The sequence below is a fragment of the Staphylococcus sp. MZ3 genome, from assembly GCF_018622755.1.
Classification (GTDB): domain Bacteria; phylum Bacillota; class Bacilli; order Staphylococcales; family Staphylococcaceae; genus Staphylococcus; species Staphylococcus aureus.
This window is the reverse complement of the sequence record NZ_CP076026.1, coordinates 1153430-1211100: the sequence shown is the minus strand read 5'-3', so window position 1 is coordinate 1211100 and position 57671 is coordinate 1153430. Positions and strand designations below refer to the sequence as shown.

Here is a 57671-nt window from a genome sequence, read left to right as displayed (position 1 = left end):
ACCGTTCTACTAGAACGTGGGTTTACTTCTAAAACATATACACCATCGTGAGCTATAACGAATTGAATGTTGATTAAGCCAATGATGTTTAAACCTTTAGCTAATTTTATAGTATAGTCCTCAAGTGTTGCTAACTCGTCTTCTGTCAAAGTTTGTGGCGGATATACAGCGATTGAGTCACCACTATGTACACCAGCACGTTCAATATGTTCCATGATTCCTGGAATAATGACCGTTTCTCCATCACAAATCGCATCAACTTCAATTTCTTTACCAGTTAAATATCTATCGACTAGTACCGGATGTTCCGGACTCGCTTTTACAGCCTGGGTCATATAGTTTTCTAACTCTTTGTCATTGTCTACAATTTCCATTGCGCGACCACCTAATACATAAGAAGGTCTTACTACAACCGGATATCCGATTTCTGCAGCATTCGCTAATGCTTCCTCAGGTGATGTAGCTGTTTTCCCTTGTGGCTGTGGCACGTTAATTTTTCTTAATAGTGCTTCAAATTCTTTTCTATCTTCAGCACGATTTAGATTTTCTAGTGAAGTACCAAGTATTTTAACACCATGTTTAGCCAATTTGTCTGCTAAATTAATCGCTGTTTGTCCTCCAAATTGTACAACGACACCTTTAGGTTTTTCTAAATTAATGATATTCATCACATCTTCTTCAGTTAAAGGTTCAAAGTATAATTTGTCAGAAATTGAGAAGTCTGTTGAAACTGTTTCTGGATTGTTATTCACAATTATCGCTTCGTACCCTGCTTTTTGAATTGCCCAAACGGCGTGAACTGTCGCATAGTCAAATTCTACACCTTGGCCGATTCGAATTGGTCCAGAGCCTAATACTAAGATTTTTTCTTTGTCAGTAACTATGGATTCATTTTCAGTTTCGTATGTACCATAATAATATGGTGTTGAAGATTCAAATTCAGCTGCGCAAGTATCAACCATCTTGTAAACAGGTTTAATATCATTTTCCATACGCAATTGATATACTTCTTCTTCCGTCATATTAAAGCGATGCGCTATTGTTTTATCACTAAATCCATAATCTTTTGCATATTTAAGATATTCTAAATCACCTTGATGCTCTTTTAATTGATGCTCAATATCAATAATGTTTTGGAACTTGTGTAAGAAGAAGTAATCAATCTGAGTCATATTATGAATTTCTTCTAATGTTGTGCCTCTTCTAATTGCTTCGCCGATGAAAAATAATCGTTCATCATCTTGGTGTGAAATACGTTCTTTAATATAATCAAGATCGAAGCTTTCACCATTTGGTAATCCTAAGTGATGCACACCATACTCAAGTGATCGAATTGCTTTTAACAATGATTCTTCGTAAGTTCGACCAATGGCCATAACTTCACCTGTTGCTTTCATTTGTGTGCCAAGCTCTCGTTCTCCTTTTTCAAATTTATCAAAAGGAAATCTTGGTATTTTTGAAATCACATAGTCTAAAGTTGGTTCAAACGCTGCATAAGATGTTCCTGTAATTGGATTTAACATTTCATCTAATGTTAGACCAACCGCGATTTTAGCAGCTAATTTTGCAATAGGATATCCTGTTGCTTTTGAAGCTAACGCTGATGAACGTGATACACGCGGATTTACTTCTATAATATAATAATCGAATGAATGGGGATCTAATGCTAATTGAACATTACAACCACCTTCGATACCTAAAGCTCGAATAACTTTTAATGAAACATCACGTAACATTTGATACTCAACATCTGATAATGTTTGACTAGGAGCCACAACAATTGAATCGCCAGTATGAATACCAACTGGATCAATATTTTCCATGTTACATACAACGATGGCATTATCGTTTTTATCACGCATTACTTCGTATTCGATTTCTTTAAAACCTGCGATAGATTTTTCTAATAAACATTGCGTTGCTGGACTATAATGAAGACCATTTGAGACGATTTCATGTAATTCTTCATCATTATGACAAATACCGCCTCCGGTACCACCCATCGTAAATGCCGGTCTAACAATTAGCGGGTATCCCACTTGCTCTTTGAATTTAAAGGCTTGCTCTACTGTATTTACAATGTCACTCTCTGGTACAGGAACGTTTAAATCATTCATTAATGTTCTAAACATTTCACGGTCTTCTGCTTGTTGAATTGATGTTAGCTCAGTTCCTAATAATTGGACGTTATTATCTTGAAGCACACCACTTTCGTGTAGTTGAATCGCCATGTTTAAACCTGTTTGACCACCTAAAGTTGGAAGTAAAGCGTCAGGTTGCTCTTTACGTATAATTCGCGCTATAAAATCATGAGTTAACGGTTCGATATATACTTTATCCGCAATTTCCTTATCAGTCATGATTGTCGCTGGATTTGAATTTACAAGAATAACTCGATATCCCTCTTCTTTTAAAGCTAGACATGCTTGTGTTCCAGCATAATCAAATTCAGCTGCTTGACCTATGATAATTGGCCCAGACCCTATTACTAAAATTGTTTTGATATCATTACGTTTAGGCATTGATATGACGCTCCTTTTCCTTAAAATTAGTCATCATTGCTACAAAATCATCAAATAGATAGTTTGAATCTGACGGTCCTGGATTTGCTTCAGGATGGTATTGAACAGAAAATGCTGGTAATGTTTTATGTTTTAAACCTTCTACAGTACCATCATTTAATGCAAGATGAGTAACTTCTAAATCAGTACTTTTTAACGAATCTATATCTATTGCATATCCATGGTTTTGACTCGTAATATCAACTTTTCCAGTCTCTAAATTTTTAACTGGATGGTTCGCACCACGATGACCAAACTTCATTTTAAATGAGCTTGCTCCTTGAGATAATGCAAAAAGTTGATGTCCTAGACAGATACCAAAGAACGGAATTTTCCCTAAAATTCCTTGAATCATTGGAATCGCACATTCTACAACTTCAGGATTACCTGGTCCGTTTGATAGCATAACGCCATCTGGAGCCATTGCTAAAATTTCTTCGGCAGTAGTTGTATATGGTACAACTGTGACGTTACAACCTCTGACGTTTAATTCTCGAACAATATTTTGCTTCTTACCAAAGTCTACAAGTACAACACTTAGATCCTTACCTGTCGAAACATACGGTGTTTTTGTCGAAACGATTTCTACTTCGTTTTTAGGTAATTCTACTTGTTGTAAATGTTTGACAAGTTGATCAATATCTTCTTTTCGATCAGTAAAACCAGCTTTTAACACACCGTGTTGTCGAATTTTACGCGTAATACTTCTTGTATCAACACCTGCAATCCCTGGAATTTGATGCAATTCTAAAACGTCATGAAGTGTCTTTTGCTGTCTAAAATTACTTGGATGCGCACTCGCTTCTTTCACAACAATACCGTTTAATGTAGGTACTAATGATTCAAAATCGTCTCTATTGATACCATAATTACCGATTAATGGATACGTAAAAGTAATGATCTGACCTGTATATGATGGATCTGAAATAGTTTCTTGATAACCTGTCATAGCTGTATTAAATACAATTTCTCCTACAGTTAAGTTATCAGATCCTAAACGGTAGCCTTCGTAAAAAGAACCGTCTTCTAACACTAGATAACGTTTGCTTTGCATATTATTTATCCCCCTCAAATTTAACTTCGCCTTCAACCATTGTTAAGATCGGATTTCCATAAACTTTATAGCCGATAAATGGTGTATTATCTGCTTTTGATAAGAAATCTTCTCCTTTAATTTCTTGTTCACTATCTAAATCAATGATTGTTAAATCTGCATAACCATTTTCTTTTAATGTGCCGTATTCTAAATTAAATGTCTCACATGGTTTAATTGTTAAGTAATCTACTAATTGTTGTAATGTCCAATCACCATTTTTTACAAAATGCGTATATAATAATGGGAATGCTGTTTCACTACCAACAATTCCGAATGGTGCTTTTTCCATTGGTTGTGCTTTTTCATCACGTGCATGTGGTGCATGGTCTGTTGCGATACAGTCAATTGTACCGTCTAGTAACCCTTCTAACAAAGCCACTCTATCTTCAGTACTTCTCAATGGTGGATTCATTTTATAAATGGCATTATTACCAGGAATATCATCTTCTGTTAACAATAAATGGTGTGGTGTAACTTCAGCTGTAACATGAATGCCTGCGCGTTTAGCGTCACGAATGACTCTAACACTTTCTTTAGTAGAAACATGACATACATGATAATGACAACCTGCTGCTTCAGCTAATAGTACATCTCTTGCGATTTGAACAGATTCACAAATGTTTGGAATACCTGGTATACCTAACTCTTTACTGCGTTTCCCTTCATGCATTGCACCACCATAGATTAATGAATTATCTTCACAGTGTGCTACGATGGCTTTGTTTACTTTTGCAGCTTCAATCATGCCTTCATACATCATGCTTGCAGTTTGTACTCCTACACCGTCATCTGTAAACGCAAAGGCACCTTCTTTTACTAGTGCTGGGAAATCAACCAATTCTTTACCTAATTGACGTGTTGTAATTGAAGCATAAGGTAATACACGTACTTGAGCATTGTCATCGATTAATTTTTGTAAAGCTTCAAAATGTTCTACAGAATCTGGTACCGGTCTTGTGTTAGGCATTGGACATACAGTTGTAAATCCGCCTCTAGCAGCAGCTTTAGTACCAGTTTCAATTGTCTCTTTATATTCACCACCAGGTTCACGTAAATGAACATGAACATCGACAAATCCAGGTGACACAAAGTGACCTTTCGCATCTATGATGTCAACACCATTGCTTGGTTCAATTGCAGGTGCAATTTGTTTAATTACCTTACCATCAATTAAAATATCTGCTTGTTGTAATTCTCCATTTTGTAATACTTTACCGTTTTTAATTAATTTCATCATTTTCGTCCCCTTACCTATTTTAATAATTCATCAATGACTGCCATTCTTAAGTAAACGCCATTTTCCATTTGCTTAAAAATTCTTGATTTTGAAGCTTCTACTAAATCGCTTTGTATTTCTACTCCTCTATTCACAGGTGCCGGATGCATAACAATAGCATGTTCTTGTAATTTGTTATAGCGCACTTCATTTAAGCCATGCTTTTGATGATAATCATCTGCTGCAAATCTAGTTTCTTCTGCAAGCCCATGTCTTTCATGTTGAATTCTTAATAACATAACTATATCTACTGTTTCTATAACATCATCTATATTTACATAAGGTGCTTCTAAAGAATCATCAATCCAAGCATTTGGGCTATTAAACATTACGTTTGCACCTAATGCTTTTAAACTATGGTAATTACTACGTGCGACACGTGAATTTTTAATGTCTCCACAAATCAATACATTCAAGCCTTCAAAATATCCATATTCTTCATATATCGTCATTAAATCAAGTAAACTTTGTGTTGGATGTTGTCCACTACCATCACCAGCATTCGCAATTGGGATGTTAATATTCGCTAATTTTTCATAGTAGTTATTAAACGGATGTCTAATGACTAATAAATCACAGCCAATACTTTCTAAAGTTTTACATGTGTCATATAAAGATTCACCTTTTGAAACAGATGATGTTGATGTTTCAAAGCTAATCGTTTTTAACCCTAGCTTAAGTTCTGCCATTTCAAAACTACATTTTGTTCGAGTAGAATTTTCAAAGAATAAATTTGCGACATATTTCCCTTCAAAGTTTGGTAGTTGACGTTCACCAGATTTAAATTGACTTGCCTTTTGGATAAGTTTGTATATTTGATCTGTAGATAAATGTTCCATTGATAATAAATGATTCATAAAAGCGCCCTCCTTAATTTGTAAATCTTAATTGTTTTGTTTTTTCTCTTTAGGTAAGATTAAGTTCAAAATAATTCCTGAAAGTGCAGCTAATGCCATCCCCTCAATTTGAAGGTTGATACCAATTTCTTTTAAGTTAAATACTAAATTACCGATACCTACAACTAAAATTACAGAAGCTATAACTAAATTTCGATTGTTCGCAAAATCTACTTTGCTTTCAACTAACATTCTTAAGCCACTTGCTGCAATAATACCGAAAAGTAATATAGATACTCCTCCCATAACTGGTGTAGGTATAGAAGAAATTAATGCAGTGAACTTACCAATGAATGCTAAAACAATTGCTATAACTGCTGCACCACCAATGACGTAAATACTGTATATTCTGGTAATCGCTAATACACCGATATTTTCACCGTATGTTGTACTTGGTGGTCCACCAATAATACTGGCAAACATTGTAGAAACACCATCACCAATGATTGATTTATCAAGTCCTGGCTTTTCAAAGAAGTTTCTACCTACGATTTTATTCAATACCATTTGGTGCCCAATATGTTCACTTACTGTTACGAACACAATCGGAATCATTACAAGTACAAGTCCTAAGTGAAATGAAGGTACATAATCTTTAAATGGCAGATAAATATGAGGGAAATCTATCCATTTTGCTGACATAATTGCATCAAATTTCACAATCCCCATAAAAATCGCTACCACATAACCTACGATAATACCTACAAGAACTGGAATTAAAGATAGGAATCCTTTAAAAAATCCTTGAACGACTATTGTTACAAGCAAGGTTATCATTGCAACAATTAAGAAACTGATATTGTAACCTTTCATATCTCCAGGATTTTCATACATTGCCATATTGACTGCAGTAGGCGCTAAGCTTAAACCAATTACCATGATGACTGGTCCTACAACAACTGGTGGTAATAATTTCATTAACCATGCTGTCCCACTTAATTTGATTAAAATCCCAATGATGACGTACATAACACCACTCATGAATAATGCTACAAGCATGTCTCCTAAGCTATGCGTACTTAATCCCGTGATAATTGGTGTGATAAATGCAAAGCTAGATCCCAAGTATGCTGGTATTTGGGCCTTCGTTATTAAGATATAAAGTAATGTACCGATTCCCGAAGCTAGTAACGCTGCGGATATTGGTAATCCTGTTAAGAATGGTACTAGTACTGTTGCGCCAAACATCGCAAATAAATGTTGTAAGCTTAAAAATGCCCATTGCGCTGGTTGTGGTTTTTCATTTACATCTAGTACAGGTTTTACTGTTCGTTCAAACATTTCATCATTTTGCATAATATTCATTTCCTCCGATAATAAAAAAATCTCTTTACATCAGTATATGTAAAGAGACAAAAAGTGTGACAAGTTGCTACAAGTCATTTTCGTCCATAGAAATTGACTTATAGTTGTCGAACATGAGGGTATTATTAGATAAACAAGCATATGAAAACTTATTTATCATTCAACTCCCCCACCTTTTTCAGTCTCTCGTACTGAATTAAAAGGGGTATTATTTAATTATAACTGCATTTCTTTGATCCATTTCTTCTAAATAGACACTTACCGTTTCCTCTTTAGAAGTAGGTATATTTTTACCAACAAAATCTGCTCGAATTGGTAACTCACGATGTCCTCGATCAACCAAAGCAGCTAAACCAATTTTAATAGGTCTAGCATTTAGCAAAATAGCATCAAGTGAAGCACGAACCGTTCGACCAGTATACAGCACATCATCAATAATGATGACTACTTTATCTGTAATATCTGTGTCGATGTCTATTGCGTCTTTTGTCGAAAGTGATGACATGTGCTCTATATCATCTCTAAAGTATGTAATATCAATTGTTCCAGTAGGTATACGTTGTTGCTCAATTTGATGAATTTTATCTTGTATACGATTCGCTAAATATTCACCTCTTGTTTTGATACCTAAAAGAATTAAATTATCAGTACCTTTGTTATACTCCAAAATTTCGTGAGCGATTCTCGTCACTGTACGTTGTATTGCGGCATCATCCATTATGATACGTTCAGACATATTCTCACCCTTTCAAAATTTAGAAACAAAAAACCTCATGTCTTTAATATCGACATGAGGTTTAGTATATACAATCAGCCTATTTACATAGAAGAATCGTAGTATTACTACTTATTCTTGCATATGTGAAAGTGTTATGATCATTTTAGTATATATCTATATTTTCATGTCTTTGACGTCTCTCTGGACGCTCAATTAAAGACTCTTTATGTTGTACTTAAACTGTTATAAGGATAATACTAATCAGGCGCTTTGTCAATCTATATTGAAAAATTAACCGATCTCAGTAAAAATGTTAACCTTAATCTATTTTATAATGTGTTTTCATTTTAAAAAAACGAAAACGATAAATACTTATAGTTTACATAATAATGTTATCGTAATTATAGCACAACACAATTATGCATCTCTTTTTCGAATTGTATCTAATAAATCTTCAAAGTCTTGTGGTAATTCAGCATGTCTTTCAATATATTCACCTGTTACTGGATGTTCGAATCCAATAAGTCCAGCATGTAGAGCTTGACCACCAATATCCAATGTCTTTTTCGGTCCATACTTTGGATCACCAACTAATGGGAAGCCAATATATTTCATGTGCACACGGATTTGATGCGTACGTCCTGTTTCAAGTTGACATTCAACAAGCGTATAATCTTTAAAATGTTCTAGTACGTTAAAATGTGTCACTGCTTCCTTACCATCATCAACAACAGCCATAGATTGACGATCATTTTTGTTTCTACCAATTGGCGCATCGATTGTACCGTAATCATGAGGAATATTCCCGTGAACTAAAGCGATATATTTTCTTTTAACAGATTTATCCATTAATTGTTCTACAAGCCCACGATGAGCAATATCATTTTTAGCAACCATTAATAAACCAGAAGTATCCATATCTATACGGTGAACAATACCTGGACGAATTTCTCCATTAATACCTGACAAATTTTTAATTTGATACATTAAACCATTAACTAATGTATTGGTATAATGCCCTGGTGATGGATGAACTACCATGCCTTTCGGTTTATATACAACTGCAACATCGTCATCTTCATAATAAATATCTAAATTTAAATTTTCAGGTAGAATATCAGCTTCAACCACTTCTTTTTCAGTGACAACTATATGATCATTAAGTTTCACTTTATAATTAGATTTAACAACTTTATCGTTTGCAACGACTAAACCTGCTTTAATCCAATCTTGTATCTGGTTACGAGACCAATCATTATTTAATTCAGGCAGCAACTTATCTACACGCATACCTGTTTGTTCTTTATCTGTAATGTTAAATTCATAAGTCTCCATTACTTAACCTCCTTCTCCTTTTTATTGGAAGTATCCTTTAATAAGGCAATAATAATTAATATTACACCAATTGTTAAACTTGAATCTGCTATATTAAATATTGGAAAATCATAACCAAAAATATTTGTATCAATAAAGTCAACAACTTCTCCTGTTAAAATTCTATCAATAAAGTTTCCAAGTGCACCTGCAAAAAGTAAACTAATAGCAACTTGCATAAACAAATTATATTGAGCATCTTTAATAAAGAAATATACTAAGGCTATTAATATAATAATGGTAATAATAAAGAAAAATGTCATTTTTCCACTCAATATTCCCCATGCAGCACCATTATTTCGATGTGATGTTATGTTTAAAAAGTGCGGTATCACTTCAAATGAATCTCCAATTTTCATTGTAGTAGCTATAATATATTTAGTAACTTGGTCAAATATAACGACAAATACTGCTATTAAAATGGAAGTGCCAATAAAATATTTTTTGTGCATTTTCGTTCCTCCAATCAATCGTCCATAAGACAACTCTTTATATTATAGCTTACACCTGCTAATAAAAAAAGTAAGCATATTACATTAAATCTAATGTTACTCACTCAATACTTGATAAACTACTATGTTTTGACATTAAATATGAACTTAATTATTCATTTATCATATTTAAGATGACATTAAAAATTAGGAAAGCAGGCTGGAACATAAATCCCTAAAAAGACAGTAGTAAGATATTTTCTAATTAAAAATTATCTTACTGCTGTTCTCTATTTATACAATACTTCGTATTGAATGGCTTCGCTATGCCCATCTGGCACATTACTGTAAAATTCTATAAATAGAATTTTTGATGATGGGTCCCTTCCTAGGGTGCCGTCTCAGCCTCGGTCTTCGACTGGCACTGCTCCCTCAGGAGTCTCGCCATTAATACTACGTATTAACATGTAATTTTACTTTTAAATACTTTAAAAAAATAAGACATGAATCGTCTACACTTAATTGGACAAATTCTATGAGAATAGATATTGTTAATTTAAGAAAGTAGGCTATTTTGAGTTTCACTCGAATGTCAGTTCGAGGAATAAATAAAGTTAAACGAGAGCTAGGTTTTGTATTAATGGCACTTAATATAAGGAAAATAGCAGCTCAACGAGCTGTACATTATAAAATACATATCAAAAAAGCTGATTTCTATCAAATAATTAATAGAAATCAGCTTTTTACATTGCCTAAGAACTTAATGTCCCAGCCTCCTTCATAACTTGTATAAAAAGATCATTAAAAACGATTCATTATATGGTTCGTCCATTCAAAGTATATACTAATCTTCAACTTCGATATGATTAAAGCGATAATAGATACCATCCGGACCTTGTAAATTTAAATGTGTTGTTTCAGGATAATGAAAGTCAACAATTGCTAATCCATACGTATCAAAATTTTCTACACGTTTCGTTGCTGATACCCAATCATTCATGGCCAAATGTTGATAATAGCCATTCGATGCTAAAAATATTGAATAATCATCCATATATGCCGATTGCTCTAATCCAAAATAATCGAGGTAGTACTCTTTTACCTCTGATAAATGAATTGTCTTAATATGCAATGCACCTATAATAGCGTCATCTGGAATACCTAACCATAACAATTTTGTTGCATGACTCACTAATCTCGGTACATTTAATGGTCTAATATCAATTTTTACTAAATCATTTTGCCTCGTCCATTGCGCTTCGTCTTTATCAACATAAAATTTAAAACCGTTTCCTTCTGGGTCTTCAAAAAATAATGATAACGAAGCAGGCTGTATACCTCCGTTAACTGGAATATCATATTCGCTTAAATGAATTAGTAAATTAGCTAAATCACTAATTTGAGGTAGTTTAATTGCGATATGAAACAGTCCCGCTTCGGACATTAAAGGTTCACGTCCATTTTGTAATTCAACAAGTGTAATGACATGATTATTTTGACCTACTTCATATTGTATCGATGTTAATGTCTCATTTATAATATTTAATCCTAATACGTCCTCATAAAATGGCTTTAATTCATTCTTATCTCTCACATTTAAAGTGATACCATTTACAAAGTTTGCGTTACTGTTATGATACATTCAATTAACTCCTATCAAATTCAATATCTGTGCTTACTTTTACTTAAAATTATCGCGAACATAATTGAGAATAGCAACTATAACGCATTTATAAGCTTCAGAGAATTTGTACCATTCCTGAATAATTTTTATTTTAGTAAATTACACATTTTTTAACACATATAACCAGTAACTTGGTCATTTTTTTATTCACAAAAAAACTCTCTTCATCATGTCAACAAAAACTACAACATGATTATGAAGAGAGCTTTAATTTATATCATCTGTATAAGTACTTTATACAATTTCAATTATACCAGTGATTTTACAACTTGTTGGCATCGTGGACATAGATGCGTCAATTCATCAACAGCACCAAGATCCTCTGAATAGTTCCAACATCTTTCACATTTTTCACCATCTGCATGTTCGATGACAATATCACCATGTTCATAAGCTGTTGCCTGATCATCTAACTTATCTACAACTTTAACTTGTGACACGATAAATAATTGATGTAATGCATCAAATGAAGTTAAGAATTCAGATGCATTAAATTTATCGTTACTAGCAATCGTAACTTTAGCTTCTAATGATTTACCAATAACTTTTTCATTACGAGCAGTTTCTAATGCACGGTTCACATCATCACGTAAATTCATAAATGTACGCCATTTATCCAATAAAGCTTGATCTACTTCTACAACTTTAGGCATGTCTGCTAAGTGAACACTTTCTTCTTTAACATGTGGTGTATGAGACCAAACTTCTTCAGCTGTATGCACTAAGATTGGTGCTAACAACTTCGTCATATCAACTAAAATTTGATATAACACTGTTTGCATACTACGACGGATATGAGAATCACGTTGTTCAATATATAAAATATCTTTACCGTAATCCAAATAGAAATTACTTAACTCAACATTGATAAAGTTTTGAACTTCTTGATAAATATTTAAGTAGTCAAAGTTTTCATAGTTGTTAATCGTACTTGCAGTAAATTCACGTAAACGATTTAGCAAGTAACGATCCACTTCTAATAACTCTGATTCAGGAATGCTATCTGTGTCAGGATTGAAATCGTTAATGTTACCTAACATAAATCTTAATGTATTTCTGATTTTACGATAAACATCAGATGTTTGTTTTAAAATTTCATCAGAAATTCTAACATCAGCTAAATAGTCCGTACTACTTACCCAAAGTCTCGCAATATCAGCACCTTTTTGTTTAACCACTTGGTCAGGTACAATCACATTACCTAAAGATTTACTCATTTTCTTACCTTCACCGTCCATAACAAAACCATGAGAAAGTAAGAATTTATAAGGTGATACTCCTCTTGTAGCAACTGAAGTTGTGATAGAAGAGTTGAACCAACCACGATATTGGTCACTACCTTCTAAATACATATCCGCTGGGAAACTTAATTCCGGTCTTGTTTCCAACACGCCACGGTGTGATGAACCAGAATCAAACCAAACGTCCATAATGTCTGTTTCTTTAGTAAATGTACCGTTAGGGCTGCCTGGATGTGTAAATCCTTCTGGTAGTAAGTCTTTCGCTTCTCTTTCAAACCAAATATTTGAACCGTGTTCTGCAAATAAATCAGCAACATGATTCACTGTTTCTTTCGTCATGATAATTTCGCCATTTTCAGCATAAAATACTGGTAACGGTACACCCCACACACGTTGACGAGAAATAACCCATTCGCCACGGTCACGAACCATATTGTAAATACGTGTTTTACCCCAATTTACTTTGAAGTTTGTATTTTCGATTGCATCTAAAATATCTTGTCTTACTTTACTGATTGAGGCAAACCATTGTGGTGTAGCACGGAAGATTACAGGTTTTTTTGTTCTCCAGTCGTGTGGATAGCTATGTGTAATAAAGTCTAATTTTAATAGTGCACCTTTTTCTGTTAATAAATCAGTAACGGCTTTATTAGCTTTATCATAGAACATCCCTTCAAATTGGCCGCCTTCTTCAGTAAATACACCTTTATCATCGATTGGACTAATTACTGGCAATTCATATTTTTGACCAACAATATAGTCATCTTCCCCGTGACCTGGTGCTGTATGTACACAACCTGTACCAGCATCTGTAGTAACATGATCACCATTAATCACTAACGATTCTCTGTCTAAGAATGGATGTTGTGCTACAACATACTCTAATTCTTTACCTGTGTATTCTTTTTCTAATTTGATTGATTCTTTATCCCAATCCAGTGCTTCTGCTACAGCGTCAGACAAGGCTTCTGCAATAATATATTTTTCGCCATTTACATTGTATTGACCATATTTTAATTCAGGATGAACGGTAATCGCAACATTTGATGGAATTGTCCATGGCGTTGTTGTCCAGATAATAAATTTAGCATCTGCATCAACGACACCTTTGTCATCTTTAACGTCAAATGCAACGTAAATTGATGCTGAACGTTTATCGTGATATTCAATTTCTGCTTCTGCTAATGAAGACTCACTTGAAGGAGACCAATAAACTGGCTTTTTACCTTTATAAATTAAACCTTTATCTGCCATTTCTCCAAAAATACGAATTTGTGCAGCTTCGTATTCAGGTTTTAATGTAATATATGGATCATTAAAGTCACCACGAACACCTAAACGTCTAAAATCTTTTTTCTGTAATTCAATTTGTTCTAAAGCAAATTCTTTACATTTCTCACGGAATTCAGCTGTTGACATTTTCTTTCGGTCAACACCTTTTTTCGTTAATGCTTGTTCAATTGGTAAACCATGTGTATCCCAACCTGGTACGTATGGTGCATAGAACCCTTGCATAGTTTTATAACGTACAATAAAGTCTTTTAAAATTTTGTTCAAGGCATGTCCCATATGTAAGTTACCATTCGCGTATGGTGGGCCATCATGTAAAATGAATGTTTCGTTACCTTTATTTTTTTCTAACGCTTTATGGTATTGATCTTCTGCATCCCATTTTTCTTGAATTTGCGGTTCCTTGTTTGGTAAACCACCTCGCATTGGGAAATCTGTTTTAGGCATTAATAACGTTTCTTTGTAATCCATTTTTTTCACTCCTTAAAAATTTAAAAAACTCTAAGTTAAATTAAAAGGGACGATTGCTCGCGGTACCACCCTTATTAACTCAACTTAGAGTTCTCTCATTACATTATTTAAATATTAAAAAGCCAGTGATATAACATACATGCTTTTACTAGGCTCTCACCATTACCTAATTCGCTGTGAAAAGTTAAATGTATATTACGCGTCTGTCTTTATTTAATTCTTACTTCTTAGTTGTTTCTGAATCATTGGATTGTTGATTATTGTCTGGTGTATTTGATGCATTATTTTGTGCATTTGCTGCAACTTCATCTGGCTTTAAATCATTTTCATGCAAATGATGAATATTTTCAAGCGTCACTTGTTCAGCGTCTAAATCATAATTCAACAAGTAATCCCAATCTTCGTTTTTTAATAAGTCTAATTGCGCTTCAACTAACATACGGAAACGCGATCTAAATACTTTTGATTGACGTTTCATATCTTCAGTCTGGAATGCTAAACGGCGTGCTTTTTCTACCGCGTCACCAACCATTTGATTAGCTTGCGCTTCTGCCTTAGCTATAATCGCTTCAGCTTGTTTCTCTGCAGCTTGCTTAGTTTCTTCACCAGCTTTTTGAGCTTGTATCAAAGCATCACTTACAGATTGATGCACGTCTTGATAAGACTTAATATTAGTATCTCTCTCTTCGATTACTTTTTCAAGTTGTTTTTTATCTTCTTTAAGACGTTCAATTTCAGTGCTTAGTTGCTCCAAAAAATTAGCAACTTCAGTAGGTTCTAAACCATTCTTTACACGTGAAAACTCTTTATTCTTAATTTCATTTGGTGTAAAAGGCATTTGTTATCCTCCTTAAATCATTACTATTTGAATAATGTTCTATAGGTAATGTGCGTTTTATCTTTTTTAGTTTTACCACCTAAGTCAGTAATGTGTGTTCTACCAAAACCTTGGATGGATATTAAATCATTTGCTTGTAATTGAAAATCTGCTGAATCAACAATAGTGTGATTCACTTTAACACGTTTTTTTTCAATTAGTTGTTTCGCAATCGTACGTGATTTACGTATCATTTCTTTAATAACAACATCTAACCTTAAAGAACTAACTGTTGCACTTTCATTTTTCCAATTCTCATTAGATTGTATCATATCTGTTACTGGAATAGTATAAAGTTTAACTGATGCGCCTTTAATACGTTGTAATTCTAACATAATAAATGATTCCAATCTACTTGTCAAAACAAATTGAATTCGTTCATTCACAATTATATCTCCAACTTGTTCGCGTTCGATACCTAAAGACATTAATGTCCCTAAAATATGTTGATGTTTTAAAGTGACGAATTTTTCAGGATACTCTATTTCCATTAAAGTTAATTCAAAGTCACTTTCTTTAGGTTCATAATAGTTCGGCGAAATGATTGCTCTTTTTCTTTCAGCATTAGGCCCGCCATAAAAAGAGACGTTTAAATCTTCATAACTGCCACAAATCACTTCCAATATATATTGCCCTCTTGGATCTAAAAAATGCGTTAATACTGGTGCATAATGTTGTTCCGCTTGATCACATTTATCCGTTAGCTGATCAATTAATTCGTATTCTTCCTGTCTAAAGTGTTGATAAATATCTATGTTAATCACTACCTTAAAAAAATTATAAAATACCATCTATTGCCCTTATATTCAGAAAAATACATATCAAAAACGAGGCTAAAGTATCATGTACCCTTGCCTCGTTATGTCACTTAATTTATTGTAATTGAATTAAAATCCAATTAAAGATTTGGAGTAACCCTTTTTGGAATAATACTAAAACGAAAATTGCAGCGATTGATGATATGTCGATAATTCCAATAGGTGGAATTACTTTTCTAAATGGTTGTAAGAAAGGTTCATATATTTTCGCTAAAAAATAACCTACCTTAGTTTCTCTAATACTTGGTACCCAAGATGTAAAGAAATATATAATCATGCCGAAATAATAAATTTCAACAACAAAAAGGATAAATTTAAATATTGTAGCTAGTACATTTATATCCATATGTTAACTCCTTAGTCGAATGAATGTTCCATATTTTCAATATGGTCTGTAATGCTTCCAGCTACTTCCACATTATCAGGCGTACATAAGAAAATATCAGTACCTACACGTTGGATATCTCCACCGATTGCATAAACAGTACCGCTTAAAAAATCAATAATTCTTTTCGCTGATACTTTATCAATACGTTGTAAATTGACAAGTGTCGCACGGCGGTTTTTAAGCTCATCAGCAATATCTTGTGTATCTGAAAAAACACGTGGTTCGAATAAACACATTTTTGAACTTTCTTGTGATGCATTGTTTGGTGTAGCATTGTTCATAGTTACAACATTACGTGAATTATTTTTTGAATAATTAGACATACGGTTATTCCTTTCTTCTGACGTTGTTGTATATCTTGATGCAGATTTTTGAGGGTCTGATTTGATTGCGTTTTGTTTTGTTGTTTGTTGTGACTGCTCTTTTGCTGGCGCTTCATTGACCTGTTGTTGTTTGTCAGGTACTTCTACTTCCTCTTCATCATCTATTACAAAAAATCCACTAAATAAATCTTTTAAAGCCAAGTGGCTCACTCCTCTTCTCCTACAAGTTTAGTCCCAATTCTAACAAACGTCGCACCTTCTTCAACTGCAATAAGATAGTCATTACTCATTCCCATTGATAATTCATCACAAGGCGCATATTCTAAATTGAGTCGTTGTATTTCTTCTTTTTTCAAACGTAACTGTTTAAATAACGATCTAATATATGCTTCATCATCTGTCAATGGTGCCATCGTCATTAAACCTACAATTTCGATTTTGTCATATTTTTTAAGATCATCTATAAACTGATCAACATCTTCTAAAGCAATACCATGTTTAGAAGCTTCTCCCGAAACATTCACTTGCAAGAAACATTTAATTTTATGTTCTGCACGTTTGTTAATTTCTTTGGCTAAGCTCAATCGATCTAAAGCATGGAAATAATCTACGTCGTTTATAACGTCCTTAACTTTTCGAGATTGTAATGATCCTATAAAATGAATCACCGCATCTGATGGTAATGCTTCTTTCTTTTGAAAAAAGCCTTCCAATCTATTCTCACCAAAATGTCTTATTCCAGCCTCATACGCTTCTTTAGCTCGCTCTATTGTAACATATTTTGTAACTGCAATCACGTTTGGTTTTGTTGAAAAATTATTTTTTTCACTTTTGTCATTAATTTGTGTTGAGATTTGTTGTAAATTATCTTTCACACGCAAACATATCTCCTCCTTGTTTACTGTTGACCAATGAATGCTAACATGCGTCCTGTTTGACCTTTTTCTAATCGATAAGAGAAAAATAATTCTAAATGTTCAGATGTAGCATACGCTGTCGTATAAATATTTTCTTTAGGAACACCATAATAATTTAATAATGCAGCATTGGCTTTTTTCAAATCAATACCATGACGATCTCGTCCTCTAGTTTCAATATAGTTGGCACTATCAATTGGCAATGTTTCAAATTTATTTTTAATATCATCATTAATTTCATAACTTGATGATGTAGATGGTCCAATAACGACATGTAAGTCTTTCAAATCAAAGTTCACATGTTTTAGCACTTCTTTTACAATTTCAGTATAGGTACCACGCCACCCTGCATGCGCCAATGCAATAAAATGATGTTTTGTACTATAAAAATATACTGGTACACAGTCTGCATAACACATCGTTAATAAGACATTACTATCATATGTGTACATCGCATCAATACCATGAAGCGCATCAGTTAAAGTGTCTATATTTGTGCCTATATCATCCTTTGTAATACAAGCGACTTTATTTTCATGTGTTTGGATGGGAAACACCCAATTTTTTCTATCAAACGCAATTTCTTCAGCTAATTGCAATTGATGTTGAGTAATATTATATGGGCGATCATCAATATATCTCGCCATATTAAAAGCATTTTTAGGATAGTCGCTTAAACCATCTCCTCTAGTTGTAATACCTAGAGTAATACCTTGTTGTAATAATTCTTCATATATTAAATGATGCGGTTGCTTTTTAAAATTATCATTCACTCGATCGTCACCATCATTTCATTTAAATTATCTTCGTCTAACTGTACAAAGTTAATAATTATATAATATAACATTTATGTTTAAAGTTAAAATGTTGCGCAAATAATTTTTGACTTAATTTTGACACGATACTTAAACACTTTTAATGACTTCGAAAAACTTAAATGTCCTTCTACATGTTCTAAAAATTAGTAAAAAAATCATCAGATATGTTATCTGATGATTTGTGTTGAATTATTTGTGTATATATTAACCGATTAACGTCTTGTTCTTCTTGAACGTCTTTCTTCTCTATTTCTAATGAAGCTTGGAATATCATCTTCTTTAGTTGTATGCGTTCTTTCACTTACACTATCAGTTGCTTGTGCATTTGATGAATTTGAAGTGAATGATTCATCTTTAGAAGTTGCATTGCTAGAAGTATTTACGCTTGTTCCGAATCCAGTGCTACCAGATTTACGACCATGTGATGTTGGTTTGTCATCAAAACCAGTTGCAATAACTGTTACAACAATCTCATCTTGTAATTCAGGATTAATAACTGTACCGAAAATCATATTAACGTCTTCATCTGCAGCATCTTGGACAATATCAGCAGCCTCTTGTGCTTCAAATAATGACAATGACTCGCCACCAGTAATATTCATAAGCACACCTTGTGCACCAACGATAGATGTTTCAAGTAATGGAGAAGAGATTGCTTTTTTAGCAGCTTCTACCGCTCTATTTTCACCAGAAGAAACACCAATACCCATTAATGCAGAACCTTGGTTAGACATAATTGTCTTAACGTCTGCAAAGTCTAAGTTTACTTCACCAGAAACAGCGATTAAGTCTGAGATACCTTGTACACCTTGGCGTAACACGTTGTCAGCTTCTTTAAATGCTTCCATCATTGGCGTAGATTTGTCAACGATATCTAATAAACGGTCATTTGGTATAACGATTAATGTATCTACTGCAGCTTTCATAGCTTCTACTCCAGCAGCAGCTTGAGTTTGACGTTTACGTCCTTCAAAACTAAATGGACGAGTTACAACACCAACAGTTAATGCGCCCATTTCTTTTGCAATTTTAGCAACGACTGGTGCTGCACCAGTACCAGTTCCGCCACCCATACCAGAAGTAACAAATACCATGTCTGCACCTTGGATTGCATCTTCAATTTGTTCACGAGATTCCTCTGCAGCTTTTTTACCGATTTCAGGGTTAGCTCCTGCTCCTAAACCACGTGTTAATTTTTCACCGATTTGGATTTTAGATTCAGCTTTAGATAAGTTTAAAGCTTGACCGTCTGTGTTGATAGCGATAAATTCAACATTATTCATTCCGTGGTCAATCATTCGGTTTACGGCGTTGTTACCGCCACCACCTACACCAATGACCTTTAAAGTCGCTAAATGATTAAATCCTTGTTCAAATTCTAACATTTAAATTTCCTCCTAGTTTTATTGGCCAATAATCATTCAAATAGAGATTTCATTAGTTTTTTGAATTTACTTTCTTCTTTATCTTTGTCTTGAACATGTTCATGATTCTGTTTATGTTCCTGATGATTATCTTCTGATTGATAAATTTCTTCATCTGTTGACTCTACTTCATTTTCATGAGTATCTTTTTTGTTTGTTTTACGTTTAAACCAATCAAATCCGCCTAATTTAGATTCGTTATCTTTGTCTTTCACATCAATAACATCTTCTTCAGTTTCTTCATTATCATGATAATTAATTGTAACATAATCTAATAACTCATCAAAAGCGATACTACTAGAAATTGTAGAAATTGCTGAAGAAAATTCAGGTTTTCTAATTCCCATTTGTGATGGCGTGTGAATTCTAACTTTTTCACTTACCATATCTGATAATAATTCTTTTACGCCAAGTAAGTTTGCAGATCCACCAGTTACAATAAACCCACCATTTACTTTTGTTAATCCTAAATCTTGTAAAACATCAAATACTTCGAAGAATATTTCTTCTACACGCGCTTCAATAAAGTCACTCAAATCTTTTTGAGTATACTGTACTGTTTCATCACTATCAACCTGTTCAACAGTGAAGATATCTTGATCTGAAGCAGAATCATAGAATGCATGACCATATTGGTGTTTAACTTTTTCAGCAGTTTCATAAGAAGTGTTTAATCCTTGTGCAATATCGTCTGTAATATCACGCCCTGCCATTTCGATAGAATCAGCATCTACTAATTCACCGCGTTCATAAAAAGCAACTTGCGTAACGTCTTCACCAATATCAATGACACATGCACCTAACTCTTTTTCAGTAGCTGTTAGGATTGAACCATAGTTATATGCATCAGAGTAAACATCTAATACATCAACACCACATGCTTCTACGCATTTAATCATATTAATTAAAATCGATTTTTGAATAGCAATTACGCCTGCTTCAACCTTTAATGAATGTCTGGCAATTAATTCTTTAGGGTCTGAAACCTCATTTTCTTTATCGACTATAAAACGAATCGGGAACACATTAATTACTTCTGTTTCTTGCACATCATTTTTTTCTCTAATACCTTCTAATACTTTTTCGATATGTGAACCGTTGATTTCTGTATCCTCATAAAAGTCGATTTCATTTGATTCATCATAAACTTCCGTTCCAATGATAGGTAATTTCAGGAAAACTTCTTTAATATCAACACCCGAAGCGATTGATGCCTTTTTAATTGTGTCTTTGATTGCTTGTCGCGCAATATCAAAATCATCAATTAAACCATTTTTTATACCGCTCGTGTAGGTTTGTCCTGTACCTATCACATTTATACCATTGTGAAATTTCTCGCCTACTATTGTTTTTACGCTTGATGATCCAATATCAATACTTACGTAGTAATGTTCTTCCATAGATAGGCACCTCCTGACAAATTACTATTAAAAAAATACACTATCCTTAGTTTACAATACGTTGAATGGCTTGTGAACTATAAACATAGACAATATCAAAATTTTTTAATTATTCTTACTTGATTGTTTGTTAATTTTGTTTAAAACGCTTTGTAATTCTTCTTTTGCTTGATTTTCCTCTTGAGATGATTTAGTCACATTTTTATCGCTTTCTGATTGACTAGACGTGTTTCCACGGTATGGGATAAATGAAGCACCGACTGATAAATCAATATAGCCTCGTGTTTTTAGTTTACCCGAACTATCCCTTGATAATGATTGTGACATCTGCGGATAATATTTCATTTTCTTAGATATCGTCGAAATATCACCGATTACTTGAAGTCCATCTGTCGTAAACAATTCAATTCTGCTTTGTTTGTTTTTACTTGGGGCGTATGTCACTTCGGCAATATATCGTCTAACTTCAGGTGTCATTTCAGATAACGCCTTAATCATATCATCTTCTTTTGTACCTTTGAAACCATCCATGACAGGTGCATCATTAATTTTGACATCATTTGAACCTTTAAGCAATTTACCATTTTCTAATAAAGGTAAATATTTACCTTTATATTTCACTAAAGCAATAATTTCATTTTCTGTGATATCTACGTTTAATGTGTTTGGTAATTGCTTGTGTATCTCAACACTTTTGATTAATGGATCCTCTTCGAGATCATTAATAGCATTTTTTTTACTAAACGTATACATCCTTGAATCATTTTTAACACCTAAAACTTTGTTTATCTTTGAAGTACTAACGTGATTATTTCCATTTATATTTACATGCGCAATTTTACTAAGTGGTGAAAACATGTAAATTAATATAACAGCAATCAACAATACCAATATTGTAATAACACTGTATTGGATTCGCTTTTGTCGCTTACGTCTTAACTTCCGCTTTTCTTCAAGTGTTAATGGCTTTAATTGTGTTACTTTACTTTTTCGTTCTTTTTTCGTTACTGTTTCCTCATCAATCGAGTCGCTATTTTGTTCTTTAGGAGCTGATTGAGGTTGTTCGTTGTCGACTGAAATTACATTCGATTCATTTTGGTCGTCAATTTCTTGATTATATCTATAATCCTCATTTTCAATATTAGAGTCTGTAGAATCATCGATATTATTATCATTCGCATGACTAGAAGCAGAATCATTATTTTTATCATTGCTTTCTTCTTTTTTGAAGTCTTTATTTATCAAGTAAATTTCTTCATCAAAATCAGCTTGTTGAGATGTATCATCTTTATTTTGATTAGAAAAATGTGTAGCCTTTGATCTTTTTCTTTGCCGTCTTTTCTTAGATGTATTCCTCGTAAATAATTCTAATTCATCTTTATCTTCATTTGATTCTTGTTGATCGTTCTTCGTTTTATCATCCATCAATACTCACACCCTTTAATAAGATGGTAAATGGGCACGGAATCTTTCAATAAATTTCTCTCCACGCTCTTCAAAAGTACTATATTGATCCCAACTCGCACAAGCAGGTGACAATAATACAACATCATTTGGTTCTATAATATCTTGTACTTTATCAACAGCGTCTTCGACATTGTTCGCTTCAATGACCGATTTCCCTTGACTATTACCTAGTTTAGCAAACTTAGCTTTCGTTTGTCCGAATACAACCATCGCGCGAACATTTTCCATATAAGGAATGAGTTCGTCAAATTCATTCCCTCGATCCAAACCACCACATAACCAAATGATTGGTTGATTAAATGAATTTAAGGCAAACTGTGTTGCTAGCGTGTTTGTTGCTTTGGAATCATTATAATATTTATTAGTTCTATTAGTACCAACATATTGCAATCTATGCTCTATTCCTGAAAATGTAGTTAAACTATCAATAATTGCTTTAATAGGTACACCAGCTAAAATACAAGCAAGCACAGCTGCTAATATATTTTCTAAATTATGTTCACCAGGCAATACTAGATCTTCAGTGTTAATAATACGAACACCTTTATAAATGATAAAACCATCTTTAATATAAATACCATCAACTTCTTGTTGAGTTGAGAAATACAATGTCTTAGCTTTTAATTCTTCCGACTCTATCACTTGTCTTTGATGATAATTACAAATCAAATAATCTTCTTCCGTTTGATTTTTATATATTTGCTTTTTAGCATTTTGATAGTTTTCTAAATTTTCATGGTAATCTAGATGCGCCGAATAAATGTTAGTAATTATAGCAATGTGTGGTTTATACTTTTCGATTCCAAGTAACTGGAATGACGACAACTCTGTAACTAAATAATCTGTAGGCTTTACTTCTTGTGCTACTTTAGATGCAACATAACCAATATTGCCGGATAATCTTCCAGTTAAGCGACTTTTTTTAAACATATCTCCAATTAGAGAAGTAACTGTCGTTTTACCATTTGTACCCGTTACAGCTATGATTGGTGCTTCAGAGATTAGATAACTTAACTCAACTTCTGTTAAAATTTTCAAATCTCGTTTCACTGCTTCATCAATAATAGATACTGTATAAGGTATTCCAGGATTTTTAACAATTATTGGATTATTATCAAGCAACGTTAATGGATGACTTCCACTTACAACAGAAATACCCATAGATTCTAAATCTTTTGCATGAGCATCTTGCGATAAGTCTTTCCCATCATTGACAGTCACATTCGCACCTAATTTACTTAATAATTTAGCTGCTTCATAACCACTTTTTGCCAAACCGACGACTAATACATTTTTATTTTCTAACCCTGTATAATTAAGCATCTTAATGCACTCCAATCCATAAACCGATTAAACCTGAAATCAGACCAACAGCCCAAAATACTGTAACTACTTTCCATTCGCTCCATCCTATCAATTCAAAATGATGATGAATCGGACTCATTTTAAATATACGCTTTCCAGTCAATTTAAAGCTAGCGACTTGTAACATAACAGATAATGTTTCAATTACGAATACTAAACCTATAAAAATTAATGATAATTCCTGATTAAGCATGATTGAAATCGTAGCAAATATACCACCTAAAGCTAAGCTACCTGTATCTCCCATAAACACTTTAGCAGGGTTAATGTTATATGGTAAAAATCCTAAAAGTGCAAACAACATAATGATACAGAAAATACCAATTGCCGTTTCTCCTAACACAAAGCTCATGATGGCATACATTGTAAATCCGATAATTGACAGTCCAGTTGCTAATCCATCTAAACCATCTGTTAAATTTACCGCATTAGAAAAACCTACTTGCCAAAAAACAATGAAAATAACATATGCAAATGATAGTGGGATTGCTACATTCGTAAATGGAATATGTATGCTCGTAGAAAAATTCACCAAATGAAACACATTACTTAAAACAAAGAAAATAATCGCAATACCAATTTGCGCCAAAAACTTCTGTTTACTTGTTAAACCTTGGTTATTCTTTTTAACAACAATAATATAATCATCTATAAAACCAATTAACCCAAAACCAATCGTCACAAATAATAACAGTATGATTGGATTAGCTTGATCTACAAATATAATAGCCACCAAAGACGTTATCACAATACTTAATAGAAATGTTAGTCCACCCATCGTTGGTGTACCAGTCTTCTTCATATGGCTTTGTGGACCTTCTTCTCGAATACTTTGACCAAATTTCATCCTTTTTAATGTAGGTATTAAAACAGGTACCAAAACAAATGTAATCACTAGCGCTAATAACGCATATACAAAAATCATAACTATCTCCTCTTCTTAATCCAGACTTTTTTAACCACTAATATATTATCAATTTTTCAATTAAATAAACAAAGTTGTAATCAAAATTTATAATTTTTCTTTTTTACGGCATAAGAGGCCAGTATAAAAAGTTTGCCTATAACAAACAAGTTAATCTGACCTCGTCTACCTTAAAATTCTCTATCAACACTTATTTATAAAGATTAAATGAAGATGTTTTTTTCTATCACAGCATTACTTTAGTAAAAACAAATAGTGACAATACACCCTTATTTAATGTAGCCATTCTTGTTAGTCCGACTTATCCTTGTCAGTTTTACTGTCAGATTTCTTCTTATCATCTGAATTTGAATCAGAATTATTCGTCGAATTGCTGTCTACATTCTCTGATGAAAATTCTACGTCTATTTTATCTTTTTCAGTAAGTTTTTGTCCCTTACTAATTGATTGGTGGGACACAAAACCGCTACCTTTTAAATTTACTTTAATATTTGTTAGGTTTTCAAAAGCAATGACATCTTCTTTCGTCCATCCTGACATGTCAGGCATAGTTAAGTCTCCGTCTGTTAATAACAGTACTTTACTATGAGGTAAGACTTTATTCCCTGCTTTTATAGATTGTGCTTTTATTTGTGTGCCAGAACCGATAGTAACTGGTTCTAATGATTTTGCACTCACATTATCAATAGCTTTTTGTTTGTCTTGACCTTCAACATCTGGCACTTTACTATACTCTGCATTAGATGTGTCATCTTTTGATTTACCTACATTTAAATATTTCAAAGTATTTTCCATTATTGGTTTAAACGCTTTACTAACACCTAATTCATAAGCTTCTTGGTCATTTTTTTGTGCCAAGCTCATACCAGCGTATACAATAACTTTAGGATTTTTCTTCGGTGCGTCACCCATAAAACTTACAAAATATGGGTTTGGACCTTTAACGTATCCACCACCATTAGGTGCAGCGACTTGTGCTGTACCAGTCTTACCTTCGACCTCATAACCATCAATACGATAGTTTGCAGCGTGACTCTTCTTACTATTCACAACTAAATCCAATTGCTTTTCAACTTTTTCAGCAGTATCTTTTGTTATTGGTTTGCCTGCGATTTGTTTTTGACCTTTATAAAATTGTCTTTTACTAACAGGATTTTCAACGCTATTCACAAACCATGGTTTTAACATATTACCATCATTAAAGAACGCTGATTGCGCCTGTAACATTTGAACAGGTGTTACTGTTGTCGATTGACCAAATGATGACGTTTTTTGTTGCAACTCATTACTCCATCCAATTTGACCAGGTGCTTCTCCATCAAACATACCTTTAGTTGATTTTCCAAATCCAAATCGTTCATACCAAGATTTCATTTTGTCTGCACCAACTAAATCTTGTAAATGCATCATCAATGTATTAGATGAATAAGTAAATCCGAGTGACATTGGGATTTCACCCCAACCGACTCTATTCCAGTCTGAAATACGTGAACCCATAATATCTCTATGTCCAGATTTATATTTCTTATCAGGATCAAAAGCACCTTCTTGAATAGCAGCTGCTAACCCATATGATTTAAATGTTGATCCAGGCTCGTATGTGTTTTGATAAAGGTCATTTGCCCACTTTTTACCAAAGTCTTTACCAGTTTCAGGATTAAATGTTGGTCGCTGACTGTATGCTAAAATTTCTCCAGTTTTGGCATCCATGACAACCGCAAATAAATCTTTCGGCTGGTATCTTTCAACCATGCCATCTAAAGCTTCTTCAACAAATACTTGAATATTTGAATCGATTGTTAAATGGACATCATCACCACGTTTAGGCTGCTTCTCTTTTTTAGTATTTGGTGCGATATATCCCCAAATATCATGAATATATCTCAATGATCCTTTAGATCCACTTAAATAACTATCAAAAATCTTTTCAACTCCAAGTGCACCTTTAAGTTCACCAGTATCCGGATTTTTCTGAGCTCTACCAATTAAGTGTGATGCAAAATTGCCATTTGGATAAAAGCGTTCTGTTTCAGGCAATAAAGAAATACCAGGCAAATTCATTTTCTCTATTTTCAATTTGTCCTGATACGTTAAATTTGTTCCTTTGCGTCCAAATTCAATTTGGAAAGCTTTCTTTTGACTAAGTCTCTTTTCAATTTCCTCTGGCTTCATATCAATGACTGTAGATAATTTCTTTGCAGTCTCTTTTTTATCAACTACATGCCTAGGTTTTTTAGAATTGGCACTCGCCTTTTTATCTATTACTGCAACAAGTTTATATCTTTCTACATCTTCTGCTAGCACTTTACCATTACGATCATATATCTTTCCTCGTTCTGGTTGTTGTGCATTCTTAACTAAATACTTTTCATTTGCCTTCATGACTAAATCTTGACCATTAGAATGTCCAGTAATCATGATATATGAAATTCTTAAAACCAATATAAAAAAGAGCAGTCCGAATAAACCAACAAGTAGGACTGCCCCTATTTTATTTTTTTTAATTTTAATTTTTTGCTTCGCCATTACTACGCACTACCTTTACATTATCGTTCTCAAGGCTCATCCCCTGTTTCTTAGCCTTTTCGTATATGCGTTCATAAGAAGAATTCTTTTTGATTTCAGATTGTAAAGCACTGTTTTCACTTGATTGTTTATCTATTTTATAATCTAAATCTGCAATCTTTCCTCGCGTATCATACGCATCCATTTTTAAAGATAGCATATAAATACTTAACATAGCAATTACAGTAATCAAAGTTATGTATAAAACTTTTTCAAATTTAGTTAATTGTACAACCACTTTTCTCGAAACAGTCTTCTTTTCGGGCTTAGTTTGTGGTTGTTGCTTCGGTATACTATTATAAACTTGTTCGTCATATGGTTGGTACACTTTTTCTACAGCCATTATAAATTGCCCCTTATTTAAGTATTTCAGCTACACGTAATTTCGCGCTTCGTGCTCTGTTATTGTCATCTAAATCTTCTTCTGTAGCGGTAATCGGTTTACGATTAACACGCTTTAACTTAGGTGTATATGCTTCTGGTATAACTGGCAATCCTCTTGGTACCTCTGGACCTTTTTCATATTCTTGGAACACCTGTTTACATAAACGATCTTCTAAAGAATGGAAAGTGATTACCGAAATCCTGCCGTCTACTTTCACTAATTCAATCGCTTGTTCTATTGAATCTTCAAAAGCTGACAATTCATCGTTTACTGCAATTCGTAGTGCTTGAAATACTCGTTTTGCAGGATGTCCGCCTTTTCTTCTTGCTTTTGCAGGAATACCTTCTTTTATAATGTCAACTAATTCTAATGTTGTTGTTATTGGTTGTTGTTCACGATGTGCTTCGATTCTTCGAGCTATCTGTTTTGAAAATTTCTCCTCGCCATAACGATAAAAAATCTTCACTAACGCTTCATATGACCAATTGTTAACAATTTCATATGCTGTTAGTTCTTGTGTTTGGTCCATACGCATGTCTAATGTTGCGTCATGGTGATAACTGAATCCTCGTTCTGGAATGTCGAGTTGTGGGCTTGAAACACCCAAGTCGTAATAAATTCCATCTACTTTTTCAATGTTTAAGTCTTTTAATATTTGAGTTAATTCACGGAAGTTGCTATGAACAAAAGTCACCTTATGCAAATGATCCTTTAATACCTCTTTAGCATTATCAATTGCAGTTTGGTCTTGATCGATTGCTATTAATCTTCCGTCGTCATTTAATTGATTTAGTAAATAAAGGGCATGTCCCGCTCCACCTAGCGTACAGTCAATGTACACACCATTTTCTTTTACATTTAAATAATCAATGGTTTCGTTTAACATAACGCTGATATGATGAAACACTTCAATTCCTCCATTTTAAAAATCAAAATCTATTAAATCTTCAGCAATATCTTCGAAACTTTCTTCAGATTCTTCATAGAAATCATTCCAAGTTTCTCTATCCCAAATCTCAATACGATTTGAAACACCAATTACTGTACATTCTTTAGTTAAATTAGCGTATTTCCTCAAGTTTTGAGGGATGTTAATACGCCCTTGCTTATCAAGTTCTACTTCAACAGCACCAGAGAAGAACATACGCATAAACTTACGTGCGTCTTTTTTTGTCATAGGTAAGGTTTTCATTTTCTCTTCAATCTGTTGCCATTCGTATAGAGTGTAACCGAATAAACATTTATCAAGGCCTCTTGTGATAATAAAACGCTCATTTAAGTCATAACGAAACTTGGACGGTATAATCATACGTCCTTTTGTATCTAATTGATGATCGTATTCTCCCATGAACATTTTTTATCACCTCACCTTATATATAATTTACCACATCTCCCCACTATCCACCACTATTTATACAAAATTTGTGAAATTTATTTTAAAAAACAAAAAAATGCCCGATTTATCATTAAGATAAATCGGGCTAAACCCTTGGTATATTAAGGTTTTATAATAATATGATCAAAAGTGTAAGAAAGTGGTGGATAGGTGGAGGGCTTGAACACATCTGTCCCAAAATCATTCAAAATTTGAAGTGGATTCCATATTCTTTCTTGTAATCCTCCCATTGGATGGAGTGTTTCTTGAATTTCTCTAAATTGCTTCATACTGATGTCGTTTTCTCTTTCAATGTTTAAAAGATAACGTTTTAACAAATAATCATACTGTTGTATATGAATTTCATTATTTTTATTCACAAGGTTAATATTATTTTGATTCCCCGCCACTTCATCTAATAAGTCTTTGTTTAGACGACGCTGTTGTTCAATCATACCTTCTACCTTTTCAATAAATTGATGTGATGCTTGTTCTCTAATAAACTTACTTCTTTCTCCTTCAACACCATCGACTAACACTTTTTCTAATGGAATATTGTATTTCGAAAGTAATTTTTCTATACGGTCATTTAAATAAGTAATTCTAAGCCTTGGCATCACGATAGGCATTTCAACATCAAATAGTTCAAATACATCTTTTAGTTCAGCCCAGTACTTAATTTCACTCGGTCCTCCAACAAATGCCACCGTGTTAAATAACCATTCTTCCATTAATGGTCTTGTCACTACATTATTAGAAAATAATTCAGGTTGATTTTCCGCAATATTTATAATTTCTTCCTTTATATATGTCTTATCTGTTTTATTTAATTTAAAATGTTTACCATCATACGAAACTAATTGACGCATATTTTCATCATGTAAGAATAAATGAACATTTGTATCTGTTTGTATCATCGCATTCAAGCCTTGATTTTGAGTACGTTGTTGTGTTGCTCTAAAAGCATCATCAAGCAACTGATGTTTTTTCAAAATCTTTTTAAACATAGGCGCTTCCATTTTTCTTAACGGCTCAAACTGCGCATCTATAAATAGAACGCCATATGCTTTAAATGTTTCATGCAGTAGTGCTTTAAACATATCAGTCCACGAGTCATATTGGTCAATAATTCTGTCACAAATCTCCAGTAGACCTTGTGTATGAACAGTTTCTTTCATATGAATGAACATCGTTTTTAAAGTTTGTTTCAACTCAGCCTTATCAGGATAATATCTAGAGACAGTCGTCTCTGGCATCTCCATTGTATGATATTTAACCTTATGCAGCGACCCATGATTTTCGTTATAAACAAATGTATGATTCACTTCATCGAAATCATGATCTTCTCCTGCAATCCAAAAAACTGGTACTACTTGTTGCTTATGTGTATCCGTTAATTCCTTAGATAAAGTAATGATTGAAAATATTTTATGGAATGTATACAATGGTCCCCCGAAAAGCCCTGCTTGTTGTCCACCAATCACAACTTTTGAACCATTAGCTAAATGTTGTATGTTTAATTCTTGTTCACTAGAAAGCTTTAAATCACTCATATATTCACGAATAACATTCGCTAATGCCGCTTCTCTTCCATTATTTTCTTTAGACATCCTTTTTTCAAAACTAGTTTGTTGAGCTGCATCATATTGAAATAATCCTGTTATTACAGGGTCACTGCTCTTTATTTTTGGTATAAACTGATCTTTTTCATTTAAACTAACTACTTTACAGTCCATGTTTTTTCTCCTTAAGTACGCGATTACAAACTATAGTATAAAGTCTATACCGGTGATTGACAATTTTACGGCTTGAAAATCAATTTAATCATGGAAAATTTATAATATTCATTGTTTTACATTTTCAAATCAATGAAAAACACAAGTGGTTTAATGTATAATAATAGTAGTAAACAAATAAGGGGTAGATAAATATGAGTGAAATCAAACGTCTTGAAATTAATTACAAAACTGACGAATTATTCGAAAACTTTAGAGCGTTTGGCAACAAAGACTTATACATGGTCAATGAGTTAAACGGTCAAATGATTGATGCAAGTTCAGATTCACCATTTTATGGCATATTTGTCGGAGATCAATTAGGAGCTAGAATGGCATTACTAAAAAAAGGTGATGTCGAAGAAATCTACTTCCCAGATTTTGAAGATTATATATTATTATGGAAGTTAGAAGTATTACCAAAATATCAAAACAGAGGGTACGCTTCAGAATTGATTGATTTTGCAAAGAGTTTCAATATGCCAATTAAAGCCATTGGCAGAAATGATTCTAAGGATTTCTTTTTACATCATGGATTTACAGATGTGGAAGCTAAAAATATAGAGGGACATGATGTCTTATTGTGGAAACCATAAGATAATAATATTCGACACTACGAGCATGAAAATGCATCTTTTCGTAGTGTCTTTTTTACAATTACTTTCTTAAGCTAATATAAGTAAATCATTTTCAAATTATTTGTCTTAACGTACAATATCATTTAGTTGTTTCCATGAATTAATTTCATAATCAGGTATAATTCCTGGATTATGATCAAATCCTCTAAAATTAAACCAGCAAGTAGCTATACCCGCATTGATTCCACCTAGAATGTCAGATGTTAAAGAATCTCCAACTATAATCGAGTGCTGTCTTTCATCCTCACCAATATCATTAAAAACATAATTAAAAAATTCCGGATTAGGTTTTTGATATCCTGTTTCCTCAGATATAAATATCTTTTTAATATATTTATGCAACGGCGTCTGATTTAACCTTCTCTTTTGCGTTTCGGTTACACCATTAGTAACAATATATAAATCATGTCTTTTCGATAATTCGACAATTGTTTCTAATGTTTGATCAAAGTATTTAACTTTAGCTTCTGCTAATCCATTTCTAAATAACACATCTGCACGATGCCCATCAACTTCCATTTGATGATGTTTGAAGTAATTCACAAATCGTTCTGATAATACTTCAGACTTCGTTAATTTATTTTGTTGAAAAGCTTCCCAATGTTGGTGATTGATTTTTTTAAATGTTAAAAAATCATCCTTTGTTGCTTTATGATTAAAAACATTCGCCATATAGTGAAACGCCCATTCTTCTGCATCATAAAAATCAACAATTGTATCATCAAAGTCTATCAAAATATTTTTATATCCCAATTTCCCCATCTCCTATATTGTCTATGTATCTAAATCTTAACAGAGGCTCAAATTTCTGCAAATAAAATAAACTGAGTGCATAACATTAAAGTATGCTCACCCAGTTTATTTTAAAGAATATTAGTTATTATATTAGAATCCAAATAATTTACCTAGTAAACCCACACCGTTAGCAACGATGTCTACGATACTTGTGCCTAATTTCACACTATCATGTTGTTGTGCAGCTTGCACAGTATTTGCGATTGCTTCTGCTAGTCCAGTCATTTAAATCTCTCCCTCACCTTTGAAATAATACTGATTACTTACATAACATATTGAAATTAGAATCCGAATAATTTACCTAATAAACCTACGCCATTTTCAACGATGCTCACAATGCTTGTGCCTAATTTTGCGCCATCATTATTAATTGCTGCAGTTACGGTATCTTTAATTGCGTTAAATAAACCTTCCATTGAAAACACTCCTTAAAATTTAAATTTGAAGATAACAAAAACGTGCGTAGCTTTTAAATCACCGAAATGTTATTCGCTTAACGTTTTGTTGTTGTTATTTTAAAATAAATTTGATGCAATTAGTTTGTTTATCCGCACAACATCTTATAATGTACTTAACTGTATTTTAAAGAGAAAAGAAATACAGTTAGGCATTCAAAACTGTATTTAACACAATTAAGTTGCCTGAATTCGTATTTAAGTCTTATTGAACCTTTTTAGATAAATAGCTCTATAATAGTGAAAAATATAAACATTTTTTATTTACAAGGTATTGCTAATTTTAGTTCATTTAGATATAATAATTCTTGTGTTGTTAAACGTGTCCTGGTAGCTCAGCTGGATAGAGCAATGGCCTTCTAAGCCATCGGTCGGGGGTTCGAATCCCTCCCAGGACGTTTATAGGTATTTTTATACGCATTACCAAACAAAAGAGTTCCGTGATTACGGGGCTCTTTTTGTTTGGTTCTCCACCAAATGTGGTGGGTATATAATTTAAAGAACTATTTTTAAAATACAACTTTTAGAGTTTTTATTATTAGGCGTCCAGTCCATTATTGGGCTTGGTTGTCTTCTTTTTTTCTCCTTTGTACAAGCTGAAAATCATCATTATACGTGCTTTAAAGTTGTTGAAATTTCTGTAACCAAAAGAAATTCGCTTGATTAATTTTATCTTATTATTAATTCCTTCTATAGCACCATTATTAAATGCTGGGTAATAAATTGTATTTCTTAACATCCTTTGATGTTTTCTATAATATTTAACCGCTTTCCATACACCCTTACTCACAGACTTTTTACTAACTGAATTTAAACGATTAATAAATTTAGGCCAATTACATAACCTTAGGTCTTTTCGTAATCCTTGGACAAGTTCGTAGGAGTGTCGTAGTATATCGTCTTTTGAAAGCATGAATTCTACAATGTCAGATGAGCGTTTATAAGCCTTAAAAGATTTATTCCATCTGTATTTACTAAATATGGTTTTACTAGTATCCATCAATAGGACTTTCCAGTTATTCTTAAAAATTGTATAATCAGGTCCTTTTTTATTACGGTATTCATTCATAACTTGTACACGATACTTATTAAGTTCTCTATTTAAATGTTGAACGATATGGAATCTGTCAAAAATAATAGCTGCATTAGGAAATAGGTCGCGAAATAATCGGACATAGGGTTCATACATGTCAATAGTAACCGTCTTAACTTGTTGTCGATTTTTTAAATCGAATCGCTCGAAATAGGCACGCAAGAATCTTGTAGTTCTATTTTCTAAAATATCTATAACATCATGAGTATCATTATCTATAAAAATGAAACTCATTGATCCAGTTACATTTTTAACGCTTTTAAATTCATCCATAGCGATGTGTTCTGGTAAACAATTAAAGGGTTTAATTCGTAATGAATTAGCCGCTTTAGTTCTAATACGACTTACAGTAGATGGAGAGATACAGTTATCTTCTGCAGTATCAATCTCTGTTTTAACTTTAGTAGCTTCTTCTATAACTTTTTGAGTAACACATCTTGAGATAAAACACGACTCATCAACAATTGACGTTTTAGCAGTAAAAGTGCCATTGCATTCTAAGCATTTAAAACGTTGTTTAGCTAAGTTGAGGTATGTGTTATACCCTTGAGTTTTAAGTAAAGTAATACGAGAAACACGCTTACCATGTTTATGAATTTGTCCTTCATTTTTAACTCCACAACAATAACAGGCCGAAGGCTTATACGTTAGTACAGCATTAACCACTGTTGCTTTTTTTCCTTTGATAATGACGTCAATTTCTTGGTTTATATATTTTATATTTTCATCTTTTATTCTTAGTAATTCTAAGGTATCATTACACATAGGCGCACTTGTCTCCTTTAGTTTGGGTTTGGTCACTTTAAATTATAGAGGCAATTGCGCTTTTTGTGTATTAAAAAAAGCAGGAAGTTTTACCTTCCCACCATAAAAGATGAAGAACCTTTTGTTTTGAATTTCAGTAATATAGTATGATGCGTCACCAAAACGTCCCCCGCATAAGCCCCGAAAATACAGTAGTAAAAACAAGTATGCTTATTCGTTATAGATTTTTTTGACACACAATTGACACGCGTCTGACACTTGTTTATACATTTTTAATTAAGTAATTTTGCGCTCAAATTCCATCTATACTGCACCTGAACTACACCAACACTACACCAAGATTTTTAACACTCACCATTTGCATGCGTAGAGATTTTTATTATTATATTATTCCTATAGATTTTGATACTATTCAAAATTTTAGGGACTTTTCAGGGGCCCGAAATCCTATAATTATAATTATATACATCTAAAAAAAATAACCACGTCCATCGAGACGTGGTTTTTTAATTATTTAACTCACTAATTATTCTTCTTAATTTTCATTGCTAAATATACTATTGGCAAATTTATAAAGTAGTTCAGCGTTTTTCAATGACATATTGTCTAATGATCTTTCATTTTTTCTCATTCTGTGTATTGTGCTTTGTGGAACTCCTGTTTGTTTCGATATATGTAAACTGCTCAAATCACTGTCTAATAGTTTTTGAATTTGATTTCTCATTTTGTACACCCCCTTGTAAATCTTCAATCATCATTTAAATTAAATAATTACTTTTCCACATATTCCAATATTTAGGTTGCAAAGCATACCTCAAATATCATTAATTTTGAGATTTAAATGTCAATTATGTGTCTATCAATCCAATATACATACTCTAATAACGTAATAGTACACACTCTTCTTATTAATTGGCTATAGCTATCATGATATAATTAGTGAAGAAAATCACATAAGAAAGGTTGTAAATCATGAGACTTCAAAAAGCACCTCTAGTAACGTCAGGACTAGTCTTAGGATTATTAGGCCTGGGTAATCTATTAAAAGACTTATCTCTTACTTTAAACGCTGTTTGCGGAATCTTTGCTTTCTTGATTTGGATTCACCTTTTATGTACTATGATCAAATATTTTAATAATGTGAAAGAACAATTAAACAGTCCTCTAGTTTCATCAGTGTTCACAACATTTTTCATGTCTGGCTTTTTAGGTACTACTTATTTAAATACATTTTTTAGTAACATAACTTTTATCAATAGCTTAATAACGCCTATTTGGATTTTATGTCTTGTGGGAATTATGACGCATATGATTATTTTTTCAATAAAATATTTAAAAGATTTTTCACTTGAAAATGTTTATCCTTCGTGGACTGTACTTTTTATTGGTATTGCTATCGCAGGATTGACGGCACCCGTTAGCGGATATTTTTTCATAGGTCAATTAACAGTAATATATGGCTTTGTAGCTACTTGTATTGTCTTACCTATAGTTTTCAAGCGATTAAAAGCATTTCCATTGCAGACGTCAATCAAACCGAACACATCGACAATTTGTGCACCATTTTCTTTAGTCGCTGCAGCATATGTTATAGCCTTTCCTAAGGCGAATGCTTTTATCGTAATTATATTTTTAATATTAGCTCAAATATTTTATTTTTATATCATTATACAATTGCCTAAATTACTAAAAGAACCTTTTTCGCCCGTATTTTCAGCTTTCACATTCCCTTTAGTAATCTCAGCAACTGCTTTAAAGAACAGTTTGCCTGTACTTATGTTTCCAGACATTTGGAAAGGTCTTTTGTTTATCGAAGTGTTATTAGCCACTGTAATAGTACTTAGAGTCTTTATAGGATATCTTCACTTCTTTTTAAAAAAGGAAAAACAAGATAAATTTCTTCGTAATGCGTCTCAGTAACACTATTACCAAGAATTAACACGCATATTTAATAACTAAAAAAGAGGCAGGTAATCTTGCCTCTTTTTAGTGTATATCAATGCCTCTTTGATTTAATATGATCTTATCAATGATACCTTCTGACTAAAGCTGTAGTAACTATACTAGAACGTCTAGTTCATAAACACGTTTCACTCTAACCTTTATTTAAATAATATATAAGCAGCAAACGCCAAGGCTAATATACCAATAAAATAATTAATAAAGATTTTTATTTTAGTCTTTATAATAGTTGACAAATTTTATCACCTCTAAATATCGATAAATTAAACGCCGTTATTTTTCCTTTGCCTATCTTTTATCATTTCAGAAGGTACTCCGAAAATAAACATCAGAATAAATAATATAATTGGCAAATGTGGTATGTTTTCTAGCAAATACCATCTTAACTTCCAATCAAACACCATATTTGCATACGCCACAAAATATTTACTAAATAATAATACTACGCATATTCCAGTTAGTGTATCTAAAACCTTTGTCAAATGTGTCATTTATAGCCATCCTTTATATATGCTATTTTCACAACCATATGTGTCATGTGTTACAAAAACTGTTTACAGCAAATACATATTTACCACGATAAATATAATATACCATAGATCTAACATTACATTAAAAACAAATTTTAAAAATATCATTATTAAATAGAGCATTGTATCAATTACTTACTAGTGTTATGATTACCGTCATTATTTTCTTAATCAAAAATAATAATGCACCTCGCTTAGTTTAGTATTTCTACAAACCTACGAGATGCATAAAACCCAATTAGTATTTTTATAATATAGCATTTCAAATTATGAATAAATTAGTACTTGCGTAATTAGTACTCCGCCACCGAAAATCAATACAAAAGCAACTACCGGCCATACAAATCGGAACCAATGTGAATATCGCATGTTTAACATTTGTAGTGTGGCCATAACAAGTCCAGTCGGCGCTAAGAATAACATCGCATATTGACCAAATTGATATGTCGTAACGATGACGAATCTTGGTATACCTACTGTATCAGCTAGTGGTGCAAAGATAGGCATTGATAATACCGCTAATCCAGAAGATGATGGCACGATAAAACCTAAACAGAAGAAAATAAATAGTAATACGATGATAAATAATGGTCCACTCATATGTTGAACTAAAGATGATGAAAAGTGTAAGATTGTATCTGAAATCATACCTTCATTCAACACTAAATTAATACCTCGAGCTAAGCCAATAATTAAAGATACACCTACTAAACTTGATGCGCCATTGACAAATGCATCTACAGTTCCTTTTTCTCCCAATCCAGATTTACCTGTCCCAGCAATAAACATTATTATAATTGTAAATATTAAAAATGCTGAAGCCATAACTGGGAACCACCAACCTTGCGTCATAACTCCCCATACCATAATTGGAAATGGTAGTACAAATAATGTAAGGATTATCTTCTTACGCAAAGTAAAATGAGCACTATCGTCATCTTTTAATACAGACCATTGCTGTTCAAAAGCATCTTTGTCTTCATAAGAATATGACGCTTTAGGATCTTTTTTAATTTTTTTACAGTACCAATATAAATAACTAATAACAAAAATCGCACCGACAATACAAGCGCCTATTCTCCAATACAAGCCATCCGTAAAAGTTGTACCAGCGGCATTAGAGGCAATTACAACCGAGAACGGGTTAATAGTTGAAAATGTACTTCCGACAGAGCTGGCAAGGAATATGGCACCAACTGAAACGATAGAATCGTATCCTAACGCTATAAATATAGGGACTAAAATCGGATAGAATGCTACAGCTTCTTCTTCAATACCACATAATGTCCCGCCGATAATCATTAGTATTGATACAAACACAATTAGCATAAATTCATGCCCTTTTGTTTTCTTCGTTAAAGCTAACAATCCCGATTCAAAAGAACCACTGGCTTGAACTACGCCAATAAGTCCCCCTAGTACAAGAATGAATACCATGATATCGACCGCTTCTATCGTACCTTCAACCATGCTACTTGTTATTTGTTCTGGTCCAGCTGGATGTTGCTTTAATCTTTCATAAGTATTCGGAATTGATACCGGCTTATTAATTGCACCTGATTTAAATTGTTCAATCTTAATTTTAACTCCCATTTTGTCTAGTTCCTGTTGCGTACCCGGAACCTTTTTCACTTGGTTATGAGGGTTAACTATCTTTAGTTCTTGGGATGAAGGTTCGTAAGAAAGTTTAGAATATGCACCAGCAGGAATAACCCATGTTGCTATAACTGCAACAACCGTTAAAATGAATAAAATCATAAATGCACCTGGCATTTTTAATTTAAATCGTTTTTTCTTTTCACTTTCATTAATTGTATTTTCCACGGTTTCATCTCCTTCGACATTTAACCTAGCATTTCTACCTTAAAGATTTTATAAATATAAATTAAGAAAGTGCACCCCGCATCAAAATAGAGGCATTATTTTCAGGGGGTGCACATAAATAATAAAAATCATGCATTTGACATATAGTAATTGAAAAGCGTTTCAATTCAATTACTTTTTAATCACAGTACCTACTTTACCCTCTAAGGCAGCATCTAATTCATTTAATGATGTTATAAGCACACTTCCTTTTGGATTGTTTTCAATAAATGATATGGCTGCTTCAATTTTTGGTAACATACTTCCTTTTGCAAATTGATTTTCGTCTATATATCGTTTTAATTCATCAACATTTGTTGTTTTCAAAGGCTGTTGGTTTTCAGTGTTAAAATTAATATATACATAATCAATTGCTGTTAAAATAATCAATTGATCGCATTGAATATTAGCACCCAACAACGCACTTGTTTTATCTTTGTCTATAACTGCATCAATACCTTTAAAACCATCATGTTGCTCTCTAATTACTGGTATACCTCCACCACCAGCAGCAATAACGAGTGTATCATTTTTAATAAGTGTTTTAATACTCTCTAATTCAATAATAGAGATGGGTTGTGGTGAAGGAACAACACGTCTATACCCTCTTCCAGCATCTTCAACAAATATAAATCCTTTTTCTTTTTGAATTTGTTCAGCTTCTTCTTTGTTGTAAAATAACCCAATTGGTTTTGAAGGATTGTTAAATGCCGGATCATTTTCATCAACTTCAACTTGTGTCACTAGTGTTACCACTTGTTTATCCATTCCAATAGAATGCAATTCATTTTGTAAGCTTTCTTGTAATTGATAGCCGATGTAAGCTTGACTCATTGCGCCACATTCAGCAAATGGAAATGCCGGACCTTGGTTATGTTCTGCAGCATAGTTAAGTCCCAAATTAATGCTTCCAACCTGTGGTCCATTACCATGACTAATAACAATCTCATGTCCTTTTGTTATTAATCCTACTAATGATTTCGCAGTATTTTTAACAAGCTCGAGTTGTTCTTGAGGTGATTTTCCTAAAGCATTACCACCTAATGCTACTACTATTTTCGCCATCATATTCACTTCCTTATATCATTTAAAATTCACCCAATGTAGCAACCATCACTGCTTTGATTGTATGCATTCTGTTCTCAGCTTCTTGGAATACAACTGAAGCTTTACTTTCGAATACTTCATCTGTAACTTCCATTTCTCGAATTCCATATTTTTCAAAAATTTGTTGACCAATTTTCGTATCAGCATTATGGAAAGATGGTAAGCAATGCTCAAAAATAACATTTGGATTACCAGTTTTATCCATCATTTCTTTATTTACTTGATATGGTTTCAATAATTCAAGTCGTTCTTTCCATACTTCATCAGGTTCACCCATTGATACCCAAACATCAGTGTAAATTACATCCGAACCTTTTACACCTTGGTCAATATCATCTGTGATTAATATGTTGCCACCATTTTCAGCGGCAATATTTTTACAGCGATTTAATAATTCATCTGTTGGATTTAATTCTTTTGGACAAACTAAATGGAAGTTCATACCCATAATGGCAGCACCTTGCATTAATGCATTTGCAACGTTATTACGACCATCTCCAACATATGTAAAGTTAATATCTGCATAATCTTTTTTTAAGACTTCTTTTGCTGTTAAGAAATCAGCAAGAACTTGAGTAGGATGATCTTCATCAGTTAAACCATTCCACACCGGTACGCCTGAATATTCAGCTAAAGTTTCTACTGTTCTTTGTGAAAAACCACGGTATTCAATGCCATCATACATTCCACCAAGCACACGTGCAGTATCTTTAGTTGTTTCTTTTTTACCCATTTGTGATCCAGTTGGGCCTAAATAAGTTACATTTGCACCTTGATCATGCGCTGCAACTTCAAATGCACATCGCGTTCTTGTAGAATCTTTTTCAAATAACAGTGCAATATTTTTATTTTTTAACATAGGCTTTTCAGTGCCAATATATTTAGCACGTTTTAAATCCTCGGAGAGTGTTAATAAGAATTCTACCTCTTGTCGTGAAAAGTCTAATAAAGTTAAAAAACTTCTGTTTCGTAAATTTTTCATTAATAACAACTCCTTTTATTTTAGTTACACCTAAATTGTAAGCGCATACAAAATAAACACAACCTACTATTAAAATTTGTAATATTTTATCAATAATCAAATGAACATTTTATTAATATTAAATTTAAGTAGTAGGAAATAATTAAAATAAGTACTACATTTAAAGTATAACTATTTTTCAAGTAGTTAGAAAATTCAATTATCAAACAATTTAATGCAATTGATTAGAGAATAATTCTAACGTGTCGTTTTTAATATATAACTCCCGCCTACTTTATTAAGTACTGTTTCTGTCCAAAACTTAAAAATGATAAGTTTTGCTTAAATAACACTACTAACTGTTTAAGTTTATTTAACATAGTTTTAGCTTTTATTTAATTCCGAATCGGTGTAATAGCTTATATACTTTGGGTAATTCACGCAAAGGAGATTTTCATATGAAAAAGAACATCATGAATAAATTAGTTTTATCAACAGCATTGTTACTTTTAGGAACTACATCAACACAACTTCCTAAAACACCAATCAGTTTTTCATCTGAAGCAAAAGCCTATAATATCAGTGAAAACGAGACTAATATCAATGAACTAATCAAATATTACACTCAGCCGCATTTTTCATTATCTGGAAAATGGTTATGGCAAAAGCCCAATGGTAGCATTCATGCAACATTGCAAACGTGGGTTTGGTATAGTCATATTCAAGTGTTTGGATCCGAGAGTTGGGGAAACATTAATCAGTTAAGAAATAAATACGTTGATATATTTGGAACTAAAGATGAGGACACAGTTGAAGGTTACTGGACTTATGATGAAACATTTACTGGTGGTGTTACGCCAGCAGCTACTTCATCTGATAAACCTTATAGACTATTTTTAAAATATAGTGATAAACAACAAACTATCATCGGTGGACATGAATTTTACAAAGGAAATAAACCAGTATTAACTTTAAAAGAATTAGATTTCCGTATTCGTCAAACATTAATAAAAAATAAAAAGTTATATAACGGAGAATTTAATAAAGGTCAAATTAAGATAACTGCTGATGGAAATAATTACACGATTGATTTAAGTAAAAAGTTAAAATTAACTGACACAAACCGTTATGTTAAAAATCCTAAAAATGCACAAATTGAAGTCATACTCGAAAAATCTAACTAACCTATTACCTTTTGTAAATGCGGATAATTTCAATTATCTAATTAACCCCTTTTTATAATTAAACATTCCAACAATACTCAAAGGAGAAATTCGAATGAACAATAACATCACGAAAAAAATTATTTTATCAACAACATTGTTACTATTAGGTACAGCATTTACACAATTTCCTAATACACCTATCAATTCTTCATCTGAAGCGAAAGCTTATTATATAAATCAAAACGAAACTAACGTTAATGAGTTAACTAAATATTACTCGCAAAAATATTTAACCTTCTCTAACAGTACGTTATGGCAAAAAGATAACGGTACGATTCATGCAACGTTGTTACAGTTTTCTTGGTATAGTCATATTCAAGTTTATGGACCTGAAAGTTGGGGCAATATCAACCAATTAAGAAATAAAAGCGTTGATATTTTTGGCATAAAAGACCAAGAAACCATTGATTCTTTTGCATTATCTCAAGAAACGTTTACTGGTGGTGTTACTCCTGCAGCAACATCTAACGATAAACACTATAAACTGAATGTAACATATAAAGATAAAGCAGAAACGTTTACTGGCGGATTTCCAGTTTATGAAGGCAATAAGCCTGTTTTAACTTTAAAAGAATTAGATTTTCGTATTCGTCAAACATTAATTAAAAGTAAAAAATTATATAATAATTCTTATAATAAAGGACAAATTAAAATAACAGGTGCAGACAATAACTACACAATAGATTTAAGTAAAAGGTTGCCATCAACTGATGCAAATAGATATGTTAAAAAACCTCAAAATGCAAAAATTGAAGTTATCCTCGAAAAATCAAACTAACAATAATAATGGAGTTAATAAAAATAATCGCAAATACTATATTGACTTCGCTCACATTTAAATTTCTTATTCCTCGTATCATGATTCCTCTGAAAGGAGATGTTCTAATGTGTAAGAACATCACGAAAAATATAATTTTAACGACAACATTATTACTATTAGGTACAGTATTACCTCAAAATCAAAAACCAGTATTTAGTTTTTACTCTGAAGCTAAAGCTTATAGTATTGGTCAAGATGAAACTAACATCAATGAATTAATTAAATATTACACACAGCCTCATTTTTCATTTTCAAATAAATGGCTATATCAATATGATAATGGAAACATTTATGTTGAACTTAAGAGATATTCATGGTCAGCACATATATCTTTATGGGGCGCTGAAAGTTGGGGAAATATTAATCAGTTAAAAGATCGTTACGTAGATGTGTTTGGACTAAAAGACAAAGATACTGATCAGTTATGGTGGTCTTATAGAGAGACATTTACAGGTGGCGTTACACCAGCCGCAAAACCTTCTGATAAAACTTATAATCTTTTTGTGCAATACAAAGATAAACTACAAACGATTATTGGTGCGCATAAAATATACCAAGGCAATAAACCAGTATTAACATTGAAAGAAATCGATTTCCGTGCACGAGAAGCGTTAATAAAAAATAAAATATTATATAACGAAAATCGTAATAAAGGTAAGCTTAAGATCACCGGTGGCGGTAATAACTACACTATTGATTTAAGCAAAAGATTACATTCAGATCTAGCAAATGTTTATGTTAAAAATCCTAATAAAATAACTGTTGACGTCCTCTTTGATTAGTATATGAAGGTGACTTATACTTCATGCACTTTAATTCCAAATCAGATTATTTAAATGATAATTTTTAAAGTGTATGATGTATATAATAGGTGAAATTTTCTATATATTTAAATGGAATTGGGAGTAGGAATGTGACAGAAATGGTATTTTATAAAATTTATTTCGTTGTCACTCCCCAACTTGCACATTATTGTAAGCTGACTTTTCGTCAGCTTCTGTGTTGGGGCCCCGCCTATAATTGAAAAATGCTTGTTACATGGGCATTTTCATTCGGTCAACTACTACCAATATAATATTGTAGAGCCTAAGACATTGATTTATTATGTCTTAGGCTCTATTCCTTCATTTAATGATTTAATTATTTTAGCAATACTTTATTGTCCCATGATTAATGTTCTTTTAATGAGACATAGTAACTATAAAGTTTAATAATCGTTCTAAATCTAGCATCTTCTAGTTTGGTTTTCCCATTTCTTAAATCTTGTACTGTTTGATATGGAACTCCTGAATTTTTCGAAATTTTATAGCCTGATTCAGACTCAAACAAAGATTGAAGAGAGTTTATAATATTATTCAACTCTGTCATTTTTAATCCCCTTTCTTGAATTAACAATATACAATGTTGTTATTAAAACAGTCAGTGTATGGATAATTTCATTTCCTAAAAATATATTCAGCCATATAATAATAAGAAATACGATATAAAATAGTTTCATTTTAATCCCCTATCATATATTTATTAATCAAATTTCAATAAGATTCATAATTAAAAGCTAACCTATACTCAAAATTTTCTTATAATGCCTCTAACTAAAAATCTACATTTTATTTTACATATGATATTTTACACTATATTAAAAATACATACGATACTTTTTCATTATCTATTAGATATTTCTATGTAATGGCAAAAATTATTCCCGACGAAATTCCAAACATAATTAATACCCTTTTTCTCTATTTCTATTTATTAATTTACAGTAGTTAATATATAGTTAATTTTTATTTAATAGTTAATTAATTGATTTAATTCTAAGATATTTGTATTTTTATATTGTAATCGATTACATTATTAAATCAAACAAATCATTAGTTTTAAAGAAATTAATCAATAAAATTAGCTATGTCTTTTCCTTATTTCATAAAGAATTTATTCAACTTTGACTAACCCTCGAAATTGAAATGCTTCCTTTCAAATTTTAAATAAAAGTTAAAAACATATTCTTAAAATAATCACTCATCATCACTCAGTAATTTATCAGTTGCTACATTAAATATACTAATATAAACGATTATAAATATTTGATATGTCTCAACTGCAATATTCTAAATTGACATATTGATTATTGTTTCCTCAAATCGTTTAAAAAAATAGAAGGATGATGAAAATGAAAACACGTATAGTCAGCTCAGTAACAACAACACTATTGCTAGGTTCCATATTAATGAATCCTGTCGCTAATGCCGCAGATTCTGATATTAATATTAAAACCGGTACTACAGATATTGGAAGCAATACTACAGTAAAAACAGGTGATTTAGTCACTTATGATAAAGAAAATGGCATGCACAAAAAAGTATTTTATAGTTTTATCGATGATAAAAATCACAATAAAAAACTGCTAGTTATTAGAACGAAAGGTACCATTGCTGGTCAATATAGAGTTTATAGCGAAGAAGGTGCTAACAAAAGTGGTTTAGCCTGGCCTTCAGCCTTTAAGGTACAGTTGCAACTACCTGATAATGAAGTAGCTCAAATATCTGATTACTATCCAAGAAATTCGATTGATACAAAAGAGTATATGAGTACTTTAACTTATGGATTCAACGGTAATGTTACTGGTGATGATACAGGAAAAATTGGCGGCCTTATTGGTGCAAATGTTTCGATTGGTCATACACTGAAATATGTTCAACCTGATTTCAAAACAATTTTAGAGAGCCCAACTGATAAAAAAGTAGGCTGGAAAGTGATATTTAACAATATGGTGAATCAAAATTGGGGACCATATGATAGAGATTCTTGGAACCCGGTATATGGCAATCAACTTTTCATGAAAACTAGAAATGGTTCTATGAAAGCAGCAGAGAACTTCCTTGATCCTAACAAAGCAAGTTCTCTATTATCTTCAGGGTTTTCACCAGACTTCGCTACAGTTATTACTATGGATAGAAAAGCATCCAAACAACAAACAAATATAGATGTAATATACGAACGAGTTCGTGATGACTACCAATTGCATTGGACTTCAACAAATTGGAAAGGTACCAATACTAAAGATAAATGGACAGATCGTTCTTCAGAAAGATATAAAATCGATTGGGAAAATGAAGAAATGACAAATTAATGTAAATTATTTGTTCATGTACAAATAAATATAATTTATAACTTTAGCCGATAACTTCAGAAATGATGTTTTTCGGCTAATTTTTATACTGAATTTAGTTTAATTAACTTATGATATTTTTAATTTAAACTATGTACTTGATTTGCTTTCCTGACTTAAAAATTAGACTAAACATGACACTATATGAGGTAATTTTTAAAATAAGAAATTTGAATTCCATGTTGTCAAACCCTTTATATAAAAGTTTTGAAATTGTTCAAAACTTTTTGAACACATTATGTGTTAATATATTTGCAGAATTATTTTAAAATCGTTTTAAAACTATACTGAAATAAGAAATTTAAAAGTATAATTAGTACATATAATTGAAAAAGATTTCTAGAAATACAATTAATGTTCATCTAGATATTGTACGAAGTTGTATGAATAAGTTAAACTTAAGTTGAATCAATTTAAATGTTCAAGGAGGTTAACAAATGGTTTTTAATGATTGGGAAATTAACGTTGTATACTCAGGAGAGCATGAGGTTGTAGCAAACGAAAAGAGTTTATTTGTCATTGACGAATTTTACGATGTTGCAATCGCAATCTATTATTTAGATGGAAAATTAAAAGTAGCTCATGTCAACTATGGTTCTGATTTTACAATTGACGTAGCTAATAAAGTTTTTGAATTGAATATTCAAAATCCAAATGTTGATGAGCATTAAATATTAAAAAGCATTTAGAATCATAAAGAGCATACTATATATAGCCTTTTACATGTAAAGCAAATGAAAATTAGATAATCTAATTATTTCAACATTAAACAATATATCATTATAAAGAAGTTTTTAAAATAGAAGTATAAGGTGGTGAACAAAAATTAACATTGTGTATAACATTATAGTATATATAGCATGCATGATTAATTTCGGATTAATTATAGTCCCATTATTAACAACAAATGATGCGGATTTTGTATGGACTTCTTCATCATTAATATATATGATTCTTCTTACGTCGATTATCCTAATAGTTTATATTAAAACTAAAGATAGCTTACAGTTAACGATATTTATACTTAATATAGCCTTAATTATTCTATACTGTGCACCATTACTATTCATTTATGTATTCTAGTGCTTCATTAATATTTTAATGCATCAGTTTAAGTAAATTCCATTTGGAAAATAAAAAGCAAATATCATCATCAAATTAACATATTTAACGTTATACTTTCATAAAATTTGAAACAATTGAACATCCTTACTTTAGCTTTATATCTTTATTTCAAGTCATGTTTTCAACTATTTTAATGAATTAAACATATATTATAAGGAGTCAACATCATGAATAAACATATAAATAAAAAAGCCGCAAAACTACTTGAAGATTATAAAAAGGTTCAACAAAGAAAATCGAAAGAAACTGATAGAGGTTGTTTGAAAAGTGTCATCATGCTTATCGTCTTATTTTTCTTAATTATTTTTGGTATTGTGGCATGTTCTACAAACGTAAACTTTTTCTTCCAGTAAAAGAGTGAGATAGAAATGATAAAGAACCACTAATGATTTATTATGTAGTGGTTCTTTATCATTAGCTGTAGCTAATGTGTACTTAAAAAATGAATACATGAGTAAAGCTCATGCATAAGAAATACTAATTGCTAAAGAAAAAGTATTTCTTTATCGATGTCCTACCCCAACTTGCATTGTCTGTAGAAATTGGGGTTCCAATTTCTCTATGTTGGGGCCCCGCCAACTTGCACATTTTTGTATGCTGACTTTTCGCCAGCTTCTATGTTGGGGCCCCCGCCAACTTGCATTGTTTGTTGGAATTGGTGATCCTATTTCTCTCTGTTGTGGCCCCGCCAACTTGCACATTTTTGTATGCTGACTTTTCGCCAGCTTCTGTGTTGGGCCCCACCCCAACTTGCATTGTCTGTTGAAATTGGTGATCCAATTTCTCTATGTTGGGGCCCCGCCAACTTGCATTGTCTGTTGGAATTGGTGATCCTATTTCTCTCTGTTGTGGCCCCACGAGTATTGAAAAAACTTGTTATAAGCTTATTTTCATTTAGTCAACTACTACCAATATAGCACTAGAACTGGAAATGATAATTTAATATTGTACACTTTTGATTGTTTAAACATGTACATATTTTAAAAAATAGGAGAGCAAAGTAAATAATTGATATAGTTATTTTGAGAGTAATCCTAGGAACTATTGTATTTATATTTGTCTCCCCTACTTTTAAATGTCATTCATTATACATAAGCATTTTGATATAGAATTTATCACATATGCAAATTGAAAACAGGTTAAGACCATTTTTTGTCTCAACCTGTTTTATTTATTATCTATTTATAATTTCATCAATTTCTTTGTATATTTTTTCTAATGCAACTTTAGCATCAGCCATTGATACGAAATCATTTTTCTTAAGTGCCGCTTTAGCTCTATATTCATTCATCATAATCGTACGTTTATAATATGGATTTAAGCTTCCTGCAGCTAATGCATATACATTCGATTTGTTAAGTAAAGTTCTTAATTCTTCTGCTATGCGTTTATCATGAAACTGACTTTCAGTTAAATATTTGTCCAGACTACTTGCATCTGCTTTATTCCCTTCTATAGTTGCTATCCCAGTTGATGATAAAAGTAATGCTAATGTTCCTGTTAATATATATTTTTTAAATTTCATTATAAGCTCTCCTTAAAATTGATACTTACTGAGTATATAGTCAATTTCAGGACAATTACATTAACCTGTCATTAAATAGATTACTTTTTTCATTAACAAAAATTAACATAACATTTAATTAATTATTTCCAGATATCAGCAACGATTGAAGTTTTATTTAACTAATCCTTGTTTTAATACATTATCAATTCGCTCTTGTAAGACCATTTTCTTAACTTTGTATTCAAACGAAACTAAGTTGACTGCCTTTTGTGCTTTTCTGTGTGCACTGACAGTATGTGTTTTTTCAAATTCTCTCACAAGATTTTGAGCTTGAATCAATTTTTGTTCTTTTTTAATAGTTGCATCAGTTTTCGCTGCTGGTTTATTAAATTGTGGACGCGCACCATATTCGAATGTACCATCGTTAAATTCTAAAATATTATAGTCATGTTTGAATTTAATATATTTAGGTGTTGAGTTAAATTTTGGTCTAGATTGATATTTAAAAGTACCATCATTGTACTCTACGATATTGTGATTAATACTCACTGGTTTCTTTTCTCTTGGACCGTATCCTTCGCTCGCATCTGCTGTTGACGCAATTGTAGTTGTAGTAATACCTATTGCCGCTATTGTTAATAAAGATTTTGCTATCAATTTATTTTTCATGTTAATTATCCTCCAAATTATTATCTTACATTTATTAAGTTATCCTATTTATACAACTTTTGAAATTAACTAATTATTAATTAACTATAAACACTTTATAATATAGACAAAATATAGTTATCTATCTTGTGACTCATCAGCACTGATACACTAGTCAAAAAATTCACGCCTCTACTTTTTCGAATTTCAAAAATAAAACCACACAACAAAAAAAGACACCATTTGAAAGTTGGTGTCTGATGGTATAATTTCATAGATTTTATTTGTAACTTCTCATTCTATAGTTAAATATTGTGACCCAGCTAATGATTAACGTTGGTAGAATTACTAAATTCAAATTAGACACGTCAAAAAAGACAGATTGGAAATTGTCGATATTAATATCATTAATGTCCATTTTTTCATTTACTGCTTGATAGATCGCAAAGTAAACTAAGAACCATTGAATTAAATGCTCTAAAACGACAACCTCTGTCAAATCGACATTCTTTTTTCTAAAAAGTAATCTAACTATAAATAATTGGAATATACTTGAAATCAAGATCAATATAATACCCATTAAGAAAAAACTACCAAAATCAATTGTGATAAATTGAATAATACCATAAATAATTACGGCAGATATTGCCAGTGAAATATATCCTATAAAGATAAATACCACACCCATAAAGAGTGTCTTTAAGAACAGAAAAGGCTTCTTTCTATGTGTAACCAAATAGCTCAATATACAAAGTAGTAATAGAATTGTTAAAATTTTAATTATCATCGTTTGACCTCAATATATTTATTTATATCTTTATTATTGACCACGAAAAATAACAATCACTTAAGTGATTGCCAATAATACTCAATGCCTACTCTATAGTAATCTTGGCACGTGATTTTACACTATTTTATCTATTTAAAAATGTAAGTGTTGAATTATGCTTACTTCGAAAATGCATAATTCAATTAAATAGTATAATTTTTAACTTATATATTAATCATAACATATCAACCTTAATTAGAATATATCTCTTATTTCTTTATAAGTAAAATTATACATATTAATTACTTCTCTACTATGAATCATTTCTTTGTTTTATAAACATTAATTATCAAAAAAGCTATATGTATAACAATTTGGAGTGTTTGTCTACCCAACATTGCAAACAAAATGCAAAGAAATATATATCGTTTTAACAATAAAAATTATCCAATCATAGTTGAGCGACGTTTACTACTATTATTATACTATCAACAAATTCAATAATACCTCAAATAAAAATAATACCATCAAATTCATCATTATTCTTTTTCGATTGCATTAAACCTTATTAATTTGCACTTAATTTTAATTAATGAAGTGTTAACTGGTAAATGCATGAAACCGTTTGTAAAATAGCAGTGTACTCGCATTAGTAAGTACAAATTTATTTTACAGGGAGAACTTATTATGAAAAAAAATATCACAAAAACTATTATCGCATCTACAGTAATCGCTGCAGGTCTTTCAACTCAAACTAATGATGCTAAAGCTTTCTTTAGTTATGAATGGAAAGGTTTAGAAATCGCAAAAAATTTAGCAGATCAAGCTAAAAAGGACGATGAACGTATTGATAAGTTAATGAAAGAGTCTGATAAAAATCTAACTCCTTACAAAGCTGAAACTGTTAATGATCTGTACCTTATTGTTAAAAAATTAAGCCAAGGTGATGTGAAGAAAGCAGTTGTCAGAATTAAAGATGGTGGTCCTAGAGATTACTATACTTTTGACTTAACTCGTCCTTTAGAAGAGAACAGAAAAAATATTAAAGTTGTTAAAAACGGTGAAATTGACTCGATTTATTGGGATTAATTAACATACTGAATTAAATAGTTGTACGCCAAACGTTAGAAAACAATGCTAACGTTTTGGCGTGCTTTTTTTATTTTAAGTAACTTCTAATTTATTTAGCATCTTTACGACTGTTTAATAAAGCACGTATGATTAACACGGTTGCCACTATATCCGTTACAATTTTTATGATTGTTAATACATTCGATTTCCTTTTCACAATAGCCACCTCGCTTGTTCAAAACATAAACAACTATTGCATTCACTTTTGAGTAATTATTTATATTATTTATTCTAAAAATCTCACCATTCAAATGAACACAATATTATAAACTAATTATACCTTTGAATATAGCAAAAAGCCACACTCTATAGCATGGCTTCTATCAATTATTTTAAAGTATTATATTTTAAAACTAGATCGATTTGTCTTTGTAATTTTTTCTTTTCATAGCTGTGTTGGAAATGAATTAAATTAACAGCTCTTTGTGCTTTACGGTGTGTTGCAACAGTTCTTGTACGTTTGAACAAGTTTACAGCTTTTTGTGCGTCCATAACTTTTTTATTTACTTGTTTTTTAAAGTTTGTTTGATACTCGTTATATTTTTCAACCTTAGTTTGTGCATGAGATTCACCGGCAAACGTTGATACCGTTAAACTAATAGCAGCTATGCTTAAAATTGATTTCCCAATAAAATTCTTTTTCATAATTAATAACACCTATCCTCAAATATTTATTTTGTATATATTTATAATAATAGACAGATACAAAAAACTACATTAACTATTTATTAACTAAACATTAATATTTGTGTCACTACATTTCTGAATTTCAAGAATTTTGCTACTCCATATTTTAACCATCAAATTATTGATATAATTTATGACTTTAGAAATCCTTTTAAATATGTATACGATTCATGATTTTAACTAAAATTTCAAATTTCCTGACTTCTTGAAATCTTAATTTTATACTTTTTAATAATACACTTTTAACCAAATAATCAACATGATTCAACCATATAGGGTCATCAACGATCACATTCTCCAAAATTACAATTCTTTTCATAACATAAATGTGTTATTCATTCCAATTATCTTATAAAATTGTCAGAAATACTTTTAAACAAACATTCATGACACGACCTCCTAGTTAAATCAGTCTATAAACTAAAAAAAGCCATAGCTACTTCTATTTAAAAAGTAGTATGACTGATTGTTTCGTGATGTCGATTTTTGAAATTGATGGTGCCATGTAAAGTTTGATCATCAATAATAACTTCAGCATATGTTTCTTCCATTGAACTTCTAGATTGAGATATACTTCCAGGATTAATAACATGAACACCATTAATATACTCATATTTTGCCACATGTGTATGTCCATAAAATGCAAACAAACAACCTAATTCAAGTCCTTTTTCAGCTAATAAATCTCTTGTTCGATTGACTTGATATAAATGTCCATGAGTATAAAATGCTTTCACGTCATTATATTTTGCGACCGCTTCATTTTCAAATTCTGGGTAAAAATCACAATTGCCTTTTACTCTATTAAATAAGCTAAGTTCCGTATCATCATACGCGAATTCTGAATCTCCTAAATGTAAATATACATCTGCATCTGGGTGCATTTCATAAATTTGATATAAAACGCCTGATTCAGTATGGTTATCACTCACAATAATCCATTTAGACATTTTTATCACCTTCAAGAAAAGCTTGAAGTAAATTAATCGCATTTCGTCTATGACTAATTTGCCCTTTTTGTTCTTTTGAAAGTTGAGCCATGGTTTTATCTAATTTCGGTACATAAAATATCGGATCATATCCGAAACCATTTTCGCCATATTTTCCATCTGCAATTTCACCTGAAACAGTACCTTTAAATACTTTTGTTTCCATATCAGGGCCACTCATACTTATGACACAAACAAATTGCGCACGACGATCAGTTGTATTACCAAGCTTATTTAATAATTTTTCAATATTTGCTTCATCGCTTTTATTTTCACCAGCATAACGTGCAGAGTATATACCTGGCTCACCATTTAATGCAAAAACTTCTAGTCCACTGTCATCAGCTATGACCGTTTTATTCAATGCTTTTGCAGCAGCTTCTGATTTTAATATAGCATTTTCTTCAAATGTTGATCCTGTTTCTTCCACATCAAAATCTGGTATTAGTTCTGAAATACCTATTACGTGGTAATCTGGAAATATTACTTTAAAGTCATTTATTTTCCCTTGATTATTCGATGCAATAACAATCTCTTTCATTAAAAATCCTCCTAGTCATTCACTGATATACGTTCCACATTGACAGATAAATTTAACCACTCTTTGATAATGTTAGTAATGTGAGTAGGATCACCTGTTGCAAAAAATCGATGATCTGGATGTTCAGTATAACTTGCATGTTCATTACTAAATGTTAGCAATGCACTAACTTCACGAGCCGTTTCTAATCCAGACGAAATCACTGTCTTTTTACCACCAAAATAATCATAGATAGGTTTATAGAGCAATGGATAGTGGGTACATCCTAAAATGACAGTATCAGACTCACTATTACGCCAACGTTTCAGTGTTTGATGAATGACAATGCTTGTAATTGTTGGATCACTATATCTCATTTGTTCTACAAGTGGCACAAAACCTGGACAGGCAACGCCATGTACCTCTACATGTGGATTGATACGTTTAATATGCGTACGATATGCTTCAGATTTAATTGTGCCTTCCGTTCCTAGTACTAATACATTTTGATTTCTAGTAGTCATTATTGCTGTTCTAGCACCTGGTTCAATTACGCCAATCACTGGGATTGATAAGGTCTTTTGTAAATATTCTAAAGCTACAGCAGTTGCTGTATTACAAGCAATCACGAGCATTTTTATATCAAATTCCATTAATTTACGAGCGATTTCAACTGTATATTGTTTTACTTGTTCTCCTGGTCTTGGCCCATATGGACATCGTCCAATATCACCTAAGTAATAAATCGTCTCATTTGGCAACTGACGCATAATTTCTTTAGCTACTGTCAAACCTCCGACACCAGAGTCTATTACACCTATTGGTTTATTCATATTCGGTCATCCTTACTTTTAATTTAATTTTTAGTTTATCATAACTAAGCATTGGATTTTAGTATTATGCACTGTGTTTACCATTTTTGTCATTATAATATTTATTTTAAATCAGCCCACTATCATATTGTCATGTAATCTGCTTATTAAAAAAATCCCTTCCAAGTTATTGTGTATCTCCATTCAATTTAATTGGTTCTTCATCTTTTATGGTGGGAAGGTAAAACTTCCTGCTTTTTTTAATACACAAAAAGCGCAATTGCCTCTATAATTTAAAGTGACCAAACCCAAACTAAAGGAGACAAGTGCGCCTATGTGTAATGATACCTTAGAATTACTAAGAATAAAAGATGAAAATATAAAATATATAAACCAAGAAATTGACGTCATTATCAAAGGAAAAAAAGCAACAGTGGTTAATGCTGTACTAACGTATAAGCCTTCGGCCTGTTATTGTTGTGGAGTTAAAAATGAAGGACAAATTCATAAACATGGTAAGCGTGTTTCTCGTATTACTTTACTTAAAACTCAAGGGTATAACACATACCTCAACTTAGCTAAACAACGTTTTAAATGCTTAGAATGCAATGGCACTTTTACTGCTAAAACGTCAATTGTTGATGAGTCGTGTTTTATCTCAAGATGTGTTACTCAAAAAGTTATAGAAGAAGCTACTAAAGTTAAAACAGAGATTGATACTGCAGAAGATAACTGTATCTCTCCATCTACTGTAAGTCGTATTAGAACTAAAGCGGCTAATTCATTACGAATTAAACCCTTTAATTGTTTGCCAGAACACATCGCTATGGATGAATTTAAAAGCGTTAAAAATGTAACTGGATCAATGAGTTTCATTTTTATAGATAATGATACTCATGATGTTATAGATATTTTAGAAAATAGAACTACAAGATTCTTGCGTGCCTATTTCGAGCGATTCGATTTAAAAAATCGACAACAAGTTAAGACGGTTACTATTGACATGTATGAACCCTATGTCCGATTATTTCGCGACCTATTTCCTAATGCAGCTATTATTTTTGACAGATTCCATATCGTTCAACATTTAAATAGAGAACTTAATAAGTATCGTGTACAAGTTATGAATGAATACCGTAATAAAAAAGGACCTGATTATACAATTTTTAAGAATAACTGGAAAGTCCTATTGATGGATACTAGTAAAACCATATTTAGTAAATACAGATGGAATAAATCTTTTAAGGCTTATAAACGCTCATCTGACATTGTAGAATTCATGCTTTCAAAAGACGATATACTACGACACTCCTACGAACTTGTCCAAGGATTACGAAAAGACCTAAGGTTATGTAATTGGCCTAAATTTATTAATCGTTTAAATTCAGTTAGTAAAAAGTCTGTGAGTAAGGGTGTATGGAAAGCGGTTAAATATTATAGAAAACATCAAAGGATGTTAAGAAATACAATTTATTACCCAGCATTTAATAATGGTGCTATAGAAGGAATTAATAATAAGATAAAATTAATCAAGCGAATTTCTTTTGGTTACAGAAATTTCAACAACTTTAAAGCACGTATAATGATGATTTTCAGCTTGTACAAAGGAGAAAAAAAGAAGACAACCAAGCCCAATAATGGACTGGCCGCCTAATAATAAAAACTCTAAAAGTTGTATTTTAAAAATAGTTCTTTAAATTATATACCCACCACATTTGGTGGAGAACCATTTAATTTTGAAAGGAACATAACATTTTAACTCAAAAGGGATTAATTTTTATTCTACTTCATGGTCTGAACCAAAGAATGATTTAAACATGTGGAATGTTGTTTCTCTGTTCATTGCTGCAATGGATGTTGTTAATGGAATACCTTTAGGGCAAGCATTAACACAGTTTTGTGAATTACCACACTGCTGTAAGCCACCAGTACCCATTAATGCATTTAAACGTTCATCTTTAGTCATAGATCCTGTTGGGTGCAAATTAAACAAACGAACTTGCGAGATTGCTTGTGCACCAACGAATTTATTATTTTCAGTAACATTAGGACAAACCTCTAAACATACACCACATGTCATACATTTAGATAATTCATAAGCTGTTTGACGTTTTTTCTCTGGCATACGTGGTCCCGGACCTAAATCATACGTTCCATCAATTGGGATCCATGCTTTCATACGTTTTAAGTTATCGAACATTCTAGAACGATCAACTTGTAAGTCACGGATAACTGGGAAAGTATTCATTGGCTCTAAACGAATAGGTTGTTCTAATTGATCAACAATCGCAGAACAAGATTGTCTTGCACGACCATTGATAACCATAGAACATGCTCCACATACTTCTTCTAAGCAGTTCATATCCCAGACAACAGGTGTTGTTTTTTCACCTTTAATATTAACTGGGTTACGTCTAATTTCCATTAAACAAGCAATGACATTTAAATTTTCACGATATGGAATTTCAAATGTTTCTTCATAAGGCTTAGAATCACTTGTATCTTGTCGTTTAATAATTAATTTTACTGTTTTTTGTTTCGGTTTAGATTGTGTTTCATGTTGTGGAGTGTTTTTCACTGATTGTTCAGTCATTATTTTTTACCCCCTTTAGACTTACTTGTGTAATCACGTTTACGAGGTGGTATTAAACTCACATCGACGTCATCATAAGTAAACTGCGGTTTTTCAAATGCGCCTTGGAATGAGGCCATTGTCGTTTTTAACCACTCTTCATCATTACGCTCTGGGAATTCTGGTTTATAATGGGCACCGCGTGATTCGTTACGGTTATATGCACCAATCGTAATAACACGTGCAAGTACTAACATGTTCCATAGTTGACGGGTAAAGAATACCGCTTGGTTACTCCAAGTTTGAGTATCTTCCATATCAATATCTTCATAACGTTTCATCAATTCAACAATCTTTTTATC

General features: G+C 32.0%; 57 protein-coding genes, 1 tRNA gene and 3 pseudogenes (2 of these 61 running past the window's edge). 13 read left to right on the top strand and 48 right to left on the bottom strand.

Features of this window, described 5'->3' with window-relative positions; all coding sequences use genetic code 11:
* The 8 genes from carB to lspA all read right to left on the bottom strand — a co-directional run.
* Window positions 1-2522, bottom strand: the 5' portion of a protein-coding gene (carB, locus tag KI230_RS05915) for a carbamoyl-phosphate synthase large subunit (RefSeq protein WP_001126264.1). The gene continues 652 nt to the left of window position 1, outside the view; 2522 of the gene's 3174 nt are visible here — the first part of the coding sequence; the start codon lies at window positions 2520-2522; its stop codon lies off the left edge, out of view.
* Window positions 2515-3615, bottom strand: coding sequence for a carbamoyl phosphate synthase small subunit (locus KI230_RS05910; RefSeq protein WP_001190913.1), 1101 nt, complete (start codon window positions 3613-3615; stop codon window positions 2515-2517). The genes carB and KI230_RS05910 overlap by 8 nt, the downstream gene beginning before the upstream one ends.
* Window position 3616: 1 nt before the next feature.
* Complete coding sequence (pyrC, locus tag KI230_RS05905) at window positions 3617-4891, bottom strand: dihydroorotase (protein WP_214958347.1); 1275 nt, start codon at window positions 4889-4891, stop codon at window positions 3617-3619.
* Window positions 4892-4908: 17 nt separating this feature from the next.
* Window positions 4909-5790, bottom strand: coding sequence for an aspartate carbamoyltransferase catalytic subunit (locus KI230_RS05900; protein ID WP_001016166.1), 882 nt, complete (start codon window positions 5788-5790; stop codon window positions 4909-4911).
* A 27-nt stretch (window positions 5791-5817) separates the two neighbouring features.
* Window positions 5818-7125 carry a uracil-xanthine permease family protein gene (locus tag KI230_RS05895; protein ID WP_001178619.1) on the bottom strand — a complete coding sequence of 436 codons (1308 nt, stop codon included), beginning with the start codon at window positions 7123-7125 and terminating at the stop codon, window positions 5818-5820.
* A gap of 217 nt (window positions 7126-7342) precedes the next feature.
* Window positions 7343-7870 carry a bifunctional pyr operon transcriptional regulator/uracil phosphoribosyltransferase PyrR gene (gene pyrR, locus KI230_RS05890; protein ID WP_000003868.1) on the bottom strand — a complete coding sequence of 176 codons (528 nt, stop codon included), beginning with the start codon at window positions 7868-7870 and terminating at the stop codon, window positions 7343-7345.
* A gap of 399 nt (window positions 7871-8269) precedes the next feature.
* A complete protein-coding gene (locus KI230_RS05885; protein ID WP_000451294.1) occupies window positions 8270-9187 on the bottom strand; it encodes an RluA family pseudouridine synthase in 918 nt (305 codons plus the stop codon).
* Entirely contained in the window at window positions 9187-9678 is a 492-nt protein-coding gene (gene lspA / locus KI230_RS05880) for a signal peptidase II (protein WP_000549207.1), read from the bottom strand. Before lspA ends, KI230_RS05885 begins: the two co-directional genes overlap by 1 nt.
* A gap of 547 nt (window positions 9679-10225) precedes the next feature.
* On the opposite strand from lspA, the pseudogene KI230_RS05875 reads away from it, so the two are divergent.
* Window positions 10226-10441, top strand: a pseudogene (locus tag KI230_RS05875) (IS5/IS1182 family transposase); the annotation flags it as partial.
* 60 nt (window positions 10442-10501) lie between these two features.
* On the opposite strand, the gene KI230_RS05870 reads toward KI230_RS05875, so the two are convergent.
* The 18 genes from KI230_RS05870 to bshC all read right to left on the bottom strand — a co-directional run bounded on the left by KI230_RS05870 (window position 10502) and on the right by bshC (window position 31126).
* A complete protein-coding gene (locus KI230_RS05870; protein WP_000274855.1) occupies window positions 10502-11299 on the bottom strand; it encodes a VOC family protein in 798 nt (265 codons plus the stop codon).
* Window positions 11300-11589: 290 nt separating this feature from the next.
* On the bottom strand, window positions 11590-14343 hold the full coding sequence (ileS, locus tag KI230_RS05865; protein ID WP_138277895.1) for an isoleucine--tRNA ligase: 2754 nt from the start codon (window positions 14341-14343) through the stop codon (window positions 11590-11592).
* Window positions 14344-14563: 220 nt separating this feature from the next.
* On the bottom strand, window positions 14564-15181 hold the full coding sequence (locus KI230_RS05860) for a DivIVA domain-containing protein (RefSeq protein WP_001117064.1): 618 nt from the start codon (window positions 15179-15181) through the stop codon (window positions 14564-14566).
* A 23-nt stretch (window positions 15182-15204) separates the two neighbouring features.
* The gene (locus KI230_RS05855; RefSeq protein ID WP_138278863.1) at window positions 15205-15984 is read right to left on the bottom strand and encodes a YlmH family RNA-binding protein; all 780 of its coding nucleotides are present in this window, start codon (window positions 15982-15984) and stop codon (window positions 15205-15207) included.
* Between the two features lie 109 nt (window positions 15985-16093).
* Window positions 16094-16384: a YggT family protein gene (locus tag KI230_RS05850; RefSeq protein ID WP_000354112.1), complete on the bottom strand. Its 291-nt coding sequence runs from the start codon at window positions 16382-16384 to the stop codon at window positions 16094-16096.
* An 11-nt stretch (window positions 16385-16395) separates the two neighbouring features.
* Window positions 16396-16959 (bottom strand): cell division protein SepF, encoded by a 564-nt coding sequence (locus KI230_RS05845; RefSeq protein ID WP_214958346.1) that lies wholly within the window; start codon window positions 16957-16959, stop codon window positions 16396-16398.
* A complete protein-coding gene (locus KI230_RS05840) occupies window positions 16956-17624 on the bottom strand; it encodes a YggS family pyridoxal phosphate-dependent enzyme (protein ID WP_001548498.1) in 669 nt (222 codons plus the stop codon). The genes KI230_RS05845 and KI230_RS05840 overlap by 4 nt, the downstream gene beginning before the upstream one ends.
* A gap of 23 nt (window positions 17625-17647) precedes the next feature.
* The gene (pgeF, locus tag KI230_RS05835) at window positions 17648-18439 is read right to left on the bottom strand and encodes a peptidoglycan editing factor PgeF (RefSeq protein WP_000999341.1); all 792 of its coding nucleotides are present in this window, start codon (window positions 18437-18439) and stop codon (window positions 17648-17650) included.
* Window positions 18440-18696: 257 nt separating this feature from the next.
* Window positions 18697-19869 (bottom strand): cell division protein FtsZ, encoded by a 1173-nt coding sequence (gene ftsZ, locus KI230_RS05830; protein WP_000888997.1) that lies wholly within the window; start codon window positions 19867-19869, stop codon window positions 18697-18699.
* Between the two features lie 32 nt (window positions 19870-19901).
* Window positions 19902-21308 (bottom strand): cell division protein FtsA, encoded by a 1407-nt coding sequence (gene ftsA / locus KI230_RS05825; RefSeq protein WP_000391032.1) that lies wholly within the window; start codon window positions 21306-21308, stop codon window positions 19902-19904.
* Between the two features lie 105 nt (window positions 21309-21413).
* Entirely contained in the window at window positions 21414-22733 is a 1320-nt protein-coding gene (locus KI230_RS05820; RefSeq protein WP_000342184.1) for a cell division protein FtsQ/DivIB, read from the bottom strand.
* Window positions 22734-22748: 15 nt separating this feature from the next.
* Window positions 22749-24098 carry a UDP-N-acetylmuramoyl-L-alanine--D-glutamate ligase gene (gene murD / locus KI230_RS05815; RefSeq protein ID WP_000935987.1) on the bottom strand — a complete coding sequence of 450 codons (1350 nt, stop codon included), beginning with the start codon at window positions 24096-24098 and terminating at the stop codon, window positions 22749-22751.
* Between the two features lies 1 nt (window position 24099).
* Window positions 24100-25065, bottom strand: a complete 966-nt coding sequence (gene mraY, locus KI230_RS05810; protein WP_000578458.1) for a phospho-N-acetylmuramoyl-pentapeptide-transferase — start codon at window positions 25063-25065, stop codon at window positions 24100-24102.
* Between the two features lie 291 nt (window positions 25066-25356).
* Complete coding sequence (locus tag KI230_RS05805) at window positions 25357-27591, bottom strand: penicillin-binding protein (protein ID WP_001118652.1); 2235 nt, start codon at window positions 27589-27591, stop codon at window positions 25357-25359.
* Window positions 27572-27973: a cell division protein FtsL gene (ftsL, locus tag KI230_RS05800; protein ID WP_000257598.1), complete on the bottom strand. Its 402-nt coding sequence runs from the start codon at window positions 27971-27973 to the stop codon at window positions 27572-27574. Before ftsL ends, KI230_RS05805 begins: the two co-directional genes overlap by 20 nt.
* A 13-nt stretch (window positions 27974-27986) precedes the next feature.
* Complete coding sequence (rsmH, locus tag KI230_RS05795; protein WP_000468384.1) at window positions 27987-28922, bottom strand: 16S rRNA (cytosine(1402)-N(4))-methyltransferase RsmH; 936 nt, start codon at window positions 28920-28922, stop codon at window positions 27987-27989.
* A gap of 15 nt (window positions 28923-28937) precedes the next feature.
* Window positions 28938-29369 (bottom strand): division/cell wall cluster transcriptional repressor MraZ, encoded by a 432-nt coding sequence (gene mraZ / locus KI230_RS05790; protein ID WP_214958345.1) that lies wholly within the window; start codon window positions 29367-29369, stop codon window positions 28938-28940.
* A 143-nt stretch (window positions 29370-29512) separates the two neighbouring features.
* Complete coding sequence (gene bshC, locus KI230_RS05785) at window positions 29513-31126, bottom strand: bacillithiol biosynthesis cysteine-adding enzyme BshC (protein WP_000340475.1); 1614 nt, start codon at window positions 31124-31126, stop codon at window positions 29513-29515.
* A 194-nt stretch (window positions 31127-31320) separates the two neighbouring features.
* Between bshC and KI230_RS05780 the strand changes: the two genes are divergently transcribed.
* Window positions 31321-31761 carry an N-acetyltransferase gene (locus KI230_RS05780; protein ID WP_001289711.1) on the top strand — a complete coding sequence of 147 codons (441 nt, stop codon included), beginning with the start codon at window positions 31321-31323 and terminating at the stop codon, window positions 31759-31761.
* Window positions 31762-31869: 108 nt separating this feature from the next.
* On the opposite strand, the gene KI230_RS05775 is transcribed toward KI230_RS05780, so the two are convergent.
* The 3 genes from KI230_RS05775 to KI230_RS05765 all read right to left on the bottom strand — a co-directional run bounded on the left by KI230_RS05775 (window position 31870) and on the right by KI230_RS05765 (window position 33014).
* Window positions 31870-32565, bottom strand: a complete 696-nt coding sequence (locus KI230_RS05775) for a YjjG family noncanonical pyrimidine nucleotidase (protein ID WP_001788648.1) — start codon at window positions 32563-32565, stop codon at window positions 31870-31872.
* Window positions 32566-32688: 123 nt separating this feature from the next.
* The gene (locus tag KI230_RS05770; RefSeq protein WP_000147103.1) at window positions 32689-32823 is read right to left on the bottom strand and encodes a beta-class phenol-soluble modulin; all 135 of its coding nucleotides are present in this window, start codon (window positions 32821-32823) and stop codon (window positions 32689-32691) included.
* Window positions 32824-32879: 56 nt separating this feature from the next.
* On the bottom strand, window positions 32880-33014 hold the full coding sequence (locus KI230_RS05765; RefSeq protein WP_000398672.1) for a beta-class phenol-soluble modulin: 135 nt from the start codon (window positions 33012-33014) through the stop codon (window positions 32880-32882).
* Between the two features lie 363 nt (window positions 33015-33377).
* Here KI230_RS05765 and KI230_RS05760 point away from each other — a divergent pair.
* A tRNA-Arg gene (locus tag KI230_RS05760) sits at window positions 33378-33451 on the top strand.
* A 56-nt stretch (window positions 33452-33507) separates the two neighbouring features.
* Here KI230_RS05760 and KI230_RS13760 read toward each other — a convergent pair.
* The 3 genes and pseudogenes from KI230_RS13760 to KI230_RS05750 all read right to left on the bottom strand — a co-directional run.
* Window positions 33508-33573, bottom strand: a pseudogene (locus KI230_RS13760) (hypothetical protein); the annotation flags it as partial.
* An 18-nt stretch (window positions 33574-33591) separates the two neighbouring features.
* Window positions 33592-34911, bottom strand: a complete 1320-nt coding sequence (locus tag KI230_RS05755; RefSeq protein WP_214958344.1) for an ISL3-like element IS1181 family transposase — start codon at window positions 34909-34911, stop codon at window positions 33592-33594.
* 535 nt (window positions 34912-35446) lie between these two features.
* Window positions 35447-35635, bottom strand: a complete 189-nt coding sequence (locus KI230_RS05750; RefSeq protein ID WP_001245802.1) for a hypothetical protein — start codon at window positions 35633-35635, stop codon at window positions 35447-35449.
* A gap of 248 nt (window positions 35636-35883) precedes the next feature.
* Between KI230_RS05750 and KI230_RS05745 the strand changes: the two genes are divergently transcribed.
* Entirely contained in the window at window positions 35884-36831 is a 948-nt protein-coding gene (locus tag KI230_RS05745; protein WP_001239283.1) for a TDT family transporter, read from the top strand.
* Between the two features lie 305 nt (window positions 36832-37136).
* On the opposite strand, the gene elxI1 is transcribed toward KI230_RS05745, so the two are convergent.
* The 4 genes from elxI1 to argF form a co-directional block, all read right to left on the bottom strand.
* On the bottom strand, window positions 37137-37364 hold the full coding sequence (gene elxI1 / locus KI230_RS05740) for an epilancin biosynthesis-related protein ElxI1 (protein ID WP_000149420.1): 228 nt from the start codon (window positions 37362-37364) through the stop codon (window positions 37137-37139).
* Between the two features lie 306 nt (window positions 37365-37670).
* On the bottom strand, window positions 37671-39227 hold the full coding sequence (locus KI230_RS05735) for a YfcC family protein (RefSeq protein WP_000432070.1): 1557 nt from the start codon (window positions 39225-39227) through the stop codon (window positions 37671-37673).
* Between the two features lie 171 nt (window positions 39228-39398).
* Complete coding sequence (arcC, locus tag KI230_RS05730) at window positions 39399-40331, bottom strand: carbamate kinase (protein WP_001074342.1); 933 nt, start codon at window positions 40329-40331, stop codon at window positions 39399-39401.
* Between the two features lie 22 nt (window positions 40332-40353).
* Entirely contained in the window at window positions 40354-41355 is a 1002-nt protein-coding gene (argF, locus tag KI230_RS05725) for an ornithine carbamoyltransferase (RefSeq protein WP_000793607.1), read from the bottom strand.
* Window positions 41356-41792: 437 nt separating this feature from the next.
* Here argF and KI230_RS05720 point away from each other — a divergent pair, with 437 nt between their 5' ends.
* From KI230_RS05720 to KI230_RS05710, 3 genes are all read left to right on the top strand, one after another.
* Complete coding sequence (locus tag KI230_RS05720) at window positions 41793-42518, top strand: superantigen-like protein SSL14 (protein WP_000739531.1); 726 nt, start codon at window positions 41793-41795, stop codon at window positions 42516-42518.
* Between the two features lie 94 nt (window positions 42519-42612).
* Complete coding sequence (locus tag KI230_RS05715) at window positions 42613-43338, top strand: superantigen-like protein SSL13 (protein ID WP_001063552.1); 726 nt, start codon at window positions 42613-42615, stop codon at window positions 43336-43338.
* A 107-nt stretch (window positions 43339-43445) separates the two neighbouring features.
* Window positions 43446-44162 carry a superantigen-like protein SSL12 gene (locus KI230_RS05710; RefSeq protein WP_000335234.1) on the top strand — a complete coding sequence of 239 codons (717 nt, stop codon included), beginning with the start codon at window positions 43446-43448 and terminating at the stop codon, window positions 44160-44162.
* A gap of 388 nt (window positions 44163-44550) precedes the next feature.
* Here the strand turns inward: KI230_RS05710 and KI230_RS05705 are convergent, their stop codons facing one another.
* Both KI230_RS05705 and KI230_RS05700 read right to left on the bottom strand, forming a co-directional pair.
* On the bottom strand, window positions 44551-44775 hold the full coding sequence (locus KI230_RS05705; protein WP_001802045.1) for a hypothetical protein: 225 nt from the start codon (window positions 44773-44775) through the stop codon (window positions 44551-44553).
* Entirely contained in the window at window positions 44732-44878 is a 147-nt protein-coding gene (locus KI230_RS05700) for a hypothetical protein (RefSeq protein WP_000765708.1), read from the bottom strand. Before KI230_RS05700 ends, KI230_RS05705 begins: the two co-directional genes overlap by 44 nt.
* Window positions 44879-45550: 672 nt before the next feature.
* Between KI230_RS05700 and hyl the strand changes: the two genes are divergently transcribed.
* The 3 genes from hyl (at window position 45551) to KI230_RS05685 (ending at window position 48027) form a co-directional block, all read left to right on the top strand.
* Window positions 45551-46510: an alpha-hemolysin gene (hyl, locus tag KI230_RS05695; RefSeq protein WP_000857489.1), complete on the top strand. Its 960-nt coding sequence runs from the start codon at window positions 45551-45553 to the stop codon at window positions 46508-46510.
* Window positions 46511-46986: 476 nt separating this feature from the next.
* Window positions 46987-47220, top strand: a complete 234-nt coding sequence (locus tag KI230_RS05690) for a hypothetical protein (RefSeq protein ID WP_000231631.1) — start codon at window positions 46987-46989, stop codon at window positions 47218-47220.
* A 621-nt stretch (window positions 47221-47841) separates the two neighbouring features.
* A complete protein-coding gene (locus KI230_RS05685) occupies window positions 47842-48027 on the top strand; it encodes a hypothetical protein (protein WP_001032814.1) in 186 nt (61 codons plus the stop codon).
* 821 nt (window positions 48028-48848) lie between these two features.
* Here KI230_RS05685 and scb read toward each other — a convergent pair.
* The 3 genes from scb to KI230_RS05670 form a co-directional block, all read right to left on the bottom strand.
* Window positions 48849-49199, bottom strand: a complete 351-nt coding sequence (gene scb / locus KI230_RS05680) for a complement inhibitor SCIN-B (protein ID WP_000669537.1) — start codon at window positions 49197-49199, stop codon at window positions 48849-48851.
* Window positions 49200-49352: 153 nt separating this feature from the next.
* Window positions 49353-49850: a complement convertase inhibitor Efb gene (gene efb, locus KI230_RS05675; RefSeq protein ID WP_000791580.1), complete on the bottom strand. Its 498-nt coding sequence runs from the start codon at window positions 49848-49850 to the stop codon at window positions 49353-49355.
* Window positions 49851-50109: 259 nt separating this feature from the next.
* On the bottom strand, window positions 50110-50616 hold the full coding sequence (locus tag KI230_RS05670; protein WP_214958343.1) for an SA1002 family membrane protein: 507 nt from the start codon (window positions 50614-50616) through the stop codon (window positions 50110-50112).
* Between the two features lie 669 nt (window positions 50617-51285).
* Between KI230_RS05670 and KI230_RS05665 the strand changes: the two genes are divergently transcribed.
* Together KI230_RS05665 and KI230_RS05660 are read left to right on the top strand one after the other, a co-directional pair.
* The gene (locus tag KI230_RS05665; RefSeq protein WP_000739570.1) at window positions 51286-51687 is read left to right on the top strand and encodes an FPRL1 inhibitory protein FLIPr; all 402 of its coding nucleotides are present in this window, start codon (window positions 51286-51288) and stop codon (window positions 51685-51687) included.
* Window positions 51647-51739 (top strand): annotated as a pseudogene (locus KI230_RS05660) (hypothetical protein). Before KI230_RS05665 ends, KI230_RS05660 begins: the two are co-directional and overlap by 41 nt.
* Window positions 51740-52056: 317 nt before the next feature.
* On the opposite strand, the gene KI230_RS05655 reads toward KI230_RS05660, so the two are convergent.
* The 5 genes from KI230_RS05655 to racE all read right to left on the bottom strand — a co-directional run bounded on the left by KI230_RS05655 (window position 52057) and on the right by racE (window position 54758).
* Entirely contained in the window at window positions 52057-52374 is a 318-nt protein-coding gene (locus tag KI230_RS05655) for a fibrinogen-binding protein (protein ID WP_000739211.1), read from the bottom strand.
* Between the two features lie 193 nt (window positions 52375-52567).
* Window positions 52568-52735, bottom strand: a complete 168-nt coding sequence (locus KI230_RS05650) for a hypothetical protein (protein WP_001788629.1) — start codon at window positions 52733-52735, stop codon at window positions 52568-52570.
* Window positions 52736-52862: 127 nt separating this feature from the next.
* Complete coding sequence (locus tag KI230_RS05645) at window positions 52863-53366, bottom strand: YfcE family phosphodiesterase (protein WP_000049484.1); 504 nt, start codon at window positions 53364-53366, stop codon at window positions 52863-52865.
* Complete coding sequence (locus tag KI230_RS05640) at window positions 53359-53946, bottom strand: XTP/dITP diphosphatase (protein WP_000659317.1); 588 nt, start codon at window positions 53944-53946, stop codon at window positions 53359-53361. The genes KI230_RS05645 and KI230_RS05640 overlap by 8 nt, the downstream gene beginning before the upstream one ends.
* Window positions 53947-53957: 11 nt before the next feature.
* Window positions 53958-54758 (bottom strand): glutamate racemase, encoded by an 801-nt coding sequence (gene racE / locus KI230_RS05635; RefSeq protein WP_001039659.1) that lies wholly within the window; start codon window positions 54756-54758, stop codon window positions 53958-53960.
* A 313-nt stretch (window positions 54759-55071) separates the two neighbouring features.
* On the opposite strand from racE, the gene KI230_RS05630 reads away from it, so the two are divergent.
* A complete protein-coding gene (locus tag KI230_RS05630) occupies window positions 55072-56391 on the top strand; it encodes an ISL3-like element IS1181 family transposase (RefSeq protein ID WP_001808146.1) in 1320 nt (439 codons plus the stop codon).
* A gap of 123 nt (window positions 56392-56514) precedes the next feature.
* Here KI230_RS05630 and sdhB read toward each other — a convergent pair whose 3' ends face one another.
* Together sdhB and sdhA are read right to left on the bottom strand one after the other, a co-directional pair.
* On the bottom strand, window positions 56515-57330 hold the full coding sequence (sdhB, locus tag KI230_RS05625; RefSeq protein ID WP_000139712.1) for a succinate dehydrogenase iron-sulfur subunit: 816 nt from the start codon (window positions 57328-57330) through the stop codon (window positions 56515-56517).
* Window positions 57330-57671, bottom strand: the end of a protein-coding gene (gene sdhA, locus KI230_RS05620; protein WP_000818278.1) for a succinate dehydrogenase flavoprotein subunit. It continues 1425 nt past the right edge of the window; the window shows 342 of its 1767 coding nt (coding positions 1426-1767); its start codon lies beyond the right edge, outside the window; its stop codon occupies window positions 57330-57332. Before sdhA ends, sdhB begins: the two co-directional genes overlap by 1 nt.

Coding starts and splice junctions, on each gene's coding strand:
- KI230_RS05820 (WP_000342184.1), bottom strand. CDS start 22,733: ATGGATGATAAAACGAAGAACGATCAACAAGAATCAAATGAAGATAAA.
- mraY (WP_000578458.1), bottom strand. CDS start 25,065: ATGATTTTTGTATATGCGTTATTAGCGCTAGTGATTACATTTGTTTTG.
- KI230_RS05655 (WP_000739211.1), bottom strand. CDS start 52,374: ATGAAAAAGAATTTTATTGGGAAATCAATTTTAAGCATAGCTGCTATT.
- KI230_RS05755 (WP_214958344.1), bottom strand. CDS start 34,911: ATGTGTAATGATACCTTAGAATTACTAAGAATAAAAGATGAAAATATA.
- KI230_RS05885 (WP_000451294.1), bottom strand. CDS start 9,187: ATGGAGACTTATGAATTTAACATTACAGATAAAGAACAAACAGGTATG.
- ftsZ (WP_000888997.1), bottom strand. CDS start 19,869: ATGTTAGAATTTGAACAAGGATTTAATCATTTAGCGACTTTAAAGGTC.
- KI230_RS05640 (WP_000659317.1), bottom strand. CDS start 53,946: ATGAAAGAGATTGTTATTGCATCGAATAATCAAGGGAAAATAAATGAC.
- KI230_RS05910 (WP_001190913.1), bottom strand. CDS start 3,615: ATGCAAAGCAAACGTTATCTAGTGTTAGAAGACGGTTCTTTTTACGAA.
- KI230_RS05750 (WP_001245802.1), bottom strand. CDS start 35,635: ATGAGAAATCAAATTCAAAAACTATTAGACAGTGATTTGAGCAGTTTA.
- KI230_RS05775 (WP_001788648.1), bottom strand. CDS start 32,565: ATGGGGAAATTGGGATATAAAAATATTTTGATAGACTTTGATGATACA.
- KI230_RS05720 (WP_000739531.1), top strand. CDS start 41,793: ATGAAAAAGAACATCATGAATAAATTAGTTTTATCAACAGCATTGTTA.
- KI230_RS05670 (WP_214958343.1), bottom strand. CDS start 50,616: ATGATAATTAAAATTTTAACAATTCTATTACTACTTTGTATATTGAGC.
- KI230_RS05645 (WP_000049484.1), bottom strand. CDS start 53,366: ATGTCTAAATGGATTATTGTGAGTGATAACCATACTGAATCAGGCGTT.
- efb (WP_000791580.1), bottom strand. CDS start 49,850: ATGAAAAATAAATTGATAGCAAAATCTTTATTAACAATAGCGGCAATA.
- murD (WP_000935987.1), bottom strand. CDS start 24,098: ATGCTTAATTATACAGGGTTAGAAAATAAAAATGTATTAGTCGTCGGT.
- KI230_RS05895 (WP_001178619.1), bottom strand. CDS start 7,125: ATGCAAAATGATGAAATGTTTGAACGAACAGTAAAACCTGTACTAGAT.
- KI230_RS05685 (WP_001032814.1), top strand. CDS start 47,842: ATGAATAAACATATAAATAAAAAAGCCGCAAAACTACTTGAAGATTAT.
- KI230_RS05900 (WP_001016166.1), bottom strand. CDS start 5,790: ATGAATCATTTATTATCAATGGAACATTTATCTACAGATCAAATATAC.
- ftsL (WP_000257598.1), bottom strand. CDS start 27,973: ATGGCTGTAGAAAAAGTGTACCAACCATATGACGAACAAGTTTATAAT.
- KI230_RS05710 (WP_000335234.1), top strand. CDS start 43,446: ATGTGTAAGAACATCACGAAAAATATAATTTTAACGACAACATTATTA.
- KI230_RS05805 (WP_001118652.1), bottom strand. CDS start 27,591: ATGGCGAAGCAAAAAATTAAAATTAAAAAAAATAAAATAGGGGCAGTC.
- elxI1 (WP_000149420.1), bottom strand. CDS start 37,364: ATGACACATTTGACAAAGGTTTTAGATACACTAACTGGAATATGCGTA.
- scb (WP_000669537.1), bottom strand. CDS start 49,199: ATGAAATTTAAAAAATATATATTAACAGGAACATTAGCATTACTTTTA.
- KI230_RS05770 (WP_000147103.1), bottom strand. CDS start 32,823: ATGACTGGACTAGCAGAAGCAATCGCAAATACTGTGCAAGCTGCACAA.
- ileS (WP_138277895.1), bottom strand. CDS start 14,343: ATGGATTACAAAGAAACGTTATTAATGCCTAAAACAGATTTCCCAATG.
- pyrC (WP_214958347.1), bottom strand. CDS start 4,891: ATGAAATTAATTAAAAACGGTAAAGTATTACAAAATGGAGAATTACAA.
- KI230_RS05850 (WP_000354112.1), bottom strand. CDS start 16,384: ATGGATATAAATGTACTAGCTACAATATTTAAATTTATCCTTTTTGTT.
- KI230_RS05630 (WP_001808146.1), top strand. CDS start 55,072: ATGTGTAATGATACCTTAGAATTACTAAGAATAAAAGATGAAAATATA.
- pyrR (WP_000003868.1), bottom strand. CDS start 7,870: ATGTCTGAACGTATCATAATGGATGATGCCGCAATACAACGTACAGTG.
- argF (WP_000793607.1), bottom strand. CDS start 41,355: ATGAAAAATTTACGAAACAGAAGTTTTTTAACTTTATTAGACTTTTCA.
- ftsA (WP_000391032.1), bottom strand. CDS start 21,308: ATGGAAGAACATTACTACGTAAGTATTGATATTGGATCATCAAGCGTA.
- KI230_RS05715 (WP_001063552.1), top strand. CDS start 42,613: ATGAACAATAACATCACGAAAAAAATTATTTTATCAACAACATTGTTA.
- KI230_RS05690 (WP_000231631.1), top strand. CDS start 46,987: ATGGTTTTTAATGATTGGGAAATTAACGTTGTATACTCAGGAGAGCAT.
- KI230_RS05650 (WP_001788629.1), bottom strand. CDS start 52,735: ATGAAAAGAATTGTAATTTTGGAGAATGTGATCGTTGATGACCCTATA.
- racE (WP_001039659.1), bottom strand. CDS start 54,758: ATGAATAAACCAATAGGTGTAATAGACTCTGGTGTCGGAGGTTTGACA.
- sdhB (WP_000139712.1), bottom strand. CDS start 57,330: ATGACTGAACAATCAGTGAAAAACACTCCACAACATGAAACACAATCT.
- KI230_RS05665 (WP_000739570.1), top strand. CDS start 51,286: ATGAAAAAAAATATCACAAAAACTATTATCGCATCTACAGTAATCGCT.
- KI230_RS05870 (WP_000274855.1), bottom strand. CDS start 11,299: ATGTATCATAACAGTAACGCAAACTTTGTAAATGGTATCACTTTAAAT.
- KI230_RS05700 (WP_000765708.1), bottom strand. CDS start 44,878: ATGAAACTATTTTATATCGTATTTCTTATTATTATATGGCTGAATATA.
- mraZ (WP_214958345.1), bottom strand. CDS start 29,369: ATGTTCATGGGAGAATACGATCATCAATTAGATACAAAAGGACGTATG.
- KI230_RS05745 (WP_001239283.1), top strand. CDS start 35,884: ATGAGACTTCAAAAAGCACCTCTAGTAACGTCAGGACTAGTCTTAGGA.
- lspA (WP_000549207.1), bottom strand. CDS start 9,678: ATGCACAAAAAATATTTTATTGGCACTTCCATTTTAATAGCAGTATTT.
- KI230_RS05860 (WP_001117064.1), bottom strand. CDS start 15,181: ATGCCTTTTACACCAAATGAAATTAAGAATAAAGAGTTTTCACGTGTA.
- bshC (WP_000340475.1), bottom strand. CDS start 31,126: ATGGACTGTAAAGTAGTTAGTTTAAATGAAAAAGATCAGTTTATACCA.
- arcC (WP_001074342.1), bottom strand. CDS start 40,331: ATGGCGAAAATAGTAGTAGCATTAGGTGGTAATGCTTTAGGAAAATCA.
- KI230_RS05765 (WP_000398672.1), bottom strand. CDS start 33,014: ATGGAAGGTTTATTTAACGCAATTAAAGATACCGTAACTGCAGCAATT.
- hyl (WP_000857489.1), top strand. CDS start 45,551: ATGAAAACACGTATAGTCAGCTCAGTAACAACAACACTATTGCTAGGT.
- KI230_RS05780 (WP_001289711.1), top strand. CDS start 31,321: ATGAGTGAAATCAAACGTCTTGAAATTAATTACAAAACTGACGAATTA.